Below are 53,690 nucleotides of genomic sequence, written 5' to 3'. Positions count from 1 at the left end.
AAACAGTCGACCCCCATCAACTGTGCCCCTGCCGGGCAGGGACCATCAGACGCAAAAATCCGTTTGGAAAAGCGGGAGCTTTCCCAACAAGTCTGCGCAAAAACAACCTAATGACGATCACCGGAATCGATTCGAGTGGTGATCAGAGAGTTGAAAATAGACAGGCAATCTTCGCCTGATCAAGGGCAAGGCCCTTCAAAAATATGAAATAAAGACGTTGACGCGGAAAACCGGGGAAAATGGCGAAATGAACAGAATATCACGCAAATACAGATACTTATCAAATATACACCTCTGTGCCCTTTTGCTCGAATCGTGAGGGAATCGCGGGAAACTGCGGATGTCCGTTACGGCCGCGTGACGGAATCATGAAAAAAACCCGCCCCAGAGCGGGACGGGTTTTTCGATTTTTACGTGACGATCGAGTGAAGCGGCTCAGGCGAGCGCGCTAACCCGCTTCGTGAGACGGCCGAACTTGCGAGCGGCGGTGTTCTTGTGCAGCACGCCGCGTGCGACGCCACGAGCCAGTTCAGGCTGGACGGACTGAAGCGCCGTGGCGGCAGCCGACTTGTCGCCAGCAGCGAGAGCGGATTCGACCTTCTTCACCAGGGTACGAATCCGGCTGATGCGGGCGCCGTTGATTTCGGCGCGGCGTGCGTTGCGGCGGATGCGCTTCTTGGCTTGCGGCGTATTGGCCATTTAAAGTCCTCGGTCTCGTCAAATCTCGTGAATAGGGTCAGCCGGAATCGCCAGCCGTCCCTGTGAAGGTGCGCCCCTTACAGGGGATAAGCCAAAGCGTCAACGGGAAGGCGCGTGCTATTTCTGGCATTTCGGGCAGTAGAAGGTCGACCGTCCGCCGTCCACGCGTCGCCGGATTACGCCGCCACAGGCGCAGCTTTCGCCTTCCCGGCCATAGACCCGCCACTGTTTGGAGAAATAGCCCAGCTCCCCATCGGGCCGGGCATAATCGCGCAAGGTGGACCCTCCGGCCGCAATCGCGGCTGTCAGCACTTCCCGAATCGCGTCGGCCAGCAGCCCGAGCCGCGCCCGACTGATGCGCCCCGCCTCGCGCGTTGGGGAGATGCCCGCCATGTTGAGCGCTTCACAGACATAGATGTTGCCGAGTCCCGCCACGATTCGCTGATCGAGCAGCGCCGCCTTGATCGATGTCGCCTTCCCTTTCAGCACCTGCGCCAGATAGGCAGCCGAAAAATCAGGTCCGAGTGGCTCCGGCCCCATGCGGGTGAAGGGACCGTAGGCGTGGGAGCCGTCGGTGCGCACGAGGTCGATCGAGCCGAAGCGGCGCGGATCGTTCAAGGAAAGCAGGTGTCCGTTTCCAGTCTCGATCAGAAGATGGTCATGCGTTCCGATCTCCGCCGGGTCGATTCGCCAACGCCCCGACATGCCAAGATGAAAGATCAGCGTGTCGCCGCGATTGGTTTCGATGAGCCCATATTTGGCGCGGCGGGACAGCGATGTGACGGTCGCGCCAGTCAGTCGCTGCCGCAGATCGACCGGTATGGGGAAGCGGAGATCCGCGCGGCGTGGTTCGACACGGGTCAGAATCGCGCCCTCCAGCACCGACCGGAGGCCAGCGACCGTGGTTTCGACTTCGGGCAGTTCAGGCATTCAAATCTCTCTTGGATAGCGATCGGATCGTCAGGCCGAATAATGCCGACAAGTCACTGAACATTTTCGCCGATCTGGGGTGTTTCCACCGGACATGCAAATGCTCTAGGAGGCTGGCCCATGAACGACACTGCTTCTTTCGGCTATCGCGACGTGGATGCCTCTGAAAAACAGGGGATGGTGCGCGCGGTCTTTTCCAATGTCGCATCCAAATATGACCTGATGAACGACGCCATGTCCGTGGGCGCGCACCGGCTGTGGAAGGACCAGTTTGTCGGGCGGGTGAAGCCGCGCAAGGATGAAGCGATCCTGGATATGGCGGGCGGCACGGGCGACATCGCCTTTCGTCTGGCCAAGCATGGTGCCCACGTCACCGTGTCCGACATCAATCCGGAAATGCTGGCCGTGGGCGTCGAGCGCGCGAAGAAGAAGGGCCTCGAAGGGCTGATCTGGTCGGAGCAGAATGCGGAAGAACTGACGTTCAAGGACCGCAGTTTCGACGCCTATACGATCGCCTTTGGCATCCGCAACGTGACGCATATCGACAAGGCGCTGCGGGAAGCGCATCGCGTGTTGAAATTTGGCGGTCGCTTCTTCTGCCTGGAATTTTCGACGACGACCTGGCCGGGCTTCGCCGATGTGTATGACGTCTATTCGCATCGGCTGGTGCCCAAGCTGGGCAAGCTGCTCGCCGATGATGAGGACAGCTATCGGTATCTGATCGAATCGATCCGGCGCTTTCCGCCTATGCCTGAATTTGAGCGGATGATCCGGGAGGCTGGTTTCGTGCAGACGAAGGTCGAGCCGATCCTGGGTGGGTTGGTGGCGATCCATTCGGGGTGGAAGATTTGATGGTGGCTTCGCACACGATAAGCCCCTCCCCTTCTGGGGAGGGTTCGGAGCAGTCACGTGCCTGCTTCGAAGGGTGGGGGCGAGCAAAGCGAGCGACTGCCTACGCGAGGTCAGAGCAGCGCCGCTTCCGCGGCGCGCCCACCCCCAGCCCCTCCCGCTTGCGGGAGGGGAGCAGGTAGTGCCATCCCACATCACGCATATTTGGCGGCTGCTGAAATGGGGCCGAACGCTGGCGCGACATGGGGCGCTGCGGGGGATTGAGCGCGATCCGTTGACGCCTACGCCCGTGAGGCGGCTGGTGCGATTGGCGCGGGTGGGGGCACAGGTGCCCAGGCAACCGCGCTATGCCGATGCCTTTCAGGCGATCGGGCCTGCAGCGATCAAGCTGGGGCAGACGCTGGCAACACGCCCCGATCTGGTTGGGGATGAGGCGGCGAACGACCTTTTGCGGTTGCAGGACGCACTGCCGCCCGTGCCTTTCGCCACCATTCGCGCGCAGATCGAACAGAGTTTCGGACGTCCGCTGGAGAGCATCTATACCAGCTTCGATGAAGCACCGGTGGGCGCTGCGTCGATCGCGCAGGTGCATCGCGCCATTACCACGGACGGCCGCGATGTCGCGGTGAAAGTGATCCGGCCGGGCGTCACGGACCAGTTCAACCGCGACATCCAGACCTATGAATGGGCCGCTGCCCATGTGGAAATGTTGGGTGGCGAGGTCGCGCGATTGCGGCCGCGCCTGGTCATCGCCAACATGAAGCGCTGGACCGCGCGCGAGCTGGATTTGCGCCGGGAAGCCGCTTCGGCGTCCGAACTCGCCGAGGCGATGGAGGCGATGCCGGGCTATCGCGTGCCCATGATCGATTGGGATCGCACGACAGGCAAGGTCATGACGATGGAGTGGATCGACGGGATCAAGATTTCCGATCGAGACGCCCTGATCGCGGCGGGTCATGATGTGAAGGAACTGGGCGCGCGGTTGGTCAACGCCTTCCTGCGGCAGGCGATCGCCGAGGGTTTCTTCCACGCTGACATGCATCAGGGGAACCTGTTCGTCACCGCCAATGGCGATATCGTGGCGATCGATTTCGGCATCATGGGGCGGATCGACCGGCGGGCGCGCATGTGGCTGGCGGAGATTCTCTACGGGCTGATCACCGGCAACTATAAGCGGGTCGCCGAAATCCATTTCGAGGCGCAATATGTGCCCGGCCACCATAATGTCGAGGAGTTCGCGACCGCCCTGCGCGCCGTGGGCGAACCGATGCGGGGCAAGCCGGTGCGCGAACTATCGGTCGGGGGCATGTTGGACGGGTTGTTCGCCATCACCCGCGACTTCGACATGCAGACCCAGCCCCATTTGCTGCTGCTCCAGAAGACCATGGTGATGGTGGAGGGTGTAGCGACCGCGCTCGATCCCGACATCAACCTGTGGGAGACGAGCGGCCCCTATGTGAAGGAATGGCTGCGCGCGGAACTGGGGCCGGAAGCCAAGGCGGCGGATGCGCTGATCGAGAATTGGCGGACGCTTCAGCGGCTGCCCGGCCTTGTGCGCCGGATCGAGGAGGCTTTCCCGGAGAAGGGAGGAGCGCCGCCGCCGCCGCCGCTGACCGAGGTGAGGCTGATCCGCATCGGCGGGGGGTGGCGCTATGCCGCGGTGGCCGGTGTTGCCGCGGTGACTGGAGCGGTCGTTACGGCCCTGCTACATCTGCAACTATGACTCAGCGCCGCATCCTCCTGATCGTCGCCGGTGGCATCGCGGCCTATAAGTCGCTGGAACTGGTGCGGCTGCTGAAGAAGCGCGGCATCGCCGTGCGGGCGGTGCTGACCGACAGCGCCACCCATTTCGTGACGCCGCTTTCCTTGGGCGTGCTGACCGAGGACCATGTTTATGGCGACATGTTCGACCTGAAAGAAGAACGGGAGATCGGGCATATCCAGCTGAGCCGACAGGCTGATCTGGTCGTGGTCGCGCCCGCGACGGCGAATATTCTTGCCAAGATGGCCAATGGCATTGCCGATGATCTGGCGACGACGCTGCTGCTGGCGACGGACAAGCCGGTGCTGGCGGCGCCCGCGATGAACGTGCGCATGTGGCATCATGCAGCGACGCAGCGGAACTTGGCGCGGTTGCATGCCGATGGCGTCCATCTGATAGAGCCGGATAGCGGCGAGATGGCTTGCGGCGAGTTCGGCAAGGGGCGTTTGCCTGAACCCGAAGCGATCGTGGAAGAGATTGAGCGGTTGCTTGAGCATCCGGCTGCGAAAGATCCGCTTGCGGGGCAACCGGATTTTGAGGGCGCGGAACTGCCACTTAAAGGGCGGCATATTCTGGTTACCGCTGGACCGACGCATGAGCCGATCGATCCGGTGCGCTACATCGCCAATCGCTCTTCGGGAAAGCAGGGCTTTGCCATTGCGGCGGCTGCGGCGCGGGCCGGTGCGCGGGTGACGCTGGTCGCCGGGCCGGTGCATCTGCCGACGCCTGCGGGCGTGGATCGCGTCGATGTGGAAACTGCGCGGGAGATGCTGGCGGCGGTCGAGGGCGCGCTGCCCGCCGATGTGGCGATCATGGTGGCGGCGGTTGCCGATTGGCGCACGGCTGACGCTTGCGAACAGAAGCTGAAGAAGGATGGATCAGGCAAGCCTGCGCCGCTCGCGCTGGTGGAGAACCCTGACATTCTGGGCACCTTGGGCAAACATGCGGGGCGCCCTGCCCTGCTCATTGGTTTTGCCGCCGAGACCGAGAAGGTTGCCGAACATGCTGAGGCCAAGCTGGCGCGCAAGGGTGCGGACTGGATCATCGCCAATGATGTGTCAGGCGACGTGATGGGCGGCGACAGCAACAGCGTGCATATCGTCACAGCGAACGGCATCGAAAGTTGGGAGCATTTGCCCAAGGATACCGTCGCCACCCGAATCATCGAAAAGGTTGCTAATGTCCTCCCCTCTCTCTCCGATTGAAATCCGTCTGAAGCGCTTGCCCCATGGTGAGGGGCTGCCGGCGCCTGCCTATGCGACCGAGCATGCGGCTGGCATGGACGTGGTGGCCGCCGAGGATGTGATCATCGTGCCGGGCGGGCGGCATGCCGTGGCGACAGGCTTCGCGATGGCGATTCCCGATGGCTATGAAGTGCAGGTGCGGCCACGGTCGGGACTGGCGCTGAAACATGGGATCAGCCTGCCTAACACGCCGGGCACGATCGATGCCGACTATCGCGGGGAGTTGAAGGTCATCCTCATCAACCTGGGCGCTGAACCCTTCGTCATTTCACGCGGTGACCGCATCGCGCAGCTGGTGGCGGCGCCGGTGCAGGTGGCGCGCTTTGCCGAGGTCGAGGAACTGGACGAGACGGTCAGGGGTTCGGGTGGTTTCGGATCGACGGGAGTGAGTAGCTCATGACCCTTTCCGACGAGCAGCTGGAACGCTACGCCCGCCATATCGTCCTCAAGGAGATTGGCGGCGCGGGTCAGGCGCGGCTGCTGTCGGCCGATATCGCGGTGATCGGCGCGGGCGGGATTGGTAGCCCGGCGATCCTCTATCTCGCGGCGGCCGGTGTTGGCACGATCCGGGTGATCGATGACGATCATGTCGCGCTTTCCAATTTGCAGCGGCAGGTTCTGTTCGGGACCGGCGACATCGGCGTCGCCAAGGCCGAGGCGGCGATGGCGGCGGTGGCGCGGCTTAATCCCGATGTGAAGCTGATCCCCATCGATGCGCGGATCGATGCGGATAATGCCGCTCTCATGCTTCGGGACGCGGATGTGGTGCTGGACGGGTGCGACAGTTTCGCGACGCGGCTGGCGGTGGCGGACTGCGCGCAGCGGTTGCGCATTCCGCTCGTCTCTGCGGCGGTCGGGCCGTTCGAGGGGCAACTCGCAACCTATCGCGGCTGGGAAACCGATCAGCCCTGCTATCGCTGCCTTGTCGGCGATCCGCAGGACGCGCCGGAGCGGAACTGCGCCGAAACAGGCGTGATTGGCGCTCTTACCGGCGTGATGGGAAGCCTGGCCGCGCTGGAAGTCATTCGCGCGCTCGTCCCCTTCGGCGCGGACATGGCGGGCAAGCTGCTGCTCGCCGATCTGCTCTCCATGCGGTTCCGCACGGTGAGCGTCGCCAAGGACCCCGGCTGCAAGGCGTGCGCCGCCGAACTATGCGCGAACTGAGAATTGTTGTCGCCACGGCTGACGCGGAGCGGCTGCGCGGCGCACTGGTGCTGGCGAGCGCGCAGGCGGCGTTGGGCGGAGCGGCAAGCATCTTCCTGCAACTGGATGCCGTGGCGCTGCTGCGGCAAACCGCTCAAGCACCAGAGGATGCCGCGCATCTGGCGGCGGGCCTGCCTTCCCTTAGCCAATTGATCGCCGAGGCGCTGGCGCTGGATGTCGGCATCCTTGCCTGCCAAAGCGGCATGGCGCTGCATGATGTCGCCGCCAGTGAATTGCCGGAAGGCATTTCCGTCAGCGGCCCCATCGCCTTTCTTCAGCAGACCGGTGATCAGGCGCGCCTGATCTTCGCCTGATCAGAAGGCCTTCCCCCAGAATTTCGCAACCTTGGGGTCGGCCGCGCAGGAGGAGCGCAGCGCCTGCCATGAAACGCGATCGAGGGCCGGGCGATAGGCCGAACCCGGCTTGACCGCGTCGGCGAAACGGCGGCGGCGATCGGCGGAGAGCGGGTGCGAGGAGAGCCATGTCATGGCCCTTTCTTCTCTCCCCGCCTCCTTGCCGCCGAGCTTTTCGAAGAAGGCCGCGGTGGCGGCGGGGGAAATGCTGGCAGCGCGCATCTGATCAATCGCGACGCTGTCGGCTGCCGCTTCGGCCTCCCGCCCATAGCTGAGCGCAAGCACGCCGTTCAGGTAGCTGCCTGCACCGCCCCCCGCTCCGCCGAGCACAGCGCTAAGGCCAAGTTGGCGGACAAGGCCGGTCAATGTGTCGCGGTGACGAACATGGCCCAGTTCATGGCCAAGGACGCCCGCGACCTCGTCAGGCGAGTCGGCCTGCTGGATGAGGCCGTCGAACAGGATGATACGACCGCCGGGCAGCGTTACCGCATTGACCATCGGGATGTTGGCAAGCGTGATTTCGCGCGCTTCATGATGGGGGTCGATCCTCTCCGCCAACGTCCGCAACGCGGCGTCCCCTGCGGGCGTGTGGCAGAAGCGACCGCCAAAATCCCCGACCATGGTATCGCCCATCCGGTTTTCCCAGGATTGCGGGATCAGCGGGGCGATGGCGCCGGGGGCTTCGAGCGCACCCCAGACAACCAGCGCCGCCGCAACCGTGAACAGCCCCGCCATAGGCCAGAAGCCGAAGCGGTCGATCCAGCGGCCATAGCGTTCGCCCTTGGGCAGATGCGCAGACAGACCCGCTGGTGGCTCTCCTGAAAAACCCATGCGCCATCCGGGAATAGCGCTGTGCCCATAGGCAGAACGCCCGCCGTCCGAGCCGATCACGGTCAGGTCGGACCAGATGGCAGGCGCACCGGCCCAGCCGCTTTCCGGTTCCTCCAGCACGAAGCCATCCCCGACCGGGCGGAGGAGCACGCTCCGCCGCGTCGCGGTGACGCCGTCATAATGCCAGAGCCGGAAATCGGGCAGGCCGGTCAGAAGGCACCTACGTCGAGCGCGTCGAGCAGGCCTTCACCATGGCGGCTGGTCTTCGTCTGCGATTGGGTGAGATCGTCGGTATAGATTTCGCCCGTTGCGTTCATGTGGGTGATGAAGAATTTCCAGTGACGATACTGGAGGAAGATCGACCCGATGCCGAGGGTGCAGACGACCAGTGCGATGTCGCCGAAGAACAAGGCAAGCCAATCATCCGTGCTGGCCTCAAAGGAAAATTCCAGGCCAGCGAGGGTCATGTTACCGATCGTTTCGCGCAGGAAGGCCGCATAATAAGCGAGCGCGATGAGGCCAAGCAAAGCATAAACGCCTACGAAGATGACGATGAACGACAGGATGCGCAGCAGCGGCGGGAAGCTGGATGTCACCCAAACGCCGCCAATGGCTCCTCCGAAAGTGCCCGCCATCGCGACGCCGAGCAGGACGAAAAGCAACGGAGCAAGATAGAAGAGCAGGAACCTCTTCATGAGCGGCCTGGCGCGACCGACCGCAACGAATGGATGCGAGCCGAAGCTCATCACGTTCATGCGCCGGTTCCAGAGCGAAACCATCGACCATGGGATGAGCAGGCCCAAGGGTATGTAGGACACCAGAGTGCGCCACATATATTGCAGGCCGAAGCCGAAGCCGCTGTCGTCGGCGCCACCTCTGATGCCGTGCCACCAGGTGCGGCTGAACCGATAGCGCAGCGCGCGGAAGCGGGCGACGCCCGTGAGGTAAAAGATAGTGAAGGCCGCCGCCATGGTGAGCACAGCTGCGAGGCCCGCATGCCCCCGAAGCACCAGCGCCTGCGCGCCGAACTGAAGAAACATGAAGGGCACGCCCATGAGCAGCAGCACCATCAGAAATCCCAGCAACAATTCCTTACCGGTGCCCGTCCATTCGAGCCGATCGTCGATGAAGCGCGTGTTCGACCAGAGGTAGCGCCGCGTCCGCGTGGTGGCCCAGAAACGATAGATGCCCAGTGTGACGATCGTCAGCAGCAGGTTGGTAAAAGCGATGGGCGCATATTCGCGCCAGCTTCCTTCAAAGGCGAAGCTCTCGCCGTAAAAGCGTTCCTGGTCCATGATCCCCCCGTAGTCCCCGGCAGCAAAAGACTATGCGCCGGGCGACTGGTCAAGGGGGATCATGTTTGCGGTCCTTCCGTCAGAAGGTGGCGTAGCGCTCGTTACCGACAAAGCCCATATTCTTGACGCCCGCTCGGCGAATGTCGGCGAGCACTTCGTCCACCACGACATAGCGGGCGTCAGCGGCGGGCTGGAACTGCAACTCCGGTTCGACAGGCTTCGCAAGGGACGCGGCGAGATATTGGCGCAGAGTGAGCCGATCGATTGCCGCCCCGTTCCAGCGCAGCACGCCCTCCCCATCGATCGTCAGCCTGTTCTTGACTGGATTTACGGGCGGCTGCGTCACCGTGTCAGGCGTTTGGGGAAGGTCGACGCCGACGCTGTGCGTCTGGATCGGTATCGTGATGATGAACATGATCAGCAGCACCAGCATCACGTCGATCAATGGGGTGGTATTCATCTCGCCCATCGGTTGTTCGGGCTGAGACGCGTTGGATTGGACGAAGCTTGAAGCCATGAACCCCTCCTGTTGAATGATATATCAACACATTTATCTTGCCCGCTGTGGCAGTGCTTGGCAAGTGCCCTTCTATTGACAGACGGGGCCGCCCATTTATGGGGAAAGCGCGGCATTTTGCGCTGCCATCCAATCACAGAAAGACTTGTCCCTTGTCCGCGATGCTCAAGATCACCCTGCCCGACGGTTCCGTGCGTGAAGTCGCGCCCGGCACTACGCCGGCGGATATTGCAGCGGCGATCGGGCCGGGTCTGGCCAAGGCGGCGATCGCGGCGCGTGTGGACGGCGAACTGCGCGATATCATGCGGCCTCTGGAAGGCGACGCGCAACTCGCGCTGGTGACGAGCAAGGATGAGGCGGACGCGCTGGAACTGGCGCGGCATGACTTTGCGCATCTGCTGGCCGAGGCCGTGCAGGCTTTGTTTCCGGGGACGCAGATCACCTTCGGCCCGGCGACGGACGACGGTTTCTACTATGATTTCGCCCCGAAGGATCGGCCCTTCACAGAAGAGGACCTGCCCGCGATCGAAGCGAAGATGCGGGCGTTGATCGCCGCCGACAAGCCGCTCCGCCGCGAGGTGTGGACGCGCGAGGACCTGATCGCGCGCTGGAAGGCGGAAGGCGAGACGTTCAAGGCGGAATGGGCGGCGGAGCTTCCCGAGGGCGAGGAACTGACGGTTTACTGGTCCGGTGGCGAGTGGCTCGACATGTGTCGGGGGCCGCATCTGGCATCGACCGGCAAGCTCGACCCGAATGCTTTCAAGCTGACGCGCGTGTCGGGAGCTTATTGGCGGGGCGATCAGAAGAATGCGATGCTCTCGCGCATCTACGGCACCGGTTGGCTCAACAAGAAGCAGTTGGACGCGCACCTCATGCGCCTCGAAGAAGCGGGCAAGCGCGACCATCGCAAGCTGGGCGCGGAGATGGACCTGTTCCACCTCCAGCAGGAGGCGCATGGGTCGGTCTTCTGGCATCCCAAGGGCTATCTGATCTGGCGCGAGCTGGAAGCCTATATGCGCCGCGCCATCGACGATGCGGGCTATCGCGAGGTCAAGACGCCGCAGGTGATGGATGCGCGCCAGTGGGAGCAGTCGGGCCATTGGGGCAAATATCGCGAGAATATGTTTGTCATCCCCGACGAGGTGCCGAACGTCGAGGATGAAGGGCCGCTGGTATCCGACGATGTCGACTGGATGGCGCTCAAGCCCATGAACTGCCCGGCGCACATTTTGATCTTCAAGCAGGGGATCAAAAGCTATCGCGACCTGCCGTTGCGTTTCTATGAGAATGGCTGCTGCCACCGCAACGAGCCGCATGGCGCGTTGCACGGGTTGATGCGTGTGCGCCAGTTCACGCAGGATGACGCGCATATCTTCTGCCGCGAGGACCAGATCGTGGCGGAGGTGCAGGCTTTCTGCGAACTGGCAGACCGGATCTACAAGAATTTCGGCTTCACCTACTCGATCAAGCTGGCGCTGCGTCCGGAGAAGCGCTTCGGCACCGAGGAAATGTGGGACAAGGCCGAGGAGGAACTGCGCAACGCCGTCGCCGCTGCGGGGCTGAACACGCCCGAATATGGCTGGGAGGAGCTGCCGGGCGAGGGCGCCTTCTATGCGCCAAAGCTGGAATGGCATCTGACCGATGCGATCGGGCGGACCTGGCAGGTGGGCACGATCCAGTCGGATCGGGTGCTGCCGGAGCGACTCGACGCTTCCTATGTGGGTGAAGATGGCGAACGGCATCGGCCGGTGATGCTACATCGGGCGATTTTCGGCTCCTATGAGCGGTTCATCGGCATATTGATCGAACATTATGCGGGCAAATTCCCGCTCTGGCTCGCCCCGGTGCAGGCGGTGGTCGCGACCATCGTTTCGGACGCGGATGACTATGCGAACGCGGTGGTGGAAAAGCTCCGGGCCGCCGGAATCCGCGCCGAGGTCGATGTTCGCAACGAGAAGATCAACTATAAGGTTCGCGAGCATAGCCTTGGCAAAGTGCCCAATTTGCTGGTCGTCGGTCGCCGTGAGGCCGATGAAGGCACGCTGGCGCTGCGTGAGTTGGGCAAGGAGGGGCAAAGCGTCCTCGCCGTTGATGATGTCATCCAGCGTCTTGCAAAAGAGGCGCTCGCCCCCGATATGCGGTGAGGCAGCGATGCCACATGGGGCCGGTGATTCCGTAACTGCGGACTTGCCGCCCCTTTCGGCTTTGCGCTAAAGGCCGCCAGAGCCGTTTTGGAACAATAATAGGAGAAGCCGCTATACGTCCCCCAATGATGCGCCGCCCGATGGCGCCGCCGCCTAAGTCCGGTCCCCGTTACAATGAGTTCATCACCGTGCCCAAGGTGCGCGTGATCGACGACGAAGGCGAAAATCTGGGCGTGATGTTGACGCAGGAGGCCATGGAGCGCGCTTATGAGCTGGGCCTGGACCTGGTCGAAGTGTCCCCGACCGCTGATCCGCCGGTCTGCAAGTTCCTCGACATCGGCAAGTTCAAGTACGAGGCCCAGAAAAAGGCCAATATCGCCCGCAAGACCCAGAAGACGCAGGAACTCAAAGAGATCAAGATGCGTCCGAACATCGACGATCATGACTATGATACGAAGATGAAGAAGGTCCATGATTTCATCGGCGATGGCGACAAGGTGAAGATCACCCTGCGCTTCCGTGGCCGCGAGCTGTCGCACCAGCAGCTTGGCATGCAGCTGCTCCAGCGCGTGGCGGAGAATGTCGGCGAGATCGCCAAGGTCGAAGCCTATCCCCGCATGGAAGGCCGCCAGATGCTGATGGTGCTCGCGCCGAAATAAGGCTTGCCGGTTTTGGCGGATGCTTTTTGGGCGGGGTCTGGGTTCAGGCTCCGCCCATTTGCTATTTAAGGCACCGACGCAGCGGCGATACGCCATCGGCCGTGAAGCATTTCCCGGGATCACATTGATGCGCCGATGAGGATCGACAGCGTGCTCCAGCTGGTTCATGCATAAGGGGCGGCAAAGGCAAGCCGCGGTTTTGTGGAGCTTTCCGAACCATTGGATCGGAGAGTTCGGCTTTTTTATTCGAAGCGTTCCTCAACCGGGCCGGTGAGCCCGGCTGGTTGCGGGCCGCGCGAAATGGCAGAGAGGATGCATATGTTCAGCCACATCATGGTTGGTGCCGACGACATTCAGAAATCCAAGCAATTTTATGACGCGACGCTGGGCGCTCTGGGCGTCTCGCCGGGTTTCGTCGATGACAAGGGCCGTGTCTTCTACATGACGCCGACCGGTGCGTTCGCGATTTCCAAGCCGCTCAACGGTGAACCGGCCTGTGCGGCCAATGGCGGAACTATCGGCTTTTCGGTCTCTTCGCCCGAGCAGGCCGATGCATGGCATGCGGCGGGGATCGCGGCAGGCGGCACGACTTGCGAAGATCCGCCCGGTGTTCGTGACGGCGGCATGGGCAAATTGTACCTGGCCTATCTGCGCGACCCGGCAGGCAACAAGCTATGCGTGCTGCACCAGATGGCGGCCTGACGCGACGGGGCTTTTTCAGGAGCGCTGACGTGGCGCTCCTGAACTCTCGCATTTCAGATCAATTCGGAACGATCAGATATTTCTCGCCGGTGCGCCGGGCATTGTAGGTGAGCACGGCTTCGCGGTTGAGCGCTTCGGACAGCGAGATGTGGCCCTTATAGTGGCTGGCGAAGGTCGTCGTGATATTGTCCATCACGCGTTGCTTCATCCGTTCGATCGTTTCCGGTCCCGCCTTTTGCAGGAAGGGGAAGAGCAGCCAGCCGCCAACAGACCAGCCAAACCCAAAGCTGCGCGTCAGGATGGTGGGGGACAGGTCGAGCGCGCCATAAATATAGGCTTGCTTGGGGCTGTCGGAACCATAGCGGCTGTAGGGCGCGTCTTTGCTGGCGACCTGTTCCATGGCGTGCAGGATCTGGCTGACGAGATTGCCGCCGCCGATTGCGTCGAAGGCGATGGTCGCGCCGGTGGCTGCGATGGCGGCTTCAAGCCGAGCAGGGAAGTCCTCTGCCGAACTGTTGAGCACATGGTCCGCGCCGATCCCTTCGAGGATGGCCACCTGCGCGTCGTTACGCACGATGTTCACCAGCGGAATGCCGTCTTCCTGAGCGATGCGCACCAGCATCTGGCCCAGGTTGGAGGCGGCGGCGGTGTGGACGATGGCCTTGTGCCCTTCCCGCTTCATGGTTTCTACAAAGCCAAGGGCCGTCATGGGGTTCACGAAGGCGGAAGCGCCCTGCTCCGCCGTCACCTCATCGGGCAGGACCATGCAGGCGCGGGCGTTGACGACCCGATATTGCGCGAACATGCCACCGCTGATCAGGGCGACGCGCTTACCGAGCAGGGCCTGAGCTTCCGGGGATTCGCCCGCGTCGATGACGGTGCCCGCCCCTTCATTGCCGATCGTCATGGGCTGGCCCACTCGCCCCGCCAGCGCGTGACGGGCCGCGTCGGGCATAGGGGCGACGATGCGGTCTTCGCTGTAATCAGCATTTTCAAGGTCGGCGGAGGCGAAAAGCAGGGCGAGGTCTGACGGGTTGATGGGTGCCGCTTCTACGCGGACCAGCACCTCGTCCGCCCGAGGCGGCGGTAGCGTCTCCTCCGCCAGTTCGACGGTCAGCCGACCATCCTCGTCCAAGGTCGATAGAAGCTTCAATCCTTGGATCCGGGTCATGGCTATGTCCTTTTCAGGCTGAGGGGCGGGCGCTGTAGAGGTTGGGGTACATCGCCTTGAACGCGGCGAGCTTGGGCATGTCCCACCGCTTGATATAGGGATGGCGCGGGTTCCGGGTCAGGAAATCCTGATGATAGGCGTCCGCAGACTGGAAGCCGGTGAAGCGTTCGACCTTCGTCACGATCGGGTCGCGCCACAGTCCCGCCTTGTCCAGCTGTGCCAGATACGCGCGAGCGGCCTTGTCCTGCCCCGGAGTGAGGGGGAAGAGTGCGCTGCGATATTGGGTGCCGCGATCGGGGCCTTGATAATTGAGCGTGGTGGGGTCGGCGATGACCGAGAAGAAGACCCGCAGCAAGGTAGCGTAGCTGACCTGCCGGGGATCATAGGTGACGCGGACGGCTTCGGCGAAACCCGTGTCGCCTTGGCTGACGCGGTCATAGTCGACCTTGAGGTTGGCAGGGCCGCCAGCAAAACCGGAGGTGACGAGACGCACGCCCTTGATGTGGGAAAAGACGCCCTCGACTCCCCAGAAGCAGCCTCCAGCAAAGACTGCGGTTTCGAGCTTTCGGGTTGCCGGGGCATCTATCACGGGCGCCGGAGCGAAGACGGGGCGCTCTGCGCGCAGGGGAGAGGCGACGGCGGCGGCCGCAGAGAGGGCGATGAGAAAGGCGTTAAAGGGCCGCATTGGAATTCGCCTCGGGCGCGCTGTCGGACGCGGCCATGGCCGGGGTCGTCAGGGCCGGAGGATCGGCGAGGTGGAGGGCGAAGACGCCAGCGGACCCAATCGCAAACCCGCCGAGAAAGCGCAGGAACAGGTCGGATTTCAGGAATGCCAGCATGGCCTTCTTCCTTTCTATCATTTCCCGGAAGGACGGGGATTAGCAGTGGGAGGGTTAGCCTTTGGTGAACGAGGCGGCTAGTCCCGTTTCGAATTAAAACGGGATATAGGCAACCTTGTTCTGGCTGCAAGACGGTGCGCCGGACGAGAGTCCGTTTTTTTCGGAGAGGATGAGGGAAACGGCGATGTTGCGCATTTTCCCCTCCACCATTTGCGGAGCAAATGGTCCCCCTCCCCATCTTCGATGGGGAGGATTAAGGGAACTTATTTGAGGGCGGCGCAGGCTTCCTGGATGCGCTTGCACGCCTTGGCCAGAATTTCTTCCGAGGTCGCGTAGCTGATGCGGAAGGCGGGCGAGAGGCCGAAGGCGGCGCCGTGAACGGCGGCGACGCGGGCTTCATCGAGGAAATAGCCGATGAGCTTTTCGTCGTTGTCGATCAGCTGGCCCTTGGGCGTCGTCTTGCCCATCAGGCCGCTGGCGTCGGGATAGACATAGAAGGCGCCTTCGGGCGTCGGGCAATCGAGGCCCGGCGCGTCGTTCAGCATCGAGACGACCATGTCGCGGCGCTTCTTGAAGGCGGCGTTGCGCTCTTCAAGAAAGTCCTGCTCACCCGTCAGCGCGGCGACGGCGGCCGCCTGGCTGATCGAGCAGGGGTTCGACGTGGACTGCGACTGGAGCTTCCCCATCGCCTTGATGATCCATTCGGGGCCACCGGCGAAACCGATGCGCCAGCCGGTCATCGAGAATGCCTTGGAGCAGCCATTCACGGTCAGGGTGCGCTCGTAGAGGTCGGGGCACACCTGCGCGATGGTCGCGAAGGGGGTCGGCGCGTACCAGACATGCTCATACATGTCGTCGGTCATGATGAGGACATGGGGATGGCGGCGCAGCACTTCGCCCAGTCCCTTCAACTCGTCGGCCGAATAGGCCGCGCCCGAAGGGTTGGAGGGCGAGTTTAGGATCAGCCATTTGGTGCGCGGCGTGATCGCGGCGTCGAGCTGCGCGGCGGTGATCTTGTAGCCCTGGCTCGCGGGGCCTTCCACGAAGACGGGGGTGCCGCCCGCGAAGTTCACGATGTCGGGATAGCTGACCCAATAAGGCGCCGGGATGATGACTTCATCGCCCACATCGACGGTCGCGACCAGCGCGTTGAACAGAGTGTGCTTGCCGCCCGAGTTCACGCTGATCTGGCTGCGCTTGTAGGTCAGGCCGTTGTCGCGGCTGAACTTGAAGGCGACCGCGTCCTTGAGGTCGGCGGTGCCATCGACGTCCGTGTAGCGGGTCAGGTTCTTGCGGATCGCGGCAATGCCAGCTTCCTTGACGAAGTCGGGCGTGTCGAAGTCGGGTTCGCCGGCCGAGAGACCAATGACATCGACGCCTTCGGCTTTGAGGGCATTCACACGCGCGCTCATCGCCAGGGTGGCGGAGGGCTGGATGCGACCGAGGGCAGCGGAAGTCTGGCTCATCGTGACACTCTTTCTGATGAATAGTGAGTCCGCGCGGGCGGACGCGAGGCTCCTTAGTGCGCTATGGCGCGGGGGGCAACCGCCAGTTGGGGTGGGGTGGCTTGCATTGCGCAACAGTCGTCATTCCAGCGGAAACTGGAATCTTGGGAGGCGTGGCGTGAGTTGGCCTGAGATCCCAGCTTTCGCTGGGATGACGGAAGTAGAGCAGGAGAGGTGGCTGGCCCACCCCCGACCCTTCAAACGAGTCATGCGCCTCGTTTGAACGCTTGCGGGAGGGGAGAGTTTCTACCTTGCGAGGGAGGCCGCGACCATGCCTCGGGCGGCGTTGCCGATGAAGAAGCCGTTTTCCAAGTCGCGCGGTTTGAGGTCGGCTTCGACCGCTTCGTTCATTTCAATGAGGCTGCGGCGCAGGACGCCGGGCAAGATGCCGCGCGCGAGGGGCGGCGTCACCAGCTTGTCGCCGCGTTCCACAAAAATGGAGGAGAAGCAGCCTTCGGTGAGGAAGCCTTCTTCGTCGGTCATCAGCACTTCGTAAGTGCCGCCGCGCTTCAACGCATCCCGATAGATTGTCCGGTCGGTGGTCTTGTGCGTGAGGCGAAAGTCATCGGTTCGGCTTTTCCGGGGCACGATCGCCACCTGCATGATCGCCTGGGGCCAGGTGCGATGTTCGCGCACTTCGATGGCGATGGAGCCGCGCCGCGAGACGAGAAGGCGGAGGCGGCTGCGTTCGCGCAGACGAAAAGTCGCGGCCTGTAATTCGTTGCGAACGTCGTGACGGTCGAAGACGAAGTCGAGTGCCGTGGCACTTTCCTTCAGCCGTTCCAGATGCAGCTCCAGCAACCTGATACCGTCGACCGGATCGAAAGCCATGGTTTCGAGCAGATCGAACCGTCCGTCATCCAATGACATCGAAACTATTCAAGCCCCCTACTGTCCCGCAGTCGTCAGGAAGCGCCCCTTGGCCAGGCATTCCGCCCACTCGGATGCCGCATCCGAGTCCGCGACAATGGCCGAACCCAATCCCAGGCGCCCCTCCTTGCTGCCTTCTTCAACCCAAATCGTGCGAATGGCAACATTGAAGGCAGCGTCTCCGTTCGGATCGATCCAGCCCATGGTGCCGGTATAGATGTCGCGCGGATGTGCCTCCACTGCATCGATAATTTCCATCGCCCGCACCTTTGGCGCGCCGGTGATCGATCCGCAGGGGAAGAGGACACGCAGGATATCGACGGGCGACAGGCCCGGTAGCAGCCGTGCGCGGATGGTCGAGACCATCTGATGCACGGTTGGATAGGTTTCGACATGGAAGAGATCGGGCACGATCACGGTTCCGGCGCGCGACACGCGGGACAGATCGTTGCGCAGCAGGTCGACGATCATCAGATTTTCCGCGCGCTGCTTGATGTCCTCCCCCAATTCCCGTGCCAGTGCCGCATCGCGGACGGGGTCGGCGGAGCGAAGGGCGGTGCCCTTCATGGGCCGGGCGGTCAGCTGCCCGCGCACGTTGGTGAAGAAAAGTTCGGGCGAGAAGGAGAGGATATTGTGGGCGCCGGTGCGGATGATGCCGCCATAGCCCGCGCGTTGGCGAGGACGGATCGCGGCGTAGAGCGCCATCAGGTCGCCGTCGAAGCGCGCGGCGCAGGGGAAGGTCAGATTGACCTGATAAATGTCCCCTGCCCGGATATAGTCCTGCACTTGGGCGAAGGCCGCGCGATAAGCCTTTTCATCCATCAGCGGCTGCGGCGCTTCTATGCTGACAGCGGAGGGATCAGGCAACAGGTCCGGCATCAGCGCGGGATCGATCAGCCGATGCCCTTCGAACAGGCCGAACCACAGAAGCGGCATGGCGGCCCTATGGTCGCCCTGCCGAAGGGCGATCGGCTGGAGGCGATCCTCCAGCATCAGCCCCGCCTCATAGCTCATGTAACCGGCGGTATGGAGGCCCATCTCGCCCGCTTCGGCGATGCGGTCGAGGGCGGGCTGCACATCCTCAAGGCAATTAGCGCAGATGATCTCCACCGGGTCACGATAGAGACGCGCGGGCGCGGGATTGCGCTCTCGCGCATCGTCGAACAGGACAAAGGCTTCGGAGGCACCCGGCAGTCGCATGGGGGCCGTCTTAACAGCCTTTTGGCGGGGCGAAAGGGAGGTAGGCGCTTAAACCTGTGTTGCACAGTCCGCCGCGCAGCCATAGGGACGGCGCATGAGCGACCATCCTTCCGCTAGTGCCGCCGTGCGACCGCTTCGCCCCGCCTTGACTTCAGGACTGCGCGGCCGTTGCCCCGCCTGCGGCGAAGGCGCGATGTTCGCAGGGTTCCTGAAGCCCAGTCCGGCCTGCAATGCGTGCGGCCAGCCATGGGATGTGTCGCGGGCGGACGATTTCCCCGCCTATATCGTGATCCTGCTGCTGGGGCATATATTGGTGCCCTTGATGATCGAGGTGAACCATGCGCTGGCGATTCCGCTAGGGGTGCAGGCGGCGCTGTGGCCGGGGCTGGCGGTGGTGCTGGCGGCGGTGATGATCCAGCCGGCGAAGGGGGCGGTGATCGCGTTTCAGTGGGCGCGGCGGATGGATGGGTTTGCGGGCTGATCTAACTCCACCCCTTCATCACTCCGCTCTCCTTCGGGCTGTCCGAACGAGTCACTTGCCTCGTCCGGATGTCGAAGCCCTTCCCCTTCCCTTCAAGAAGGAAAGCCCTTCGACAAGCTCAGGGCGAACGGAGGTGAGGGAGGTTGGTTCAGGAGACGGCGCGGGCAAGCCTCACGAGACCCCAGCTTTCGCTGGGGTGACGGTCATGAGTTAGGCCGGCTGGCGCAGGAAGTTGCGCTCCATGGCTTCGCGCAGGCTGGCGTCGATGCTGCGGCGGCCTTCGGAGCCGTGGGTGACGACGGTAGTGTCGCAGGTGGCGACGCAGACGCCCTTCTGGAAGGCGGCGGAGCTGACGGTCCAGCTGGTGCGGCCGATATGGCCGATGCCGCAATGCACTTCGAACGGATAGGGGAAGTGCGATTCCTCCACGAAGTTGAGCGATACAGCAGCGACGAGCCAGCGCACACCCTGTTCCTGCGGGTGACGGCCGAGATGATGGTGGAAGCGGATGCGGGCGGTTTCGAAGATGCCGGAGATGGCCACATTGTTGATGTGGCCCATCGTGTCGATATCCTGGAAGCGCGTATCGATGCTGGTGATGAAGCTGTAGGCTTCCGGGCTCAGCCGCCAGGATTCGGGTTTTGCCATGTCCTGCTTTCCGATGGTTGTCCTTGAAGCTCTTACGCTTCGCCGACGCGGATTCAATCGTTCAGGGAAAATTGACGCAACTGCGACCTTTTTGACACAGCGGATGTTGGTCGCGGTGCAAAAGCGCCGCCATCGCGCGGGAGATGGACTTTTGCCCCCCATTTCTGCCAAAGCGCGAACATGACCGACAAGCCACAGAATGTCCGCATCGAAGACGGTGTTTTTCTGGGCTTCGTCCTGTTGGTGTCGGTGGCCTTTGCTCTGGTGATCGAGCCGTTTTTCGCGGCCATATTGTGGGGCGTGATCGCCGCCATATTGTTCGGGCCGATCAACCAGAACCTGTTGCGGCAGATGCCGGGCCGCCCCAATAGCGCGGCGGGGCTGACGCTGTTGCTGATCGTGGCCGTCGTCATCCTGCCCGCGATCGTGCTGGCTGTCTCGCTGGTGCAGGAAGCGGGGCTTTTCTACGCCAAGATACAGTCGGGGCAGATCAATATCCCCGCCATGTTCAATGCATTCCGGGCGAACCTGCCGGATTGGGCTTCGAACCTGCTGGCGCGCGTGGGCATCACCAATTTCGCGGCGGTGCGCGACATGCTGGGTCAGGGGATCGCCAACAGCTTCCGGTCCGTCGCATCGCAGGTGTTCCAGATCGGGCAGAGCGCATTCAGCTTTTTCGTGGCGTTGAGCGTCACGCTCTACCTCACCTTCTTCCTGCTGCGCGACGGGCCTGCGCTGGCGGCGCGGCTGGATCGCGCGGCGCCGCTGCGTTCCACCCACCGGCGGGCGCTGATGCAGCAGTTCGTTGTCGTCACCCGCGCCACAATCAAGGGCAGCGTGGTCGTAGCCATCGTTCAAGGGATGATCGGCGGCACCGTTTTCTGGGCGTTGGGGATCACCGGAGCGCTGCTGTGGGGCGTGCTGATGGGATGCTTTTCGCTGATCCCGGCGGTGGGCACGGGATTGGTGTGGGTGCCGGTGGCGATTTACCTGCTGGCGACGGGCGCGGTGGTCAAGGGGATCATCCTGATCGGTTGCGGCCTGTTCGTCATTGGCCTGGTCGACAATCTGCTGCGGCCGATGCTGGTCGGGCGGGATACGCGCATTCCCGATTATGTGGTGTTGATCACGACGCTGGGCGGCATCGACATGTTCGGCTTCAATGGCATCGTCATCGGGCCGGTGATCGCCGCGCTGTTCATCGCGACATGGAACATCGTCACGCGGATGCGGACGGGCAACGGGCTGGAAGGGCCGTTGACGCAGGAAGAGACGCCGTCCGCTAAGGCGGATCGCTGAGGGTTGTACTAACCGCCCTTAGGAGGAGACATTGTCGGCGATATCCTCGGCAAGGCGATCGAGTTCGGCTGGCTGCTTCTTCTTGCTGATCAGGGCGTAGGCCAGTTCGCCCTCCTGCCAATAGGCGACGGTCTTGCCGTCGCGGGTGAGCACGGCCGGTTTGGCGGGCGCCACGCCATCGTCGCGGACGGCGAACAGGGATACCGGACGGCTGACGTCGTTGGTGATGGTCATCTGAAGGCTGGGACCGCTGTCGGAAGGGAAAAGCTGTACATCGGTGATACGCCAACCCTGCGGCAGGACGGGAAGCGCGATGCGGGCGAAGGAGCCGACTTCGCCGACGTTGAACACCGTGGGCGGCGAACGGCGCAGGACGGCCCGCATTTCCGCGACTTTGTGCGACTGCAAGGCTTCCTTGATGAAATATTCCTCCGCCCGGCCGCGATCGACCGACACGCCCTTGCCCATGGCGAACCAGCCGCCCGCCAACACCAACAAGGCCGCAACGACGCGCGCGAGGCGGGATGTTGATCGGGCAAGCGAGAGCGAGACGGGGGCGGCATGAGAAGGCGGCCGACGAAATGGCGTGACGTTAGCACAAGCCGCGACGGTTACTGCGGTGTCAGTCCGGCGGTGGAAAACCGCGTCGAAATGATCGCCTGCGCCGTCACGATCGACGCGGGTGAAGCCATGGCGCTCTAGCAGGGTGAAGACTTCGCCTGCATCAGCACCATAGCGGTGAAGGTTCTGGTTATCGATTTCGACGACCGCTGCACGCGTTTGCGGGAGGGCGAGGATCGGCGCCAGCCCCTGAAGGACGGCATATTCAAATCCCTCCACATCGATCTTCACCGTGATGGATCGCTCGCCGATCAGCTTGAGGAGGCCGGGAAAGTCGCCGATCGACAATGTCATGACCCGTTCCCCCTCCTCCACAGGCTCGCTGGCGATGGAGAAGCGCCCGGAATGCCCTGTCGCGCGATTGTCGAGCAGGTCGGGGCGGGTCAGGGCCGCAAGGGCCATGTTGAAGGGCAGGACATTGCCAAACGCGTTCAGACCGATGTTCCGGACCAGCTTTGCGAAGGTGGAAAAGCAAGGTTCGAAGGCGATCACCAGCCCGTCCGGCCCCACGCGTTCCGCCGCAAGAAGGGTAAAGATGCCGCAATTGGCGCCGACATCGATGAAGCAGTCACCGGGACGGAGGCATTCCACCTCATCGGAGACTCGCGCGCCATATTCCCCGGTCAGCCCGAGCAGATGAGTCCGGTCGCGGACATCAAAGGCCAGTCGGACACGGCCATAGCTCGATCGAATCGGCGTGCCATCCAGCAACCTGGCGAAAGGCGACAACAGCCGCCATTTCCCGCGAAAGCGAGGCAATCGGTGGACATAGAGGTTCAACAGCCAAGGTCGAACCACCCTGAAACCGGGCATCAGCGCACCTCACTTCCCTTATGGCCGGCAATTTACGTCATGCATGATCGTCCGTGGCCGACTTTTCCGGAGTACCCCCGCAGTTGCTCGCCCGCGGGTCGGGCCGATGCTCCATACGGCGTCAGATAAGTCGCCGCCGTTACTGGAGAATGACGGCGCGCCTCACTTAGCCGCCACGGCTTGAACGTCCCTCGTGGCAGGATCGCCGGTGATCCAGTGGCGCAAATCTATCTGGAGGATGTCTTGCAGGATCAACAGGTCCTCGCAGTAAAAATCGCGGAGCATCTGCTGCAATTCATCAGTGAGGGGCGGGTAGCGGATCGGCGCCGCCAACGACGCGCGCAATTTTGCCAGATGGGGGTTGGAGCGGAGCGGGTCGAGCACCGGGCGCATCGGTTGCAGCATACGGCGCAGCGGCAACGGCAACATCGGGCTGGCGCTGTCATTTTTCCGGCTGGCCACCTCTTCCGGCGCGATATGCACCGGCACGCCGATATGGGTGCACACGTCCGCGATGACCTGTTCGGGCTGCTCCCGCAGCGACTCGTACAGGATCACGTGGATCTGATTGCGCGGATAATGGCGGAGGAAACGGCGCAGATGGGCGCCGTAAAGTCCGCCCGACAGGAAACGCGACTGTTCAGGCTGCGCGCTTTCCAGATATTTGCGCGGGTCGCTGCTGACCTGTCCGCGTCGGAAGAGCATGCAATAATCGGAATAGGCGCGCTGGACCGGGTCGCGCAGCTGAACGATGAGGCGGGCCTCGGGAATCATGGCCGCCATGCGCTCCGGGGCTTGCGGATGCGCTAGATAGTCCGCCGACTTTTCCCCGATGATGCGGCCGGGCGGAGCGGGATCGAAGAGAGAGGCGTACCATTCCGGGCCGCGATCATATTCCGAACTGAAATAATGGGGTTCGGCGTCAGGGAGCCACAGGCCGGGATGATTGCGGAGTTGATGAGCGATCCAGGTTGTCGCGCCTTTCATGGCGCCGATAACGACGAAGCTTGGCTGGCGATCAATCATGTTCTTCAGATAGGGCGGATGTGGGCGCCGGGCAGTTGGGCATAGGTACGATCCGAAGAGGGGTAGAGGCCTTATCCCTTTGAGCAGAAATCAAATCCCCATCCCCATTCGTCATCCGAAAGGATGGGCGGCTGGCCTCAAGTATAGGTGCGGAATGGTGCGGCGTTTTTCGACTGCTTTGTCCTATGCTTGCCCTTGCCGCACCCAATAGCGCGGCGATCCGGGAGCAGTCACGGGACCGCATGAAGATCATCGTCATCGCCAGCCTCGCCTATTCGGTGATCAATTTTCGCGGACGGCTGATCGCCGCAATGATCGGCAACGGGCATGAGGTCATTGTCTGCGCGCCCGGCCGTGATCCCGAAATCGAGGCAAAGCTGGCGGCGATGGGCGCGACCTATCTGCCCATGCCCATGGCGCGGGCGGGGATGAACCCCTTTGCCGATATGGGCACGCTGAGCTGGCTGATCGGTTGCTTCCGGAAACATCGGCCGGACGCGGTAATGGCCTATACGCAGAAGCCGATCATCTATGGCGGCATCGCCAGCCGGTTTTTCCCGTCCATCCGCTTCTACGCAATGGTGAGCGGGCTTGGTCATGTGTTCAGCGACGGTGAATCGCGCCTGCTGCCCTATGTGCGGGCGATCGTGTCCATCCTGTACCGGCAGGCGCTGCGCACCGCCAAGGCGGTGTTCGTCTTCAACAGCGATGATCGTGGCGAGATGCTGCGCCACCATATTCTGCGCCCCGACAGCCGGGTCATCCAGGTGCCGGGGTCGGGCGTGGACCTGTCCCATTATGCCCAGGCGGCTTTGCCGGAAGGACCGCCCGTCTTCCTGATGATTGCGCGGCTGCTGCGGAACAAGGGGCTGATCGAATATGTCGAAGCGGCCCGGATCGTCCGGGCGCGCTTTCCCGATGTGCGCCTGCAACTGTTGGGGCCTCTCGATGAAAATCCGGCCGCCGTTTCGCGTGAGGCGATCGCCCAATGGCAGGACGAAGGCATTATCGAATATCTGGGCGAGACGCGCGATGTTCGCCCCTATCTGGGGCAGGCCAGCATCTTCGTTCTGCCAAGCTGGTATAGGGAGGGGCTGCCGCGCACGATACTGGAAGCGATGGCGGTGGGCCGGGGCGTGATCACCACCGACATGCCGGGCTGCCGTGAGCCGATCAGGCAGGGGGTAAACGGTTTCATCGTCGCGCCGCGCGATGCGAAAGCGCTCGCCGACGCGATGGTGCGGATATGCGAGCAGCCGACCCTGCCCGCGCAACTGGGCATGGCGGCGCGCAAGACGGTTGAAGAAAATTATTCGGTCGAGATGGTGAATGCGCTGCTGCTTTCGACCATGGAAATGAACGGCCCCGTGGCCGGGCGGGCTGGGCGAAAGAGGGTCAACGCGCCGATCCTTGCCGGAGAATCCTGATGGGCATGAGGCGGCTGATCGACATGCTGTTCGCGACCACCGCTTTGCCTTTGGCGCTGCCGGTCATGGCGGTGATCGCCGGTGCCATAAGGCTAACCGGTGGCGCGCCGGTGCTGTACCGGCAGATGCGCGTGACGAAGGGCGGGCGGCGCTTTCCCGTCATCAAGTTCCGGACGATGACCGATGCTCGCGACCGGGATGGGCGGTTGCTGCCCGACGCCATGCGGACGACACGGATCGGCGGGTTCCTTCGGCGCTCACGGTTGGATGAACTGCCCCAGCTTTGGAATATCCTGACCGGGACCATGAGCCTGATTGGCCCCCGCCCCTTGCTGCCCGCGACCATAGAGGAAGCCGGAGAGCGGGGACGGCAGCGGTGCGCGGTCAGGCCCGGCCTCACCGGATGGGCACAGGTCAACGGCAACACGCTGCTGGGTGAGCGGGACAAGATCGCGCTCGACCTGTGGTACATTGCGAACCGCTCCTTGTGGCTCGACCTTACCATCCTTGCCCGGACGATCAGCGTGGCCGTGCGCGGCGAACGGTCCAACCAGTCATCGATCAGGAGGGCACATGAAGGCCATAGTCGTTGGCGCGGTTGAAAGCACGCGGGTCGCAGTGACGGCCCTTGGCGAATCCCGTCAATGGGATGTGGCAGCGGTATTCACCCTGCCGCCCGACCTCGCTCATCGCCATTCCGATTTCGTCGATCTTTCGGACGAGGCCGAAAAAGCGGGGGCACGGATGGTGCGAACCGCCAATATCAATTCCGATGCCGCGTTGCAGACGATCCGCGATGTGGCGCCCGATTATATCTTCGTGATCGGCTGGTCGCAGATTTGCGGGGAAGCGTTTCGCGCCACCGCGAGGCGGGGAGTCGTGGGCTATCATCCCGCGCCACTGCCACGCCTGCGGGGCCGCGCTGTCATTCCATGGACCATCTTGCTGGATGAGCCCATTTCCGCTTCCTCCCTCTTCCTGATTGATGCGGGGGTGGATAGCGGCCCGCTGCTTGGCCAGCGCTATTTCCATCTGGCGCCAGATGAGACGGCAGCGACGCTCTACGCCAAGCATATGGCAGCGCTGGAAGCGATGCTGCCGGGCGTGCTGGAGGATATTGCGGGCGGATCGCCGACGCTCACGATACAGGATGAGCGGTGCGCCACCTATGCCGCGCGCAGGCGGCCGGAAGACGCGCTGATCGACTGGTCGGCGCCGGGATCGGCGATCTGGCGCTGCGTCAGGGCCTGCGGTCATCCCTATCCGGGCGCCTGGACGAGCTATGCGGGCGAGAAGATCGTCATCGAAGAGGCTTCGCTGGTGCCATTGCGCCATCATGCCGCCGCGATGCCAGGGCAGATTGTCGAGCGTATGGCGGAAGGCTTCATCGTGCGCTGCGGCGACGATCAGGGATTGCATGTGTTGCGGTGGCAGACGGCGCGGGAGGCGCCCCTACCCAACCACGCCATATTGGGACGGGCCAAGGCAGCGGCATGACCATGATCGACAGCATAGAGCGCGCGCTGGTGATCGCGCCCCATCCCGACGATGAAGTGCTGGGCTGCGGGGGAACGATCGCGCGCCTCACTGCCATGGGCCGCCATGTCGAGGTCGTCATCGCGACGCAGGGAAAGCCGCCGCGCTTCACTGCGGTGCAGGTGGAGCGGGTGCAGGCAGAAGCGCGCCAGGCTCATGAGGTGCTGGGCGTCGCGCGGACGCATTTCCTGGATTTTGAAGCGGCGGCATTGGATTGCCTGCCGCGCGCGGAGTTAAATGAGGGCATCGCCGCTGTGGTGGCGGAGAGCCGCGCCGACACATTGTTCCTGCCCTTCCCCGGCGACCTGCATTTCGATCACGGCCTGATATTCGAGGCGGCGATGGTGGCGGCGCGGCCGGTTGGGGCGCATTATCCAAGGCGCATATTGGCCTATGAGACCGTGTCGGAAACCAACTGGGCAGCGCCTTATCTGACGCCGCCGTTCCAGCCGCATGTCTTCATCGACATCAGCGAGCATCTGGATCGGAAGATCGAGGCCTTTGGCTGTTTTGAGTCGCAGGTTCGTCCTTTTCCCAATGAACGATCTTTCGAAACCCTGCGCGCGCTTGCGCAGGTGCGGGGTAGTTGCGTCAGCCGGCGGGCGGCGGAAGCCTTTGTGCTGATAAGAGAGGTAGCCTGACATGGACGCACCCACGACCCGGACTGGAGGAGCATCGGCAACCTTGGGCACGGATTGGGAGGGACCTGAACGCAGCGGCCGGTCGCTGCGCATGATGCTGAGTTCCGCCGGGCGGCGGGTGGGCCTGATGCGGAGCTTCCGCGAAGCGGCGGCGGCGCTGGGCATCGACCTTGCCATGTTTGCGTGCGATCTGAAACCGGACTGGAGCCCGGCTTGTGTCGAGGCGGACGGCAGCTTTGCCGCGCCGCCTGCGGAGAGCGATGGGTTCATTCCGGCGATGCTGGATATTTGCAGGCGTGAGCAGATCGAACTGATTGTGCCGACGATCGATACCGAACTTATCGCCTATGCCAGTGCGCGCGAGCAGTTCGCCGCGATCAACTGTCATGTGGCGGTTTCTGACGCGCCACTGGTCGAGATGGCGCGGGACAAGCTGGCCACGGGGCGGTTCCTGACGGGTGCGGGTCTCCCCTCCCCCGCTACCATATCGGTGGAGGATTATCTGGAGGGATCGGCCGATCTGCCGCTCCCGCTGCTGGCCAAGCCGCGACATGGCAGCTCCAGCCGGGGCATCGGCATGGTCTATGATCGCGAGGAGGTGGCGGCGCTCGACAAGAGTGAACCCTATATTCTCCAGCAGTTTCTGGCGGGGCGGGAATTTACGATCAGCCTCTATTTCGATGGCGAAGGACAGCTGCAATGCGCGGTTCCCCATGAACGGCTGCGGGTACGGTCGGGGGAGGTCGAGAAGGGCGTCACGGTGCGGGATGCGGTCATCCAGGACCTGGCCTGGCGGTTGGGCTCCGCCCTTCAGGGCGCGCGCGGGGCGATGTGCTTTCAGCTGCGGGTGGATGCGGAGGGGAACGCCTCCATTTTCGAGATCAATGCTCGGTTCGGCGGGGGCTATCCATTGGCGCATCGGGCGGGGGCGCGGTTTGCGCAGTGGATGCTGGAAGAACGGCTGGGACTGCCGCGTACGGCGCATGATGGCTGGCAGGACAATGTCCTGATGCTGCGTTTCGATGATGCCGTTTTCGTCTGAAAGCACCCGGTTCGAGCGCGTCATCGTCTTCGATCTGGACGACACCCTCTACCTCGAGCGCGACTATGTGCTGAGCGGGCTGAGGGCCGTGGGGCAATGGGCGAGTAACGCGCTGGGCATCGACGGGCTGGGCGAGGTGATGCGCGCGCGGTTCGACGCGGGGCGTCGCAGCCAGATATTCGACGACAGCTTGCAGGAGATGGGCCTCGCGCCGTCGCCCCCTCTGATCGCGCGGATGCTGGCTACGTACCGGCAGCACCGGCCCGACATCTGCCTTGCGCCCGATGCGGAGCGGTTCCTTGCGGGGCGTGATGGCAGGACGGGCTTTGCGGTGATCACCGATGGCTTCCTCGACGCGCAGAGGCGCAAGATCAGGGCGCTGGGCCTATATGGGCGTGGCATCCACCTTGGCATATGCACCGACAAATGGGGGCGCGAGTGCTGGAAGCCTAACCCGCGCGCGTTCGAGCATGTCGAGCGGATTTTCGGCCGGTCGGGCGGATCGCTGACCTATGTCGCGGACAACCCGTCGAAGGATTTCACCGCGCCCCGGTCACGCGGGTGGCGGACGGTGCAGATTGCCCGGCCCGACCGTATCCACAAGTTCGGCATGCATGAGGGCGTGAAGGCCGATCGGATCATCGAGACGCTGGAAGAGCTTTGACGAGCGCCTCTATTTCCGAGTTTCTTCCACCGTCCAAGGGGCGACATTGATCGCCCGGCGCAGGCACAGCGTCAGGCTGCCCAGCCAGATTACGCCGAACAGCAGATGGGCGATGTTCGCGCCCATCGCTCCGACCGACGGAACCAACGAAAACACGGCGCAATAGAAGGCGAGCGTGCATGCCATGACCGTGCGGAGAAGTGCGCGCTGGTCGCCCAGGGCGAGCAGCCCGGCGCGGCTGGCGGACCCGCTGATCGCGAAAGTGACCGCGAGGATCTGCACGGTGAGCAAGGGAACGGCTCCGGCAAAATGCGGCCCGACCGCAAGGCGCATCAAAGGCCCGCCCACCAACAGCATGGCAACGAAGCAGAAGACGCCAAAGGCCCCCAGCAGCAATTCGGTTTGAACGAGCACGCGAACGAAGGCGTGGCGCTTGCCCGCCGCCACCAACCGGCTGAGATCGGGATAGACCACGGCCTGCACCTGCGCGCCGACCTGGAGAAGTATGCGACTGATGCGTTTGGCGATATGGAACAGGCCCGCGCTTGCCGGATCGGCGAGCCATCCGACGATCAGCGTGTCCACGACCTGCACGCTCGACCAAAGGGTGAGCGAAAGGTTCGACCCGAGCGCGAAGCGCCAGATGTCGGGAAAACGGCCGGTGATCCCTTTCGCCCTTGCTCTTAGCAGTTGACGAAATCCAGGCTGGGGCAAAAAGCGCATGGCAAAAACGAAATTGGCAATCGAGCCCAAAATCTGGGTGATCGTCCATATGAGGATGATCTGGAGCATGCCCGCGCCCGCCAGATAAGCAACTGCCACGCAAAGGAGGCGGACGAACGCGTTCGCGACCTGAATCTGCGCCACCGTCCGATATTGGCCCGCAAGCCTGAATATGGCGGTTGAGACACCGTTGAAGTTGAACAGCAGCGAGGTGGCGAACAGCAGTGTGTAGCCCACGTGTTGGAAGGAGAAGCCGAACAGATAATGTCCGGCGATCGTCAGCACGCTCGCTATCGCCCAGGCCGCGATGCTGCCGCCGATATCGAGCAGCCAGCCGAATTTGAGCAGCGCGAAATAGGAAACCGGGTCTGTGTGAGGATCGATGGTTGCCCCGCTGCGGATCAGCGGTTGCCACGACTGAAAGCTGAGCAGACGCTCACACGCTTGGCCGAGCGTCAGGATCATGGCGAAGATGCCATAAGCAGCCGGACCCAAAAGCCGCGCGACCAGTGCAATGGACAGAAGCGTCAGCGCCAGTGTCGCGGCGGTGCCGGACAGAAGATGGAAGACGGCCCGCGCACGCCGATGAGTCAGCGCATCGCGCAACCGAATCGCGGAAAAGGTCATCTTCAATCGAAATCCCACCGCATTCATCGGCACGCCACCTTCAGTCCTGTTTTTCGAGACTTATGATGGGACCGAAGCAGGAAAGACGCAGCTTCTCTGTCGTCTTAACTCCTAATAGCCGGTGCGGGGGAAGAATTGCGAAACGGGGCCGCACGCTCACCCGCAGGCAAGCGGTACCCCGTTCCGGCAGTCGGCAAGGCGATCAGGCGAAGATAAAATCCGCAGCCGTGAAATTATGGGCGGTCAACGTCCCGAGGGGATCGGCAATGTCGATGCTGAACTTCACCCCGGAAGAGGTCACGACATCCAGCAAGACGTTGCCCGAGGCTCCATCATGCGCGAACACCGTACCCGGCGCCCCGCCCGCGGCATATTTGGTGACGCCAAGCTTTTCCAGCACGATGCGGTCGGCGCCGTCCTGGAAATCCTCTATCCGGTCGCCGCCATCCAGCGCGCCCGCGCCCTTGAACACGAACCAGTCGGCGCCCGCGCCACCCCATAGCCTGTCGGCGCCCAGATCGCCGGCGAGCTTGTCGATCCCGGCATCGCCGTGCAGCTCGTCGGCACCGTCGCCGCCCAAGAGCAGGTCGTCGCCATCGCCGCCGAACAGAATGTCGTTTCCAGCCTCGCCATTCAGGGAATCCGCGTCCTTGCCGCCGTCGAGGAAGTCGTTGCCGCCGCCTGATTCCATGTTGTCCCGGCCATCGCCACCGTAAAGCTGATCAACGCCGATTTCGGAATCCAGAATATCGTCGCCGCTGCCGCCCGACAGATAGTTGTTGCCGTCGCCGCCATCGACCCGGTCATTGCCATTGCCACCATAAACATGGTCGTCGCCGGACTGCCCCTTCAGCTTGTCGTTGCCGTCTTCACCATAGATCCAGTCGTTGCCAGCCCCGCCCGCCACAGCCTGTGTCGTCAGCTTGCCAGTGGCCGGATTGATTTCGTTCAGGAACCCGTCATCGCCAGCGCCAGCGTAGATGATGTCATCTCCCGCGCCTCCATCGATATAGTCGCGCCCCCCGCCTGCAAGGATGGTGTCATTCCCGGCATCCCCCAATATCTGGTCGTGCCCGTCCAGCGTTTCGATGCGATCGTTGCCGTCCCCGCCGACGACGATGTTGTTGCCCAGGCCGCCATAGATACGATCGTTACCGAGACCGCCGTCGAGCGAGTCATTGCCGTCCTCTCCCCAAAGCTGATCATCGCCCGAACCGCCCTTGAGGAAGTCGACGCCCGCTTCCCCATGAAGCACGTCGTTGCCATCATTCCCCTCAATATAATCGTCGCCTAACCCGCCCCACAGCTGATCATTGCCTGCGCCACCGAATATATAGTCGATTAAGGATGTTCCCTTGATGACGTCGTTTCCGACAGTCCCGTAAAACTTCGCCATTTCACTCGCTCCCAGTGGAGGCCCTACGCGCATGAAAATGGCGCGGGGCCGGCGTAACTGTCCCACGCTAATATAAATGATAGGTTGATTGAAACCGCCGGGCGGGCGCGGATTCCGGCGAGTCCGGGAGCACGCGAAAGCCCATCTGGAGCCGCGCTTGCGACATTATGCGTTTTAGCGCAGTGACTTCCCCGGACAAGACTCCAGTTCGCACGCCTCAGGGCGCGCGCGCCGATAAATAATCAGCGTCGTCTAAAAGTGGCAAAAACAGGCTGCGCCGTTCAGATAGCGACAGGCCTGGTTGAGCTTGCCCCGGACTGGCGCGGAGCGATCGCCTCCATCGCTGCGCGCTCCCATTGGACAAGGACGCGGTCAACGGTGAAACGCTGAGAGCCGGCCCGTGCCCCTTCGGACAGGCGGCGGCGCTGATCTGGGTCGGCGCACAAGGCGGCGATGGCCGCGCCAAGAGCGGACACGTCGCCATCCGGGACCAGCAGGCCGCTGATCCCGTCGTCGATCATTTCGCCGGGGCCGAAGCGGCAATCAAAGGAAATCACGGGGACGCCCGCCGCCATGGCTTCGCCGACGACGATACCCCACCCTTCAAAGCGGGAGGAGAGGACGAAGATGTCTGCTTCACGAAGCCAGCCGCCATGATCCTGTGTGACGCCCGGCATCGACACCCGGCCTTGCAGGCCTAGCGCGTCCCGCTGCGCTTCGAGCTTCGCGCGCTCCGGCCCCTCGCCCCAGATGGTGAGGGACCAATCGGGGGTCAGGGGGGCCGCGCGGGCGAAGGCGTCCAGCAGCAGGTCGAACCCCTTTTGCGGCACCAGCCGCCCAACGGCGACGACCTGCCTGCCGCATGGGCGCGCCTCATCGATCGTGACAGGAGCATAGGTGGGATTGGGAATGACCCACTGGCGGGGACGCATGACCTTGGGGAAATATTGCATCGCGCCTTGCGTCATCGTCACCAGCCCGTGCGCGCGCGCATAGGTGTAGCGGCGCAGAGCCGACCAGAAGGCGCCGGGTCGTTGCTGGGCGGGATTGTTGCGTTCCGACACGATCACCGGGATGCCGAGCGGCTTTGCGGCCAGAACGGTGACGACGTTGGTGCGTGTCAGGAAACTGATGATCAGGTCCGGGCGCGTGCTTGCCAGTGCCTTGCGGAGCGCGCCGATGCGATTGAATACCGCGAGGGCGGATCGCAGCACGGGCAAGCGCCCGACGGGAAAGCCCAGCTGCGTGATGCTGACCGCCGGATCATGCGCATAATAAGGGCGCGCTCCGGGCTCTTCGAAGGCGAACAGACTGACCGTCCAGCCCGACCGGCTGAAATGATTGCACAGGAGGCTGACGATATGTTCCGATCCTCCAGCACGCAGGCCGGGCAAAATGAAGGCGATGTGCGGCTTGCCTCCGCCTGAGGCATCCGTCCGGATCGGCATTGTCATCCGCGCACAGTGAAGCCTTGGCCGCGTCAAATCCATGGGACTTGCGGATTATCGCCAGTTGGTCGCGGCGGCCAAGCGGCTTAGCCAGAACCGCAGGCCGCTCGCATTTGGGCTAATCCCTATTGGCCTGCGTCATAGCCAAGCGCCCACTTCATGCCGCCGCCACACATTGTAGGCTCAACGGCTATGATAGTAGCAGCAACAGAATTTTTCTCGCACCCGGCAGAAGCCCTTCCCCAGCAGGTGGAAGACGCCTTCTTCAGTTCCATCAAGAACCCGAACAACACGTTCAAATGCACCTGGGGCGGACGGTTCGGCGCGCTGGACGGCCGTCTGGTGGAAGCGGTCAAGGCACGCGGGCTGGATGTGCGGGAAGTACTGGACGTCGGCGTATCGTCGGCGACGACCACGCTGGACCTGTGCGACGCCTTTGCCCGTGAAGGATACCGGCCGCGCATCACCGGCACCGATTACGCCATCCATGCCTGGATCGTCCCGCTGGGCAAAAGGTGCGCGGCGCTGCTCAACCCGGAAGGTCAGCTGTTGCAGGTCGACCTGTTCGGCCGGTCGATACAGCCATGGCGGCGGCGTCTGGATTATCTGACCGGCATGTGGCTGGTGCGGCCGATCCTGTCCCGCATCGTCGGCGGTCTGGCGGCCCGCAGGCTGCGCGAGGGTGTGGGCGTCAGGAAGGTCGAACTGGTCAGCCCGCGCGTCCGCAACCATGGCCTCATCACGATTGTCGAGGATGATGTGCTGGCCCCGCGTGACGGTTTCGGCCGACGTTTCGATCTGGTGCGGGCGGCCAACGTCCTCAATGAAAATTACTTCGCCGAAGCCGACCTTCGGAAGGCGGTGGATAATCTTCGTTCCTATCTCAAAGGCCGAGGATCGCTGCTGTTCATCGTGCGCACGCGGATGTCCGGGGACCATCATGGGACATTGTTCGCCATGAGCGACAGTGGTGCCCTGGAGGTTGTGGAACGGATCGGTGCCGGATCGGAAATAGAAAAGTTGCTGACCGCGATGTGAGCGGCACGGCTTCAGGAGCCCCCATGAAGATTCTCCACGTCATAACCGCTTTGAATGTCGGGGGCGCGGAAACCATGCTCGCGAAGCTGGTGGATCATGAACGCAGGCAGGGCGGCGCGATGCAGCCGTCGGTCGTGTCGCTGATGCCACCGGGTGTAGCTGGAGACCGCATCCGTGCGAGCGGCGTGCCGCTTCATCATTGCGGCATGAGAAGGGCCATCGATCTGCTACCGGGACTTGCCCGCCTTCGCGCCGTCATCCGGCAGGAACAGCCAGCGGTCATCATGGCGTGGATGTATCACGCCCATCTCGCCACCCGGCTGGCGACCTTGGCGAGCGCGGACACTGTGCCGGTGATCTGGAATGTGCGCCACAGCATCGATGAACTGTCGCAGGAAAAGCCCCTGATGCGGGTCATCGTGCGGCTGGCCGCCGCATGTTCATCCTGGCCGCGCACGATCATCTATAACTCCCATGCGGCGGCGGCGCAGCATCAGCGGCTGGGCTTTCACGCGGGAGATATGGCGGTCATTCCCAATGGGTTCGATTGCGACCTCTTTCGTCCACGTGAAGAGGCTCGCGATGCGCTTATCCGCGATCTGGGGATTGCACCGGGCGCGCTGATCGTCGGGATGGCGGCGCGCAATCATCCGATGAAGGATGCGGCCACTCTGGTCGAAGCGGTCCTGCGCGCTCGCGAGCGTGGCGCCGATGTTCACCTGCTGCTGACGGGTCAAGGCATGGACGAACCCACCGGCGCGCTTGCGCGTCTGCTGGCGTCCATGCCTGCCGATCGCCTGACCCTGCGGAGCCATGACCGGAAGCTTGAGGCGTTGCTGCCCGGCCTCGACATAATCGCGCTGCCTTCGGCCTGGGGTGAAGGTTTCCCCAACATCCTGGGCGAGGCGATGGCGTGCGGCGTGCCCTGCATCGCGACCGATGTCGGGGACAGCGGCTGGATCGTCGGCAAAAGCGGGATGGTCGTTCCGCCACGCGACCCGGCGGCGCTTGCCGAGGCGATCATGGCGATGGACCGGCTGGGTTCCGATGGGCGCCACCAATGGGGTGAGATCGCCCGCACGCGCGTGCAGGAGCAGTTTTCGATGGGCCAGATCGCGGCGCGCTACCACCAGCTTTACCGGGATGTATCTGGTTCCTCCTTTCCGGAACGGGGAGCCCCCGCCTCGCCACGCCGCGCACAGGTGATGTGAACATGTTGCAGGTCTTGCCCGCCTCCCCCTCTCTGTCCGGATCCGCCGCGACGCTGGACCACGAAGCCGGAAGCGCTGCCCCGGCGCGCATCTGCTTCCCCTTTGCCGGGGGCGCGATGGGGGGGAGCCATATCTCCGCGACCAAGCTCATCCATCAGCTGGATCGGAGCCGCTTCTCGCCCCTCATCGTCCTGCATTATGGATCGGGGCAGTTCGGCGATTTCCTGCGATCCGAGGGGCTGGAGTTCGTCACTCTGCCCGATACCCGATTCTTCGGCGAATCACCTGGCGTTCCCAAAGCGGGAGGCAGGGCGGAGACGATGAGCGCCCTGATCGATCAGTGGCGCATGACCCGTTTTCTGAGGCTGAACGACGTCCGGATCGTTCATACCAATGATGGGCCGATGCATATGTCCTGGGCACTGCCCGCGCATCTGGCGGGGGCCAAGATGCTGTGGCACCATAGGGGCAGTCATGATGCCCGAGGCGTCCGCTTCGTCGCCCCCTTCGCGGCGGATCGCATCGTCGGCGTATCCGCCTATGCCTTGTCCGAGGTGCGCCGTCGAAAGCGCGCGGCGCGCAAGACTTCCGTCATCTACAGTCCCTTCGACGCGGACGCCGAGCCGATCGACCGGGCGCAGGCGCATCTGGCGCTGACATCGGAGCTGGGCGTCGATCCCGACACCCGCCTTCTTGGCTTTTTCGGCCACTTCATCGACCGCAAAAGGCCGCTGATGTTCGTGGAGACGCTGGCAAATATTGCCCGGACGCGGCCCGAACTGCCCGTGATGGGATTGATGTTCGGATTGCCGTTGACGGACGGGATAGAGGAACAGATCAACGAAAAAGCCAAGGCGCTGGGCGTAAGCGATCGCCTGCGCCTCATGGGCTTTCGCTATCCATCGGCGGCATTAATGGCGGGCTGCGACATCCATGTGGTGACGGCCGTCAACGAGCCCTTTGGCCGGTCCCTGATCGAAGCCATGCTGCTCGGCACGCCCGTAATTGCTGCCGCATCGGGCGGTAATATCGAAGCGATCGACCATGGCGTGACGGGCATGCTGGTCGAACCCGATGATCCCGCCACCATGGGGCGGGCCATCGTCGAGCTGCTCGATTGTCCCGATCGCCTGACGGCGATCGCCGCGCAGGCGCAGATCCTGGCGAACCGCCGTTACGGCGTGGAGCAGCATGCGTCGCAAGTGTCCGCAATCTATCAGTCGCTCCTCGGGACGGGGCCGCGCCGGAACCGGAGGCGATGGTGAGTTCGAATGCGGTGGCCGCCCTGGGTGTCGGGATCGCCGCGCTACTGGTGGCTCCGTTTGTCACGCCTTCCGATATCGTGCGGCAATTGACGGGCACCGGCAATTCCGACGGAACTTCAGTATTGCCCGAAGTACCCGGTGCCGAGGCATTTCCCGGAGCCGAAGGCTTTGGCCGACGGACCCGAGGCGGACGGGGCGGCATGATTATGCCTGTCACCACGCTGGCGGACCACGGCCCCGGTTCCCTGCGCGCGTGCATAGAGGCCAAAAAGCCCCGCATATGCATCTTCCGCGTCGCTGGCGTGATCCGTTTCACGACGGATCGGCCCGTGATCCGCCACCCCTATATCACCGTCGCCGGTCAGACCGCGCCTGGGGGCGGAATATTGATCACCCATGCGGGAGGCGAAAGCGGCAACACCCCTATCGTTGCCAAAAATACGCATGACGTGATCATTCGCCATATCCGCGTACGAACCGATCTCAACGGGAATGCTGCAGCCAGCAACGGATCATTTCTTTTTGAGAACAGCCACAACATCATCTTCGATCATGTCAGCGGTGCCTGGGCATTAGGTCAGATCATCGGCGGCTTTGGCGTGAACGACAATGTCACAATGTCTAACTCCATCTTTACAGAGGGCATTTCCCGGCGGAGCAAATGCGCGATGCTCGCTTTCGACCCGCGGGAGCCGCAGAAGGTCAGCTTCATCCGCAACCTGTGCGCTCATAATGGAAGCAGAAGTCCGGACGTGAATTTCACGCCCAAGTCATGCGTGGAGATCGTCAACAATGTTCTTTATAATGCTAGGTCCCAATTCACCCGCGTGCAGGAAATCTATGGCGGGACGCCCGTCAACATCGTCGGTAACTATTACAAAAATGGTCCGGACGGTACGGACAAGATTGCCGCAATAGATCGTGATGTGGGCGCGAGCACAGGCCAATCGGAAATATTCATGGCCGCCAACAGGCTGGATCAGGTCAAGGTGATGACAACCCGCGCCGCAGCCGCTGCACGTGTGGGGCGGCCCGTCTGCCCCCTCAGCATGAAAGTCGCCTCACCCGAAAAGGCCTATATCCAGGTACTGGCCGGCGCTGGAGCATTTCCGCGAGATGCGCTCGACCTGCGTACCGTCAGCGATGTTCGCAACCGGACAGGGAATATCCTGCGTAACGCAAGAATGCGAAACGGACCACGCCCGCTACCCCGGATTGCGTCCGGAACGCCCTATGTCGATCTGGATGAGGACGGGATGGCCGACAGCTGGGAGCGGGCCAATGGCATGAACGCCCGGCGCAATGATGCCTGGCAGGATGCCGACCATGACAATTGGCTGAATCTGGACGAATTCCTGGATTTTGCCCATCGCGAAGTCATGGCCGGGCGGCAGATACGCTGATCTTCTATCCAATCAATATTGCAGGCGGATTTCCGCGCCGACGATCGAGCGGTCGAAATCGTCGAACGCTCTTGTGCTGTCGCGATTGGCGATGCGGCCGGTGAGCGCGAAGGAAATATTGCGGTTCACCAGATATTCGACTTCAGCCACACCGGCGATCGTCCGTTCGTGCTGGCCCGACCCAATGAAACTGCTGCGGCGGTACAGCACGGAAGCCTGCCAGCGCAGATTGTGATAAATCTCATTCTGCACACCCAGCCGGAATCTCGTGTCAGTCCGCGACTGCGCGCCAGTGCGGACGGTGGCGACATCGCCCCGGAACCCGTCGAGCGTGACCGCCCATCTGGGCGAAGGCGTGTAGGTCAGCCCGGCCGAAACCGACAGGCCGGTCCTGCTGTCAAATCGCGCGTCATCGGGGTTGAAGCGGAACACGCCGACGGACGCTTCGCCGCGGATCAGGCCGCCGGGTTCAAAGGCGACCCCTGCCCGTGCGCCATAGGTTTTGGAATCGCGGTCTACACCCGACGCGTCCACCGGCAACCGGAACTCGCGCCGGGTGATAAAACCCTCGCCGAACACATTCATCATGCCGCTGACCCGGTATCCCAGCCGGGCGGAGCCGGAATATTGGTCGAAGTCGCGTTCGGCATCGACGGCGGCCAAGGCGTTGTTCTTGAGCCAGGTGCCCTTCACGCCGAGATTGAAGCGGGCGCCCTGATGCGTATAGCCAAGGTCACTTTGCCACTGGTCATATCTGCGCGGCGGCGTGCCGACGCCCGTGCGGGATTCAGGTTCGCCGCGGTCCTCGACCAGCCGCATCCAGCCCGCGCTAGCGGTAATATTATCGGCGCCAGACAGGTGATATACGCCGCCGATGCTGGTATTTATGCCTTCGGAATTTTCACTGTCATTCTTGAAATAGCGCCGGACTACACCGCGCGCCTGCGCCGCCAATTCGAACTTGTTATCGCTCAGCCGCAGGTTGAGCCAAGGCGAGATGGTCAGGCGCTCATCGTCGACTTCATTTGATGACAGGGCGTAGATGTTGGAATCATATTCAAGCCGGGCATCCGCGCCGAGATAGGCCGATATCCTCCCCAACTGTACCGCTCTCGCCTCATATTCCTCCGGCGTTTCCAGCAACGGCGTGGCTCGATCCAACTGCTGTGCGGCAGCGGGAAGGGCCATGCCCGTCAAAATGACGCATGAGCAGAAGGGGATGAGGCGCTTTGCTGTCAAAACCATTTCTCCACGACTTTGATGGTGTCACCCGGCTGGATCGGCGTATTTTCGGAAGCCTTGGCGGTGGACGCCTGGCCATTCACCTGACGGATGATGGCAACCGTGTTGCGATTGGCGCGAAATGTGTACCCGCCTGCCACCGATACTGCGGTGACAACCGTCATACCGGGCCGATAGGGATATTCGCCGGGGCTACGCACTTCGCCAAGGATGTAGATGGGCCGCAGCTTCACCGGCTGAACACTGACGGCGGGCGAGACCATCAGCCGCTTTTCCACCAGCAGGGCGGCGATGCGCTGTTCCAGTTCGGGGATGGTCGATCCCCTGACCGGAATCCCGCCCATCAGCGGCAACGTCAGTTCGCCGCGATCATTGACGACGAAGGCCGTGCCATTGTCGATTTCGGTAAAGCCGGGGACGATGATGCGAAGTTCATCACCCGGGCCAAGCCGATATTGATCGGCGTTGGCAGTGGAAACAGCAGGCAGACCGGACACAGAGCCGGTACAGGCCGAAAGCGCGAGCATCAGGGAAATGCCGATAGAGTGAACTAGCCGCATGACCACCTCCCATTTCCTGGCCACTTCTGGCCATTTTTGTTACAGTTTCAGAACAGAAATAAATTAATGTCAATTGCTGCTGGATAGTTATTTGTTCGGAAAGGATAAACTCTGGTCGCCTTCACGAGCATCCTCGATCGCCTCCAGCAGCGCATCGACGATGATTTGCATATCCTTATCGCCCAGCAGATGATCGACCGGCAGCATGAGGCTGCGTTCGCCTATTTCGGCGGCGATCGGCAGGGGATGGAGATTGGGGTGGGCACTGTTCCGGACGGCCAGTTCCCGGGACATGTCCGGGCATGATCCTGTCCCGGCGGGTATGCCATGACAAGCGAGCGCGGCGATGACGGCAGGTCTAGCATCCGCAGCATCCAGCATGAGGTAGAATTTGTAGAAGGCGTGATCCACCCCCTGCGGCACCTGTGGCACATGGATCAGCGGATGATGGCCCAGTCCTTCGCGCAGGATGGCGGCATTGGAGCGCCGCCGCGCCAGCCAGGACGGCAGCTTGCGCAATTGCGCCCGCCCGATCGCGGCCTGCATTTCCGTCAGCCGCCAGTTGGTGCCGAAACTTTCATGCAGGTAGCGGAAGGCGTTGCCTGCCGAAGGCGCCGAGAGCATCGCGACATTCTTGCCATGGTCCTTATAGGCCCAGGCGCGTTCCCAATGCGCTTCGTCCTTCAGCAGCAACATGCCCCCTTCCCCGCCCGTCGACATGATCTTGTCGGTGCAGAAGGAGAAGGCGGCGGCGTGGCCGAAGGAGCCGACCTTCTTTCCATCGATGGCGGCGCCATGCGCCTGGGCACAGTCCTCCACCAGCCAAAGGCCATGCCCGTTCGCGATCGCCGACAGCGCCTCCATGTCACAGGGCCAGCCAGCCAGATGGACGCACAATATGGCCCTCGTCCTTCCGTTGATCAGCGGAACGACGGCGGCGGGATCGATCGTGTGGCTGTTGGCGTCGATGTCCGCGAATATTGGCACCGCGCCGACCGCCGCCACGGCAGAGGCGCTGGCGAAGAAGCTGCGGGCCGGAACGATCACCTCATCGCCCGGCCCGACGCCCAGCGCACGAAACGCCAGCTCCAGTGCCAGCGTGCCGTTGGCGAGAGAGATCGCATGGGGCATGCCGCAATACAGCGCGAACTCGCGTTCGAAGGCGCGGCACTCGTCACCATGTACCAGCGAGTTGACGCGGCCGCTTTCCAGCACCCGGACCACGGCATCGATCTCGTCCGGCTCATATTGGGGCCAGCGCCGGTCTGGCGGCGGGAAAGGCGGGATCGCGACGGCCGCAGCACCTAGTTCGCGCGTCTGGGCTATGCGATTCATATCCTCATCCCCAGGATCATGGGCATCGGTCGCGCAAACGCTGGCACCCGGTCATTCATTCGCAGCCTTGCCGACAAGGTCGATCTCCCGAGTCAATTCTCGCAGCGTTTTTGCCCAGTTCGATTGGGCGGGCGCGCGCAGCAATTCCTTCATCAGGTCGCGCACCCCATCCTCATCATGGGTATGGATGAGGTTTGCCAATTCGGTGAAGGCATTCACCAGCTTTTCGAGCGGGACCGGGCAGGGGCTTGCTTCGATCACGCCGGGGATCGTGGAGCGAAGCTGTTCCTCGGTGGTGTCGAACAATTCCTCGTAAAGCTTCTCGCCGGGACGAAGGCCGACGAACTTGATCGGCACGTCGATGTCCGGACGCAGGCCCGCCAGACGGATCATTCGCCGGGCGATGTCGACGATCTTGATCGGCTCACCCATGTCGAGGACGAAAATGGTGCCGCGATCAATGTTGGTTTCCATGGCGCGGGCGCTGCTTTGCAGGATGAGTTGCACCGCTTCGCCCACGGTCATGAAATAGCGCTTGATGTCCGGGTGCGTGATGGTGAGCGGCTTTCCGGCGGCCATCTGCTGCTGGAGCAGGGGCACGAGCGATCCGCTGGAACCCAGCACATTGCCGAACCGCACCGTCATGAAACGCGGGCTGTCCGGGTCGCACTGGCCGATCAGGTCAAGCGCCTGGCAGTAGAGTTCGCCGAGGCGCTTGGTGGCCCCCATGACGCCCACCGGATTGACCGCCTTGTCCGTCGACACCTGGATCATCGCGAGCGAGCCATAAGCGCAGACGGCATCCGCGACGTTTCGCGTGCCAAGCACATTTGTATGGGCGCCCTCGCACGGATTGGCCTCGACAATGGGCACATGTTTGAGCGCGGCGGCATGGAAGACAACCTCCGGCTGATGACGCTGGAAGACGTCGTCGAGCGCCGCGCGGTCGCGGATCGAGCAGAGTTCGGGCCGGCAGATGAGATCCGGGAACTTGTCCCGCGCCTGCATCTCGATGGTGTAAAGATTGAACTCGCAATGATCGAGGAGAACGATCTCCGCGGGGCGGAAGGTGGCGATCTGCCGCACAAGTTCACCGCCGATCGTGCCGCCCGCGCCCGTCACCAATATCCGGCGGGCACGGATCAGCCGATCCACGATGCTGCGCTGAAGGGAGACTTCGGGTCGGCCGAGCAGGTCGGCCAGCTCGAACTGCTTGATTTCCAGGCGCGCCGTTCCGTCCTTCGCCTTTTGCAGGTCATTGGCGTGCGCGACCGTCAGGTCGCACTGATCGGCCAGCTTGACCAGATGGGAGAAGGATCGGCGCGGCATCGTCCTGTCGCCGCGTATGACGAGGCTTTCGGGCTTCAGCCCCCGCGTCGCCAGCATCTCCACGATCTGCGGCAATTTGTCGGGCGAACCCAGCACAGGTACACCGGCGACCTGCAACCGCGTCTCGCGTCCGTCAAAGGTGAGCGCGCCGACGACATTGAACCGATTGGTCCGCTCGGCGCGAAGCATGTCCATCAGCGACCGTATCCAGTCCAACTCACCCAGCAGCAATATGTTGTGACCACCGCCGGGAGGGACGATATGCGCCAGGGCAAATTCGCGCAGACCCCGGCGCACCGTTCGCACGCCGATCATCGCCACCAGCAGCAACGCCGAATGCAGCAGCGCGAAACCGACCGCCTCCAGCGGCACGGCCCGTATCTTTGCCGAGATGATCAGGCACATGCTCCATGCCGCCGTCGCTCCGCCCGCGACCCCTGTCGAAAGCGCGATGCAGTCGCCGAAGGAGAGGAAGCGCCAGCTTCGCCAATATAGGCCCGTCAGGCAGAGAGCGAACACCGCCACCAGGGTGAAGAAGATCATGAGGCTGGGACGGTCATAGAAGGCCGCCGAAACGCTGCCCGGTATGGCCATCACGACCAGAAGCAGGGTGGTCAGGATCAACGAAGCGTCGATCAGCATGAGCGCCGCGAAACGGGCTGGGCCGGGAAAGCCCGTCGGCCGCGTCAGCAGATCGTGCAGCAGTATCGCCCAGCCAGGCCCACCAGCGGAAACCTCCGCCCGCGGGTCTGCGAGATCGTCGAGAAGCGGGTCAGATCCAGCGGGCGGCGCGCTCGCATCCATAGCAAAACCCTTGCGGTTCAAGAAAGGATCGTCGACGAACAAACCCCGCATGCTGCCAAAGAGGGCCTGTCGCAGCATGCGGAGCGCGATCGTCCAGATCACGAGTAAAACGGTAACAACTTGGCCCCCGGCCGCAATGAACCAGACAGCTATCATCCCTTGTGGCAGGAATGGGTGCGGGTGTTGGCCGAACGAGCAGAATATCCGCAGGCATGCGCCCCGAATGATTTGCGGGAGGAAGCTGGATTAAGTCTTTTGGCTAATTGACATGTGCGCCGGGTCGTATTCGCCCACGACATCGACTGACGGGCTAAATCCAAGCCACTGCCAGAAGATCATTTCCACAATAGGTTACGCGCGAATCGCACATGCTGTTCAACACATGTCATCAGGCCACCCTAAAGGACAGCGCTTCCTTGCTATTTGGGATGGTTCAGATAAATTCATGAATAGACAAGCGGTTAGCGAAATCGCGCCAACGCACGATCTTCACGTAAGTTAAATTTTTCCAAAATGTTACGCCTATTGTTCAACGCTGCATTTGTGATACTCTCCGACCCGATAAGACAGGGGTCGCCTTCAGCAAGTGCTTTTGCATTCAATCCATCACAGTCTTTCTGTGATGTTGAGGGAGGCGGACGATGACAATGGATTCAGATGTTGTGCTTGTGGGCGGAAGCTCCATCGTCAGAGAGGGTCTCCGGCGGCTTCTTTCGTCACAACAGCGTCAGATCCTCTATACCGGGGCCAGACTGGACGAGCCTTGCCCCGCCCACGTCGCCGATTCCGACTGCCTTTTGCTGCTGATCGAAGATCAGGACATGGAATGGAACGGCGCGGCGCTTGCCCAAGCGCGCGAATATTATCCAAGCGCGCGGATCGCGATACTCGCCAACAAGTTCGATTTCGACGCGATGCTGGACGCTTTTCGATCCGGAGCCGAAGGCTATCTGATCAATGACCTGTCTTGCGAACGATTGGGAGGGTATCTCGACCTGATCGCGTTGGGGGAAAAGATCTTTCCTTCGCAACTGGCCCAGAAGCTGATCGATCAATCCGCCGTCTGCGAGGAAACGCCCAACGCTGTGTCGATCGACTGCGCCAATCTGTCGGCACGGGAAATGGAGATATTACGGCGCCTGATCGCAGGGTTGCCCAACAAGGTCATCTCGCGCGAGCTTTCGATCAGCGAAGCCACGGTCAAGGTTCATGTGAAAGCGGTCCTGCGCAAGCTGCGGGTGTCCAATCGCACCCAGGCAGCTATATGGGCGGCAGGACAGGGACTGCATGGTCAGGCAGCTGACAGCGCAACGCCCTCGCCACCCAAGGCCAGCCCTGCCGCTTTCCCGCTGAGAGGCGCCACGCGCGGCATCGCCGATTGTTCGGCAAGCGTGTGACGACCGCCGGAGGACAAAGGCAGCATTCTCACGAGCCGCGCTAACCATCCGTTTTCATTGCCCGACCCCCTACCCAATCGGATATCGTCCCCTGCCCTTTTGAACGCCGGGCAGGCATTATGTGCAATGGACTAAGTCCGGCCAGATTTGCATCCTAGTCGCGGAACAAGGCAGAAAAATAGCCGGAGCGCCAGGCGTGCAAACCAGTCAGTATCAGGCAAGCCATTATCCATTGCCCGGCGGCCGTCGTGCCAGCCCCGCCCAGGAACGAACGCAATTCTGGACGGACGAACTCCACAGATGGGAATTCGTCCTGTTGCAAGGCGCGGTGTTTTTCGCGCCTTACAACGCCTTCCGCCATCCCAGCCTTTACATAACCATAAGCGACGTGATGTTCGCAGGCGCCTTCTTCCTGCGTGTGTCGACAGGGAGGGTGGCGTCGCCCTTTGCCAGTCTGACCTGGCTCTGGGTGCTGGGACTGCTGATGCTTAGCGGCGGCCTTTTCATAGGCAGCGTTTTCAAGGGCGATGTGGTCAGGTGCCTGGTGTTGGTTACCCAATATTCCTTCGCCTATCTGCTCGTGCCGCTCGTCCTGCTGCGCCGGTCGGAAGAGGAAGTCGTCCGCCTCATCAAATGCGGAATCTGGGGCATGGTGGTCATGTGCGCGCTCGGCGCCATGGTCTACTCGGCCGGTTATTACAGCATCGACAGGGAACAGATGGCCCTCGTCACCGGCAACAAGCGGCTACAGGGCTTTGCCGGCAATCCCAATGGCATGGGCGTGCTGACGGTCATGGCGATGACGCTCGTCTGGCTGATGCTCCTGTCCAAACAGATGCGGCCGATGATTGCGCTGCCCTGCCTCGCCATTCTCATCACGGGCGTGATCCTGACCAGTTCCAATACCGGACTTTACAGCATGATCGCCGCCGCCCTGATTTTCTTCGGCGGCAGACGGAATTTCAAGACCCTGATCATCGTCGCGGCGCTGGGCGCTGCCGTGCTCGCATTCGGGCAGAATTATCTTCCCGCGACATTCCAGACCAGGGTTCTTTCCGCCCTGAACTCTGGCGATCTTTCGACCGCGGGTACGTTCGAGTCCCGGCAGGAGTTGAACCGGGAAGCGTTGGAGATGGCCGACAAGAATCTCATCATCGGCCTTGGCGCGGATCAGTATCGGCAGGAAAGCCGCTATGGTCTTCCTGTCCATAATCTTTATTTGCTGCTGTTGAACGAGGGTGGCGGCCTGTCGTTGCTCGGCTATCTGGTGCTGATGACCGTGCCGATATTGGCGGGCATCGTCGGCTATCGAGCGCGATATGGAAAGCTCGTGCTGCTGACGATCGTCACGACGCTCGTAACCTTTGCCAACGCGGTGATGGGCATGCCGCACGTCTATGGGCGATGCTGGTTCCTGTTCGTTTTCCTCGCCGTCAGTCCTGCGCTGATCGGGCCGGGCGTGATCAGCCCTCGCTTCTTGCCTTCGCCCTCGCAACGCAGAGGCATGCGCGGCCATCTTCCCCCGCTGGAAAGCTGAAGGCTCTGCCCGGTTTCCAGTGACCGTTGTCCTTGCTCGCGCTCTTGGGCACCATTGACACACCTTCCGGATCATTCACCCTTCTTCCGTCTGGGGCCTTCGAGAGGCCGGACAGAGGGGTTAAGTGGGCGTGTCGATTTGGGCAGGATATGCGGGCGCCATGGCATCAGCGGCGATTGCGATTTTGCGGGACATCTCTGCGCGCCTGGCTGTTAAGTCCATCGTTCGTCAGCGGCGTTCATGGCCCAAATGATCGGCGCTGCAATCTCGCGCATGAGATTGCATGAGGTTCGTTTCGGAAGAAAGGCGCTTCAGCCCTCTTCCCGCCGACAGCTTCTGATGAGCCCGCAACTTGGCACTCTGCTCTGGGGAGAGCGCCTGCCCTGGCGCGCGCAACGACAGGCCAGTCCGCGAAAGGCTGCACGAAGGGATCGCGCAGCCTTCAGGCCGTCATGCCATATGGTCCGCGCGGTCGCGCCAGCGCGATGGGGCCATCCGCTCATACCAGCGGCGAGGGGTCGGCATTTCGCCGCTGAAATATTCCGCTGAATCCATGTAGAACTGGACCGGATCGCCATAGCCGCGACGGGCGTGTTCCGCATAATCGACGCGATTGATGACGACACCGTCCACCGGCTTTTGCAGCACCTGCAACGCCGCGCGCACCTGTTCGATCGTGGTGCGACCCCACCGCACGACCAGCAGCGTCTGATCGGCCGCATCCATCAGCATGCGCGAATCCCGCGTGGCAAGGGTGGGCGGCGCATTGATGATCAGGAGATCATAATGTTCGCGCAGATGGTCCAACAGGTCGTTGACCTTCCCCAGCCGCATGATCGCGGCCGGATTGCGCGCAGGTTCCCGCGCGCTGAGGACGACGGGTTCATAGGTAGTGATTTCGGACGGCTGCTCTGCGTCTGGTCTTTGCGTCAGGGCGAGCGTTGGAAGCATATGGCGCGCATCGACCGCACCGCTGAGAAAATCGATGAGGTCCGGCTTCCCCCCCGCATCATCGGTGGGACGCAGAACGTCACTGGGACGGCGCAGATCGAGGTCGATCACGATCGCGCGGCGGCCCATGGCGACGGCCGCAGCCAGCAGGGTGAGCGTGACGGTCGATTTGCCGTCTCCGGTAATGGGCGAGGTGATCAGCACGGTCTGCGCCCTTCCCGGCTGGGCCAGTTCGGCGACCTCGCTTCCCAACCCACGGGCCACCTCGGCAAAGAGCGACTGGGGGTCCTGAAGCACCGGGTTCGCCTTTGCCGACCTCAGGGCGTCGCCATCCAACTCGGGCAGCAGGGCAAAGGTGCGCAAGCCGAACTGATGATATATCTGCTCGGCATTCCAGAGGCGGTTGTCCGTCAGCTCGATGCCGAACACCACCAGCAGCCCCAGGATCAGCGATCCGACGAACGCGGCGAAGGTCGCGGACTTGGGCCGGGGCGAAATCGGGTCCTGCGGGACGGCGGCAGGCGACATCAGGCGCGAATGGATGCCCGATGCCGCGAGGCTGGCTTTCACCTGCTGCGCACGCGTGCTCATGGCGGTGAAAGCACTGCGCGCGGCTTCCGCATTGCGTTCGAGCGAGTTCAGCTCGACCGTCGCGGCGGTGTTCGCGAATGCCTTGCCAGTGATCGAACGCAGCGTTCCTTCCAACTGGCCTGCGCGCGATGCGGCAGAGGCCGCCTCGCTCCTTGCGATGCCCGCTTCACGGGCGGCCGCGTTCTGGGCCTGGGTCGTGGCAGCGGCGATGACCCTCGCCTGTTCCTGCTGCATGCTGCCGGTGGTTTCCGCGATCTGCGCTTCTACTCCACGCATCTTGGGATGTTCGGACCCATACATCATGGCGAGTTCGCTGCGCGTGCGAGTCAGATCGTCCAGTTGCCGCCTTTGCTGGTCGAGCAGCGGGGACGTCGCGCCCGCCGTCGTGATGTTGCTCACGGCGCTCGCGATGCCAGCTGCCCGCGCGCTTTGTGCAGCGCGCATGGCGGCGGCGGAGGCGGCTTCGGTGGCGATCCGGTTGATCTGTTGATAATCTTCCGACCCGCCGGCGCCGGTGAGCATCTGATGCTGGCGCCGGAAGTCGGCGACCGCCTTTTCGGCTTGATGCGCCTCGATCGCGAGCCGCGCCCGCTCGTCATCCAGCTGGCTGACGATCTTGCCCTGCCGGTCGTCGCGCATGACGGAGCGGTAGGCGGCAAGGCTGGCGGGATATTGATTGGCGATTTCCGACGCCAGGTCGGCCGACTCGGATCGCACGGTGATGTCGATGAAGTCGGAATCCTTGGAGCTTGAAATCGATGTGCTGGATATCAGCCTGCCCGCGAGGCGGGACAGGCGGCGGTTGTCGACGACGGCGTTAGCGGGAAGCGGCGCTTCGACGAAGCGCGGATCGGACGCGAGCTTCAAATCCTGCACCACGCGTTCGGCAAGGGAACGGGACCGGTAGATGCCCGCTTCGTTGGCGACGCGCTGCTGGTTGCGCGCGGCCATGTCGGGCGATCCGCTGTCGTCATTCAGTTCGACCTGCACCGTCGCCGTCGCCTGATAGATGGGCGTCGCGGTCAACTGAACCACCAGTACGATGAGGACTGCGAAGAACACGATCGCGCCGAGCAACAGTTCGTGCCGCCGGATGATCTTGATGACCTGGCGGGCCGACAGGCTGGAGGGCCGGGAGCCCCCCTCCATCGGCCGGTCAGACATTGCCTCGAGCAGGGGCGCGTTCAGCGTTCCCGATTGCGATAGCATGAATAGATCCTCCACAGCGGCATTCTGACCTCATTGGCCGCCGAACCTCCCGCTTTTGCCAGGTCCGATCAAACAATCTTCGGTCGCAGAGCGCAGGCATAATGATTAACCCCTTCGGGCATCGCGTGACGCAAGAGGCGCAACCCTTCCCCCTTCCGCGCACCCGCGCGCGGCAGTCTTCAGTCCGGGAAAGCGGCATCGCGGCTAACCACTTCCACCCGGTGCGATTTTTCTATAGATTACCAATGCGGTTATTTCCGGGGCGACTCAATTAAAGCCGGGTCAATGGCTGTGAGGCGCGCCTGCATCAATGGGAGAGAGCCTGTGCCGATTGCGATCGCCATCGCCCTGCTGGTGTTTGGTTCGGTCGCATTTCACCTGTTCAGCCCATGGTGGCGGACGCCGATCGCTTCCAATTGGGGCTCCATTGATTCCGCGCTGGACGTAACGCTCTGGATTTGCGCGGCGGCCTTCATCATCCTCAACCTGTTCCTGGCCTGGGTGCTGGTCCGCTACCGACATCGCACCGGACACAAGGCGCATTATGAGCCGGAAAACGCCTCATTGGAGAAAAGGCTGACGCTCTGGACGGCGATCGGCATCGCGGGGATGCTGGCTCCCGGCCTCGCCGCATGGGGCCGCTATGTTTCCGTGCCGCAGGACGCCACTGTCATTGAGGCGGTGGGGCAGCAGTGGCAGTGGTCCTTCCGCTATCCCGGACCCGATGGCGTGCTGGGCGCAGCGGCGGTCAAATATGTGACGCCTGACAACGCGCTCGGCCTCGATCCCCTGGACCCGTTCGGACGCGATGATGTGCTCATAGAGGCGGGTGACCTGCATCTGCCGCTGGGCAAGCCGGTCAAGATGGTGCTGCGGTCCAGGGATGTGCTGCACGACTTCTATGTGCCGGAGTTCCGGGCAAAGATGGATTTGGTGCCCGGCATCGTCACCTATTTCTGGATGACCCCGACCAAGGTGGGCGCGTTCGACATCCTCTGTGCCGAACTGTGCGGCACGGGCCACCATGAAATGCGCGGGCGCGTGGTGGTGGAGTCGCCCAAGGCTTTCGCCGCCTGGCAAGCGCAGCAGACGAGCTTTGGACAAATCCTGGCCGAAACGCCGCCTGCCGCCATGTCCATCCTGCTGATCAAGGCCAATGCCTGCAGCGTCCCCGCGTCCTGGAGCAAGAGTTGATGGCTACCACCCTGGCTGACGACCTGCGGCCGCTGCATCATCCCCACAGTTGGGTCACCAGATATGTCTGGAGCCAGGATCATAAGGTCATTGCCATCCAATATAGCCTGACCGCCATCGCGATCGGGCTGGTGGCACTGGTGCTGTCCGCGCTTATGCGGCTGCAACTCGGCTTTCCCGGCGCCTTCCCCGCGATCCAGCCCGACAATTACCTCCAGTTCGTGTCGATGCATGGCATGATCATGGTCGTCTATCTGCTGACGGCGCTGCTGCTGGGGGGATTTGGCAATTATCTCATCCCGCTGATGATCGGCGCGCGGGACATGGTGTTCCCGTTCGTCAACATGCTGAGCTACTGGCTCTACCTGCTGTCGGTCATCGTGCTCGTATCGGGCTTTTTCGTTCCGGGCGGCCCCACGGGCGCGGGCTGGACGCTCTATCCCCCGCAGGCGATCAGTGAGGGAACCCCCGGCCACCAATGGGGCATCGCCACCATGCTGGTGAGCCTCGCCATATTCGTGGCCGCCTTCACCATGGGCGGGCTCAACTATGTGACGACGGTGCTGCAAGCGCGCACGAAGGGCATGACGCTGATGCGGATGCCGCTATCGGTATGGGGCATCTTCACCGCATCCATTATGGGCCTGCTCGCCTTCCCGGCGCTGTTCGTCGCGGCGATCATGATGCTGTTCGACCATTTCGCGGGCACCAGTTTCTTCATGCCGACGATGCAGTCGATGGGAGCCATCACCCCCACGGAGGGAGGAAGCCCCCTCCTCTTCCAGCATCTCTTCTGGTTCTTCGGCCATCCTGAAGTCTATATCGTCGCCCTGCCGGCCTTCGGCATCGTATCGGACCTGATCAGCGTCCACGCCCGGCGCAACATCTTCGGTTATCGCATGATGGTGTGGGCGATCGTCATCATCGGCGCCCTGAGCTTTCTCGTTTGGGCGCATCATATGTATGTGAGCGGGATGAACCCCTATTTCGGGTTCTTCTTCGCGACATCGACGCTGATCATCGCGATCCCCACCGCGATCAAGGTCTATAACTGGCTGCTGACCTTGTGGCGCGGCGACATTCATCTGCGCGTGCCGATGCTGTTCGCGATCGCCTTCATCTTCACCTTCATCCATGGCGGGCTGTCGGGACTATTCCTGGGCAATGTCAGCGTCGACGTCCCGCTGTCCGATACCTTCTTCGTCGTCGCGCACTTCCACATGGTCATGGGCGTGTCGCCAGTGCTGGTGATCTTCGGCGCAATCTATCACTGGTATCCCAAGATCTTCGGCCGGATGTGGAACGAGACTTTGGGCAAGCTCCACTTCTGGATCACATTCCTTGGCGTGTACGCGATTTTCCTGCCGATGCATTATCTGGGCATATTGGGCGTGCCGCGCCGTTATTATGCGTTGGGCGAAGCGGGGTTCATCCCGCCGTCGGTGCATCTGGCCAATGAATGGATCAGCATTGCGGCACTGATCGTCTTTGCTGCGCAGGGATTATTCTTCTTCAACATGATCTGGAGCCGTTTTTGGGGACCGCGCGCAGACCCGAACCCGTGGGGCGCGGCGAGCCTGGAGTGGCAAACGCCGCAGACGCCGCCAGCACATGGCAATTGGGGACCGGCCCTGCCCACCGTCTATCGCTGGCCCTATGATTATAGCGTGCCGGGCGCGCCTCGCGACTTCATCCCCCAGACGGAGCCGCGCTCATGACGATCCTCTCGCGCCTTGCGGAGAGAAGCTGGGAACCGGCGAGCGATCGTGACCCGGCGTCTCCATCCGCGAGCCGCCCGTCCGCCGGGAGCGTGGGGCTCCGCGTCTATTTCGCCGTTGCGCTGGTCATGTTCTCGCTACTGGGCGCGGCCTATTTCATGCGCATGGGGCTGCACGCCGCCATGGGGCATGCGGACGACTGGGTCGCCATGCCCGACCCGCCGCTGCTCTGGGTCAATAGCGGGATATTGGTCGCGAGCAGCATAGCATGGGAGATCGCGCGCCGATCCAACGTAACTGGACGGGCGGCGCGCGCTTCACTGGCGGGCGCCTTGCTCGGGTTGGCATTCCTCTTCGGTCAATGGCTGCTGTGGCGTCACTATCTTGGCGACGGCTATTATCTGTCGTCCAATCCGGCCAACGCCTTCTTCTATCTGCTGACGGCGCTTCACGGTCTCCACATCGCCGGAGGCCTGGTAGCCGCCGCCTGGGTGCTGACGGAGCGAAACCCCGCCCATGTCCGCCTTTGCGCCGTCTACTGGCATTTCCTGCTGTTCATCTGGATTTTGATCGCCGCCCTGCTCGTATCGACATGAGGTCCATCACCATGGCTCACACGGTGCCCGACGGAAGAGACAAGGAGATTATCACTCCCGCTTTGCGGGAGATTGTCGCCGACTGGTCCGCCGATCAGGAAGTCTTCCGCCACACCCATTGGGGCAAGGCGATGATGTGGATCTTCCTGCTCTCGGACACATTCATATTTTCCTGCTTCCTGACAGGTTACATGACAATGCGGGCGTCGGCGGTCGAGCCCTGGCCCAATACAGCGGAAGTCTTCGCGCTCAATATCGGCGGGCACGACATTCCGCTGGTCCTGATCGCGATCATGACATTCGCGCTTATCAGTTCCAGCGGCACCATGGCGATGGCGGTCAATTTCGGTTACCGGCGCGATCGGCGGAAGACAGCTATCCTCATGCTGCTGACGGCGCTGTTCGGCCTGACTTTCCTCTCGATGCAAGCGTTCGAATGGAGCAAGCTGATCTTCGAGGAAGGCGTGCGCCCCTGGAGCAATCCGATGGGCGCGCCGCAATTTGGCGCAAGTTTCTTCATGATCACCGGCTTCCACGGCCTGCATGTGACCTGCGGCGTCATCCTGCTGCTGATCATCGCGTCCAAGGTGGCGCGCGGACATTATGACAGGACGGGCGACTATAGCCCGGTAGAGATCGCGGGGCTCTACTGGCATTTCGTCGACCTCGTCTGGGTCTTTATCTTCGCCTTCTTCTACCTTTGGTGATGTCCATGAAGCATGAGATACCCGGCAGCGATAGCTCCATAGTCCATGAAGGGCAGCATCATCCGATCAGCCTCTACCTGAAGGTCTGGGGCTATCTCTTCGTGCTGAGCGCCATGTCCTACATGGTCGATTATATGCATGTGCAGGGGATCGTCCGCTGGACGCTGATCATCCTGTTCATGCTGCTGAAGGCCGGGCTGATCCTGTCCATTTTCATGCATCTCGCCTGGGAAAGGCTGTCGCTGATCTACGCGATCCTCGTGCCGCCGCTGCTGCTGCTGGTGCTGGTGCGGATCATGACGATCGAGGCGGATTATGCCTATTGGACGCGCGCGATCTTCATGGGTGGGGGAGGATGAAGCCATGAACCGGATGCGCTGGCTGGTGACGGGGCTGTGCGTCGTGGGGGCCACGGGTGCACTCTGGAGCTTCAACTGG

General features: G+C 62.5%; 51 protein-coding genes (1 of these 51 running past the window's edge). 29 read left to right on the top strand and 22 right to left on the bottom strand.

The features are described 5' to 3' along the window. Window positions 1–435: 435 nt before the first annotated feature. On the bottom strand, window positions 436–699 hold the full coding sequence (gene rpsT / locus ACZ5TH_RS12955; protein WP_449470969.1) for a 30S ribosomal protein S20: 264 nt from the start codon (window positions 697–699) through the stop codon (window positions 436–438). 117 nt (window positions 700–816) lie between these two features. Beyond that, window positions 817–1,629 (bottom strand): bifunctional DNA-formamidopyrimidine glycosylase/DNA-(apurinic or apyrimidinic site) lyase, encoded by an 813-nt coding sequence (gene mutM, locus ACZ5TH_RS12950; protein WP_464794171.1) that lies wholly within the window; start codon window positions 1,627–1,629, stop codon window positions 817–819. A 120-nt stretch (window positions 1,630–1,749) separates the two neighbouring features. On the opposite strand from mutM, the gene ACZ5TH_RS12945 reads away from it, so the two are divergent. The 6 genes from ACZ5TH_RS12945 to ACZ5TH_RS12920 all read left to right on the top strand — a co-directional run bounded on the left by ACZ5TH_RS12945 (window position 1,750) and on the right by ACZ5TH_RS12920 (window position 7,001). Beyond that, entirely contained in the window at window positions 1,750–2,481 is a 732-nt protein-coding gene (locus ACZ5TH_RS12945; RefSeq protein WP_464788024.1) for a class I SAM-dependent methyltransferase, read from the top strand. Window positions 2,482–2,659: 178 nt separating this feature from the next. Continuing rightward, a complete protein-coding gene (gene ubiB, locus ACZ5TH_RS12940; RefSeq protein WP_464794170.1) occupies window positions 2,660–4,201 on the top strand; it encodes a 2-polyprenylphenol 6-hydroxylase in 1,542 nt (513 codons plus the stop codon). Further along, a complete protein-coding gene (coaBC, locus tag ACZ5TH_RS12935; RefSeq protein ID WP_464794169.1) occupies window positions 4,198–5,445 on the top strand; it encodes a bifunctional phosphopantothenoylcysteine decarboxylase/phosphopantothenate--cysteine ligase CoaBC in 1,248 nt (415 codons plus the stop codon). The genes ubiB and coaBC overlap by 4 nt, the downstream gene beginning before the upstream one ends. Next, entirely contained in the window at window positions 5,420–5,884 is a 465-nt protein-coding gene (gene dut, locus ACZ5TH_RS12930) for a dUTP diphosphatase (RefSeq protein WP_464794168.1), read from the top strand. Before coaBC ends, dut begins: the two co-directional genes overlap by 26 nt. Beyond that, entirely contained in the window at window positions 5,881–6,648 is a 768-nt protein-coding gene (locus ACZ5TH_RS12925; protein ID WP_464794167.1) for a HesA/MoeB/ThiF family protein, read from the top strand. The genes dut and ACZ5TH_RS12925 overlap by 4 nt, the downstream gene beginning before the upstream one ends. After that, window positions 6,636–7,001 (top strand): DsrE family protein, encoded by a 366-nt coding sequence (locus tag ACZ5TH_RS12920; protein ID WP_464794166.1) that lies wholly within the window; start codon window positions 6,636–6,638, stop codon window positions 6,999–7,001. The genes ACZ5TH_RS12925 and ACZ5TH_RS12920 overlap by 13 nt, the downstream gene beginning before the upstream one ends. Here ACZ5TH_RS12920 and ACZ5TH_RS12915 read toward each other — a convergent pair whose 3' ends face one another. The 3 genes from ACZ5TH_RS12915 to ACZ5TH_RS12905 all read right to left on the bottom strand — a co-directional run bounded on the left by ACZ5TH_RS12915 (window position 7,002) and on the right by ACZ5TH_RS12905 (window position 9,683). After that, window positions 7,002–8,021: a M48 family metallopeptidase gene (locus ACZ5TH_RS12915; RefSeq protein WP_464794165.1), complete on the bottom strand. Its 1,020-nt coding sequence runs from the start codon at window positions 8,019–8,021 to the stop codon at window positions 7,002–7,004. A 59-nt stretch (window positions 8,022–8,080) separates the two neighbouring features. After that, complete coding sequence (locus ACZ5TH_RS12910; RefSeq protein ID WP_464794164.1) at window positions 8,081–9,166, bottom strand: YjgN family protein; 1,086 nt, start codon at window positions 9,164–9,166, stop codon at window positions 8,081–8,083. 79 nt (window positions 9,167–9,245) lie between these two features. Then, window positions 9,246–9,683: an ExbD/TolR family protein gene (locus ACZ5TH_RS12905; protein WP_464794163.1), complete on the bottom strand. Its 438-nt coding sequence runs from the start codon at window positions 9,681–9,683 to the stop codon at window positions 9,246–9,248. A 161-nt stretch (window positions 9,684–9,844) separates the two neighbouring features. Here ACZ5TH_RS12905 and thrS point away from each other — a divergent pair, with 161 nt between their 5' ends. From thrS to ACZ5TH_RS12890, 3 genes are all read left to right on the top strand, one after another. Further along, window positions 9,845–11,827: a threonine--tRNA ligase gene (gene thrS, locus ACZ5TH_RS12900; protein WP_464795114.1), complete on the top strand. Its 1,983-nt coding sequence runs from the start codon at window positions 9,845–9,847 to the stop codon at window positions 11,825–11,827. Between the two features lie 125 nt (window positions 11,828–11,952). Then, on the top strand, window positions 11,953–12,486 hold the full coding sequence (gene infC / locus ACZ5TH_RS12895; protein WP_449470959.1) for a translation initiation factor IF-3: 534 nt from the start codon (window positions 11,953–11,955) through the stop codon (window positions 12,484–12,486). Window positions 12,487–12,804: 318 nt separating this feature from the next. Beyond that, a complete protein-coding gene (locus ACZ5TH_RS12890) occupies window positions 12,805–13,188 on the top strand; it encodes a VOC family protein (protein ID WP_464794162.1) in 384 nt (127 codons plus the stop codon). A 58-nt stretch (window positions 13,189–13,246) separates the two neighbouring features. Here the strand turns inward: ACZ5TH_RS12890 and ACZ5TH_RS12885 are convergent, their stop codons facing one another. The 6 genes from ACZ5TH_RS12885 to pabB form a co-directional block, all read right to left on the bottom strand. Then, complete coding sequence (locus ACZ5TH_RS12885; protein WP_464794161.1) at window positions 13,247–14,359, bottom strand: zinc-binding dehydrogenase; 1,113 nt, start codon at window positions 14,357–14,359, stop codon at window positions 13,247–13,249. Between the two features lie 13 nt (window positions 14,360–14,372). Continuing rightward, window positions 14,373–15,044: a peptide-methionine (S)-S-oxide reductase MsrA gene (gene msrA, locus ACZ5TH_RS12880; RefSeq protein ID WP_464794160.1), complete on the bottom strand. Its 672-nt coding sequence runs from the start codon at window positions 15,042–15,044 to the stop codon at window positions 14,373–14,375. Next, window positions 15,031–15,198 carry a hypothetical protein gene (locus ACZ5TH_RS12875; protein ID WP_464771752.1) on the bottom strand — a complete coding sequence of 56 codons (168 nt, stop codon included), beginning with the start codon at window positions 15,196–15,198 and terminating at the stop codon, window positions 15,031–15,033. Before ACZ5TH_RS12875 ends, msrA begins: the two co-directional genes overlap by 14 nt. 263 nt (window positions 15,199–15,461) lie before the next feature. After that, entirely contained in the window at window positions 15,462–16,664 is a 1,203-nt protein-coding gene (locus ACZ5TH_RS12870) for a pyridoxal phosphate-dependent aminotransferase (protein ID WP_464794159.1), read from the bottom strand. A 285-nt stretch (window positions 16,665–16,949) separates the two neighbouring features. Then, on the bottom strand, window positions 16,950–17,573 hold the full coding sequence (locus tag ACZ5TH_RS12865; protein ID WP_464794158.1) for an aminotransferase class IV: 624 nt from the start codon (window positions 17,571–17,573) through the stop codon (window positions 16,950–16,952). An 18-nt stretch (window positions 17,574–17,591) separates the two neighbouring features. After that, the gene (gene pabB / locus ACZ5TH_RS12860) at window positions 17,592–18,773 is read right to left on the bottom strand and encodes an aminodeoxychorismate synthase component I (protein ID WP_464794157.1); all 1,182 of its coding nucleotides are present in this window, start codon (window positions 18,771–18,773) and stop codon (window positions 17,592–17,594) included. A gap of 94 nt (window positions 18,774–18,867) precedes the next feature. Between pabB and ACZ5TH_RS12855 the strand changes: the two genes are divergently transcribed. After that, a complete protein-coding gene (locus ACZ5TH_RS12855) occupies window positions 18,868–19,254 on the top strand; it encodes a DUF983 domain-containing protein (protein WP_464794156.1) in 387 nt (128 codons plus the stop codon). Between the two features lie 210 nt (window positions 19,255–19,464). Here the strand turns inward: ACZ5TH_RS12855 and ACZ5TH_RS12850 are convergent, their stop codons facing one another. Continuing rightward, window positions 19,465–19,902 carry an acyl-CoA thioesterase gene (locus tag ACZ5TH_RS12850; RefSeq protein WP_449470942.1) on the bottom strand — a complete coding sequence of 146 codons (438 nt, stop codon included), beginning with the start codon at window positions 19,900–19,902 and terminating at the stop codon, window positions 19,465–19,467. Between the two features lie 180 nt (window positions 19,903–20,082). On the opposite strand from ACZ5TH_RS12850, the gene ACZ5TH_RS12845 reads away from it, so the two are divergent. Further along, window positions 20,083–21,201: an AI-2E family transporter gene (locus tag ACZ5TH_RS12845; protein WP_464794155.1), complete on the top strand. Its 1,119-nt coding sequence runs from the start codon at window positions 20,083–20,085 to the stop codon at window positions 21,199–21,201. 18 nt (window positions 21,202–21,219) lie between these two features. On the opposite strand, the gene ACZ5TH_RS12840 is transcribed toward ACZ5TH_RS12845, so the two are convergent. Then, window positions 21,220–22,551 (bottom strand): FkbM family methyltransferase, encoded by a 1,332-nt coding sequence (locus ACZ5TH_RS12840; RefSeq protein WP_464794154.1) that lies wholly within the window; start codon window positions 22,549–22,551, stop codon window positions 21,220–21,222. Window positions 22,552–22,797: 246 nt separating this feature from the next. Then, entirely contained in the window at window positions 22,798–23,622 is an 825-nt protein-coding gene (locus tag ACZ5TH_RS12835; protein WP_464794153.1) for a sulfotransferase family protein, read from the bottom strand. 224 nt (window positions 23,623–23,846) lie between these two features. Between ACZ5TH_RS12835 and ACZ5TH_RS12830 the strand changes: the two genes are divergently transcribed. Genes ACZ5TH_RS12830 through ACZ5TH_RS12805 form a run of 6 tightly spaced genes read left to right on the top strand, consistent with a single transcriptional unit; the run spans window position 23,847 to window position 28,971 of the window. Next, window positions 23,847–25,088 carry a glycosyltransferase family 4 protein gene (locus tag ACZ5TH_RS12830; protein WP_464794152.1) on the top strand — a complete coding sequence of 414 codons (1,242 nt, stop codon included), beginning with the start codon at window positions 23,847–23,849 and terminating at the stop codon, window positions 25,086–25,088. Next, the gene (locus ACZ5TH_RS12825; protein ID WP_464794151.1) at window positions 25,088–25,690 is read left to right on the top strand and encodes a sugar transferase; all 603 of its coding nucleotides are present in this window, start codon (window positions 25,088–25,090) and stop codon (window positions 25,688–25,690) included. The genes ACZ5TH_RS12830 and ACZ5TH_RS12825 overlap by 1 nt, the downstream gene beginning before the upstream one ends. Then, window positions 25,662–26,585, top strand: coding sequence for a methionyl-tRNA formyltransferase (locus ACZ5TH_RS12820; RefSeq protein ID WP_464794150.1), 924 nt, complete (start codon window positions 25,662–25,664; stop codon window positions 26,583–26,585). Before ACZ5TH_RS12825 ends, ACZ5TH_RS12820 begins: the two co-directional genes overlap by 29 nt. After that, window positions 26,582–27,265: a PIG-L deacetylase family protein gene (locus ACZ5TH_RS12815; protein WP_464794149.1), complete on the top strand. Its 684-nt coding sequence runs from the start codon at window positions 26,582–26,584 to the stop codon at window positions 27,263–27,265. The genes ACZ5TH_RS12820 and ACZ5TH_RS12815 overlap by 4 nt, the downstream gene beginning before the upstream one ends. A gap of 1 nt (window position 27,266) precedes the next feature. Further along, a complete protein-coding gene (locus tag ACZ5TH_RS12810) occupies window positions 27,267–28,307 on the top strand; it encodes an ATP-grasp domain-containing protein (protein WP_464794148.1) in 1,041 nt (346 codons plus the stop codon). Beyond that, window positions 28,291–28,971: an HAD family hydrolase gene (locus ACZ5TH_RS12805; protein WP_464794147.1), complete on the top strand. Its 681-nt coding sequence runs from the start codon at window positions 28,291–28,293 to the stop codon at window positions 28,969–28,971. The genes ACZ5TH_RS12810 and ACZ5TH_RS12805 overlap by 17 nt, the downstream gene beginning before the upstream one ends. Before the next feature lie 9 nt (window positions 28,972–28,980). On the opposite strand, the gene ACZ5TH_RS12800 is transcribed toward ACZ5TH_RS12805, so the two are convergent. The 3 genes from ACZ5TH_RS12800 to ACZ5TH_RS12790 all read right to left on the bottom strand — a co-directional run bounded on the left by ACZ5TH_RS12800 (window position 28,981) and on the right by ACZ5TH_RS12790 (window position 33,171). Beyond that, window positions 28,981–30,321, bottom strand: coding sequence for a lipopolysaccharide biosynthesis protein (locus ACZ5TH_RS12800; RefSeq protein ID WP_464794146.1), 1,341 nt, complete (start codon window positions 30,319–30,321; stop codon window positions 28,981–28,983). A 202-nt stretch (window positions 30,322–30,523) separates the two neighbouring features. Then, the gene (locus ACZ5TH_RS12795; protein WP_464794145.1) at window positions 30,524–31,717 is read right to left on the bottom strand and encodes a calcium-binding protein; all 1,194 of its coding nucleotides are present in this window, start codon (window positions 31,715–31,717) and stop codon (window positions 30,524–30,526) included. Between the two features lie 281 nt (window positions 31,718–31,998). Beyond that, on the bottom strand, window positions 31,999–33,171 hold the full coding sequence (locus tag ACZ5TH_RS12790; protein WP_464794144.1) for a glycosyltransferase family 4 protein: 1,173 nt from the start codon (window positions 33,169–33,171) through the stop codon (window positions 31,999–32,001). A gap of 186 nt (window positions 33,172–33,357) precedes the next feature. Between ACZ5TH_RS12790 and ACZ5TH_RS12785 the strand changes: the two genes are divergently transcribed. The 4 genes from ACZ5TH_RS12785 to ACZ5TH_RS12770 are packed head-to-tail and all read left to right on the top strand — an operon-like array spanning window position 33,358 to window position 38,082. Then, complete coding sequence (locus tag ACZ5TH_RS12785) at window positions 33,358–34,203, top strand: hypothetical protein (protein WP_464794143.1); 846 nt, start codon at window positions 33,358–33,360, stop codon at window positions 34,201–34,203. Window positions 34,204–34,226: 23 nt separating this feature from the next. Further along, the gene (locus ACZ5TH_RS12780) at window positions 34,227–35,414 is read left to right on the top strand and encodes a glycosyltransferase (RefSeq protein ID WP_464794142.1); all 1,188 of its coding nucleotides are present in this window, start codon (window positions 34,227–34,229) and stop codon (window positions 35,412–35,414) included. Between the two features lie 2 nt (window positions 35,415–35,416). Continuing rightward, window positions 35,417–36,679, top strand: a complete 1,263-nt coding sequence (locus tag ACZ5TH_RS12775; RefSeq protein ID WP_464794141.1) for a glycosyltransferase family 4 protein — start codon at window positions 35,417–35,419, stop codon at window positions 36,677–36,679. Next, window positions 36,676–38,082, top strand: coding sequence for a pectate lyase (locus tag ACZ5TH_RS12770; RefSeq protein ID WP_464794140.1), 1,407 nt, complete (start codon window positions 36,676–36,678; stop codon window positions 38,080–38,082). The genes ACZ5TH_RS12775 and ACZ5TH_RS12770 overlap by 4 nt, the downstream gene beginning before the upstream one ends. Window positions 38,083–38,094: 12 nt before the next feature. On the opposite strand, the gene ACZ5TH_RS12765 is transcribed toward ACZ5TH_RS12770, so the two are convergent. From ACZ5TH_RS12765 to ACZ5TH_RS12750, 4 genes are all read right to left on the bottom strand, one after another. After that, window positions 38,095–39,270, bottom strand: a complete 1,176-nt coding sequence (locus ACZ5TH_RS12765; RefSeq protein WP_464794139.1) for an outer membrane beta-barrel protein — start codon at window positions 39,268–39,270, stop codon at window positions 38,095–38,097. Between the two features lie 47 nt (window positions 39,271–39,317). Beyond that, window positions 39,318–39,884, bottom strand: coding sequence for a polysaccharide biosynthesis/export family protein (locus ACZ5TH_RS12760; protein ID WP_196225176.1), 567 nt, complete (start codon window positions 39,882–39,884; stop codon window positions 39,318–39,320). Between the two features lie 87 nt (window positions 39,885–39,971). Next, on the bottom strand, window positions 39,972–41,219 hold the full coding sequence (locus ACZ5TH_RS12755) for a DegT/DnrJ/EryC1/StrS family aminotransferase (protein WP_464794138.1): 1,248 nt from the start codon (window positions 41,217–41,219) through the stop codon (window positions 39,972–39,974). Window positions 41,220–41,270: 51 nt separating this feature from the next. Next, window positions 41,271–43,454 carry a polysaccharide biosynthesis protein gene (locus ACZ5TH_RS12750; RefSeq protein WP_464794137.1) on the bottom strand — a complete coding sequence of 728 codons (2,184 nt, stop codon included), beginning with the start codon at window positions 43,452–43,454 and terminating at the stop codon, window positions 41,271–41,273. Between the two features lie 539 nt (window positions 43,455–43,993). Between ACZ5TH_RS12750 and ACZ5TH_RS12745 the strand changes: the two genes are divergently transcribed. Then, the gene (locus ACZ5TH_RS12745; RefSeq protein WP_464794136.1) at window positions 43,994–44,749 is read left to right on the top strand and encodes a LuxR C-terminal-related transcriptional regulator; all 756 of its coding nucleotides are present in this window, start codon (window positions 43,994–43,996) and stop codon (window positions 44,747–44,749) included. A 196-nt stretch (window positions 44,750–44,945) separates the two neighbouring features. Then, entirely contained in the window at window positions 44,946–46,286 is a 1,341-nt protein-coding gene (locus ACZ5TH_RS12740) for an O-antigen ligase family protein (RefSeq protein ID WP_464794135.1), read from the top strand. Between the two features lie 450 nt (window positions 46,287–46,736). Here the strand turns inward: ACZ5TH_RS12740 and ACZ5TH_RS12735 are convergent, their stop codons facing one another. After that, complete coding sequence (locus ACZ5TH_RS12735) at window positions 46,737–49,037, bottom strand: GumC family protein (protein ID WP_460987269.1); 2,301 nt, start codon at window positions 49,035–49,037, stop codon at window positions 46,737–46,739. Window positions 49,038–49,361: 324 nt separating this feature from the next. Here ACZ5TH_RS12735 and ACZ5TH_RS12730 point away from each other — a divergent pair, with 324 nt between their 5' ends. The 6 genes in view from ACZ5TH_RS12730 to ACZ5TH_RS12705 are tightly spaced (at most 11 nt apart) and all read left to right on the top strand, a layout consistent with a single transcriptional unit that may run on beyond the window. Further along, window positions 49,362–50,231 (top strand): cytochrome c oxidase subunit II, encoded by an 870-nt coding sequence (locus ACZ5TH_RS12730; RefSeq protein ID WP_464794134.1) that lies wholly within the window; start codon window positions 49,362–49,364, stop codon window positions 50,229–50,231. Next, window positions 50,231–51,949, top strand: coding sequence for a cytochrome c oxidase subunit I (locus ACZ5TH_RS12725; protein ID WP_464771725.1), 1,719 nt, complete (start codon window positions 50,231–50,233; stop codon window positions 51,947–51,949). Before ACZ5TH_RS12730 ends, ACZ5TH_RS12725 begins: the two co-directional genes overlap by 1 nt. After that, on the top strand, window positions 51,946–52,545 hold the full coding sequence (locus ACZ5TH_RS12720; RefSeq protein WP_464794133.1) for a cytochrome c oxidase subunit 3: 600 nt from the start codon (window positions 51,946–51,948) through the stop codon (window positions 52,543–52,545). Before ACZ5TH_RS12725 ends, ACZ5TH_RS12720 begins: the two co-directional genes overlap by 4 nt. 11 nt (window positions 52,546–52,556) lie before the next feature. Continuing rightward, window positions 52,557–53,252, top strand: a complete 696-nt coding sequence (locus ACZ5TH_RS12715; protein ID WP_464794132.1) for a heme-copper oxidase subunit III family protein — start codon at window positions 52,557–52,559, stop codon at window positions 53,250–53,252. Window positions 53,253–53,257: 5 nt separating this feature from the next. After that, window positions 53,258–53,611 carry a cytochrome C oxidase subunit IV family protein gene (locus tag ACZ5TH_RS12710; RefSeq protein WP_449470896.1) on the top strand — a complete coding sequence of 118 codons (354 nt, stop codon included), beginning with the start codon at window positions 53,258–53,260 and terminating at the stop codon, window positions 53,609–53,611. Window positions 53,612–53,615: 4 nt separating this feature from the next. After that, window positions 53,616–53,690, top strand: partial view of a c-type cytochrome gene (locus tag ACZ5TH_RS12705; protein ID WP_464794131.1) — the 5' end (the start) only. It continues 600 nt past the right edge of the window; only the first 75 of its 675 coding nucleotides appear in the window; its start codon is at window positions 53,616–53,618; its stop codon lies beyond the right edge, outside the window.

Source organism: Sphingobium sp. TomTYG73 (assembly GCF_055394245.1).
This window is presented reverse-complemented; position numbering and strand designations above follow the sequence as displayed.

Coding starts and splice junctions, on each gene's coding strand:
- rpsT (WP_449470969.1), bottom strand. CDS start 699: ATGGCCAATACGCCGCAAGCCAAGAAGCGCATCCGCCGCAACGCACGC.
- mutM (WP_464794171.1), bottom strand. CDS start 1,629: ATGCCTGAACTGCCCGAAGTCGAAACCACGGTCGCTGGCCTCCGGTCG.
- ACZ5TH_RS12945 (WP_464788024.1), top strand. CDS start 1,750: ATGAACGACACTGCTTCTTTCGGCTATCGCGACGTGGATGCCTCTGAA.
- coaBC (WP_464794169.1), top strand. CDS start 4,198: ATGACTCAGCGCCGCATCCTCCTGATCGTCGCCGGTGGCATCGCGGCC.
- dut (WP_464794168.1), top strand. CDS start 5,420: ATGTCCTCCCCTCTCTCTCCGATTGAAATCCGTCTGAAGCGCTTGCCC.
- ACZ5TH_RS12925 (WP_464794167.1), top strand. CDS start 5,881: ATGACCCTTTCCGACGAGCAGCTGGAACGCTACGCCCGCCATATCGTC.
- ACZ5TH_RS12920 (WP_464794166.1), top strand. CDS start 6,636: ATGCGCGAACTGAGAATTGTTGTCGCCACGGCTGACGCGGAGCGGCTG.
- ACZ5TH_RS12910 (WP_464794164.1), bottom strand. CDS start 9,166: ATGGACCAGGAACGCTTTTACGGCGAGAGCTTCGCCTTTGAAGGAAGC.
- ACZ5TH_RS12905 (WP_464794163.1), bottom strand. CDS start 9,683: ATGGCTTCAAGCTTCGTCCAATCCAACGCGTCTCAGCCCGAACAACCG.
- thrS (WP_464795114.1), top strand. CDS start 9,845: ATGCTCAAGATCACCCTGCCCGACGGTTCCGTGCGTGAAGTCGCGCCC.
- infC (WP_449470959.1), top strand. CDS start 11,953: ATGATGCGCCGCCCGATGGCGCCGCCGCCTAAGTCCGGTCCCCGTTAC.
- ACZ5TH_RS12890 (WP_464794162.1), top strand. CDS start 12,805: ATGTTCAGCCACATCATGGTTGGTGCCGACGACATTCAGAAATCCAAG.
- ACZ5TH_RS12885 (WP_464794161.1), bottom strand. CDS start 14,359: ATGACCCGGATCCAAGGATTGAAGCTTCTATCGACCTTGGACGAGGAT.
- msrA (WP_464794160.1), bottom strand. CDS start 15,044: ATGCGGCCCTTTAACGCCTTTCTCATCGCCCTCTCTGCGGCCGCCGCC.
- ACZ5TH_RS12875 (WP_464771752.1), bottom strand. CDS start 15,198: ATGCTGGCATTCCTGAAATCCGACCTGTTCCTGCGCTTTCTCGGCGGG.
- ACZ5TH_RS12870 (WP_464794159.1), bottom strand. CDS start 16,664: ATGAGCCAGACTTCCGCTGCCCTCGGTCGCATCCAGCCCTCCGCCACC.
- ACZ5TH_RS12865 (WP_464794158.1), bottom strand. CDS start 17,573: ATGTCATTGGATGACGGACGGTTCGATCTGCTCGAAACCATGGCTTTC.
- pabB (WP_464794157.1), bottom strand. CDS start 18,773: ATGCGACTGCCGGGTGCCTCCGAAGCCTTTGTCCTGTTCGACGATGCG.
- ACZ5TH_RS12855 (WP_464794156.1), top strand. CDS start 18,868: ATGAGCGACCATCCTTCCGCTAGTGCCGCCGTGCGACCGCTTCGCCCC.
- ACZ5TH_RS12850 (WP_449470942.1), bottom strand. CDS start 19,902: ATGGCAAAACCCGAATCCTGGCGGCTGAGCCCGGAAGCCTACAGCTTC.
- ACZ5TH_RS12845 (WP_464794155.1), top strand. CDS start 20,083: ATGACCGACAAGCCACAGAATGTCCGCATCGAAGACGGTGTTTTTCTG.
- ACZ5TH_RS12835 (WP_464794153.1), bottom strand. CDS start 23,622: ATGAAAGGCGCGACAACCTGGATCGCTCATCAACTCCGCAATCATCCC.
- ACZ5TH_RS12830 (WP_464794152.1), top strand. CDS start 23,847: ATGCTTGCCCTTGCCGCACCCAATAGCGCGGCGATCCGGGAGCAGTCA.
- ACZ5TH_RS12825 (WP_464794151.1), top strand. CDS start 25,088: ATGGGCATGAGGCGGCTGATCGACATGCTGTTCGCGACCACCGCTTTG.
- ACZ5TH_RS12820 (WP_464794150.1), top strand. CDS start 25,662: ATGAAGGCCATAGTCGTTGGCGCGGTTGAAAGCACGCGGGTCGCAGTG.
- ACZ5TH_RS12815 (WP_464794149.1), top strand. CDS start 26,582: ATGACCATGATCGACAGCATAGAGCGCGCGCTGGTGATCGCGCCCCAT.
- ACZ5TH_RS12810 (WP_464794148.1), top strand. CDS start 27,267: ATGGACGCACCCACGACCCGGACTGGAGGAGCATCGGCAACCTTGGGC.
- ACZ5TH_RS12805 (WP_464794147.1), top strand. CDS start 28,291: ATGCCGTTTTCGTCTGAAAGCACCCGGTTCGAGCGCGTCATCGTCTTC.
- ACZ5TH_RS12800 (WP_464794146.1), bottom strand. CDS start 30,321: ATGACCTTTTCCGCGATTCGGTTGCGCGATGCGCTGACTCATCGGCGT.
- ACZ5TH_RS12795 (WP_464794145.1), bottom strand. CDS start 31,717: ATGGCGAAGTTTTACGGGACTGTCGGAAACGACGTCATCAAGGGAACA.
- ACZ5TH_RS12790 (WP_464794144.1), bottom strand. CDS start 33,171: ATGACAATGCCGATCCGGACGGATGCCTCAGGCGGAGGCAAGCCGCAC.
- ACZ5TH_RS12785 (WP_464794143.1), top strand. CDS start 33,358: ATGATAGTAGCAGCAACAGAATTTTTCTCGCACCCGGCAGAAGCCCTT.
- ACZ5TH_RS12780 (WP_464794142.1), top strand. CDS start 34,227: ATGAAGATTCTCCACGTCATAACCGCTTTGAATGTCGGGGGCGCGGAA.
- ACZ5TH_RS12775 (WP_464794141.1), top strand. CDS start 35,417: ATGTTGCAGGTCTTGCCCGCCTCCCCCTCTCTGTCCGGATCCGCCGCG.
- ACZ5TH_RS12765 (WP_464794139.1), bottom strand. CDS start 39,270: ATGGCCCTTCCCGCTGCCGCACAGCAGTTGGATCGAGCCACGCCGTTG.
- ACZ5TH_RS12760 (WP_196225176.1), bottom strand. CDS start 39,884: ATGCGGCTAGTTCACTCTATCGGCATTTCCCTGATGCTCGCGCTTTCG.
- ACZ5TH_RS12755 (WP_464794138.1), bottom strand. CDS start 41,219: ATGAATCGCATAGCCCAGACGCGCGAACTAGGTGCTGCGGCCGTCGCG.
- ACZ5TH_RS12745 (WP_464794136.1), top strand. CDS start 43,994: ATGACAATGGATTCAGATGTTGTGCTTGTGGGCGGAAGCTCCATCGTC.
- ACZ5TH_RS12735 (WP_460987269.1), bottom strand. CDS start 49,037: ATGCTATCGCAATCGGGAACGCTGAACGCGCCCCTGCTCGAGGCAATG.
- ACZ5TH_RS12725 (WP_464771725.1), top strand. CDS start 50,231: ATGGCTACCACCCTGGCTGACGACCTGCGGCCGCTGCATCATCCCCAC.
- ACZ5TH_RS12720 (WP_464794133.1), top strand. CDS start 51,946: ATGACGATCCTCTCGCGCCTTGCGGAGAGAAGCTGGGAACCGGCGAGC.
- ACZ5TH_RS12715 (WP_464794132.1), top strand. CDS start 52,557: ATGGCTCACACGGTGCCCGACGGAAGAGACAAGGAGATTATCACTCCC.
- ACZ5TH_RS12710 (WP_449470896.1), top strand. CDS start 53,258: ATGAAGCATGAGATACCCGGCAGCGATAGCTCCATAGTCCATGAAGGG.